Here is a 57,671-nt window from a genome sequence, read left to right as displayed (position 1 = left end):
TGCTCCAGATCGCGTGGTCGGCGTAACTGATGCCGGAACCAGCGAGCTTCGTCAGGTACGACGCCTCCATGCCTGCGTTCTGCTCCGAGGAGCCGAGGTATTCGTTCATCGCGGTCTGCACGCCCGTGATGCCGGCGGAGCTCAGGTCACCCTTCACCGTCGCGACGTCCGCGGCCGGGTTCCCGCTGAAGTGCCAGTTGACGTAGTTCGGAACGGTGCCTGCAGTTTTCACGTGCGAGAGGAACGACGTGATGTACGTGTTGTTGAAGTTGGAGACGCTGGGTCCGACGATGACGGCCGACGGTTGGAGGCCGCGGATAGTGGTGTACGCGGAGTCCCACATCTGGAAGTACTGGGTTCCGGCGTACCCGGCCGGCCAGAAGAAGCTGCTGTCCGGCTCGTTCCAAATGTCGTACCGCACGGTGACGCCTGCAGCGTTGATATCACCGACCAAGTGCTGGAGGAAGGAAACCCAGTTGCTGCAATCGCCACCGGCGCACGGGAACGCCTTTGAGCCAGGTGGGAAGGTGCCATCGTAGGCGGCGAAGACGTCGCTGACGAGGAGGTCGTACACGCCCGGGGTCGGCTGCTGGTTCAACCGCCTGGCCTGTGCGATCACCGAGTTCACGCGGGCGGTGTAGCCGCTACCCGCTGCGTAGCCGTCGCCGACCCAGCCGGCGCCGGGGATGTCGGAGCCTCCGCCGCGTGCGGCGTTGACGGCGAGTGGGGTCAGCAGGTTGTCCGCCGGCGCGGTTCCGTCTTGGGACATCCCGTAGAGGAACCCCGCACCGACCCCGGTCGCTGTGCCCGAGGTCGATGCGAGGTTGACTGTGACGGTCTGGCTGGTCGCCAGCGCCGGTGCGCTCTGGGTGAGCGCTCCTCCTACAAGTAGGAGGCTTGCTGCGAGTGTCAGGGAGCTGCGAAGCCGCTTCGCTCCGACACGTCGTCGTGTCGCTACCATTTCTTCCCTTTCCTGTGCGCTCGACCGGGCGGCCGAGGCGTGGCGACGCAGCAGACCGCCCTGCAGCGGCCTCGCTACGCCAGACTCGGGTCCGGCTCCTGCACGAGAGATTCGCGGCCGGAGGCCTGGAGGGGTACGACCGCACCATCACGGGTGAACACCGGAATGCGGTCGATCGGAGCGTCGACAAGGACGGTCTGCCCCCCGGGGAGGCTCTGGCCGGTCCACGCGTCGGTCCAGGTGCTGCCGGCTGGGAGGTAGACCTCACGTGCGGTCTGCCCCGGCTTCAGGACGGGCGCGACCAGGATGTCGGGGCCGAATAGGAACTGGTCCTCTACCCGCCACGCGCCGGCGTCGTCCGGGAAGTCGACGAACAATGGCCGCATGGGGGGCAGCCCGGTTTCCGATGCGATCGTCATCTGACGGTGGACGTAGGGCCGGAGCCGCTCGCGCAGCCGGATAGTGTCGGCGATGATCTCGTACGCCTGCTCACCGTATGACCACGGTTCGTTCGGGCCGCCGCTGGCAGCGTAGCCGTCAGAGTTACGAGGGGCCCGGTCGCCGTGGAGGCGGAAGATCGGACAGAAGACGCCGTACTGGAACCAGCGGATTACGAGCTCCTGGTAGGCGGGGTCGGAGGCGTCGCCGCCGTGGAAGCCGCCGATGTCGGTCGTCCACCACGGAATGCCGGAGATCGCGATGTTCAGGCCGGCGCGCACCTGCGTGGAAAGCGACTCCCAAGTGGCCGGGATGTCGCCGGACCAGACCGCTGTGCCGTACTTCTGCGCCCCGGCCCACGCGGAACGGGAGAACAGCACGGTCTGCGGAAGCCCGTCGTGCGCCATTCCTTCCGCGAACAGGCGGGCGTTCTCGCGCGGGTAGATGTTGGCGACCTGAGCCCCGGGACCGGCGTAGAAGGAGAGGTTCTCCGGGTGGAAGGGGCTCAGCTCAGGCTCGGAGGCGTCCAGCCACCAGATGCCGATCCCGTGCGAGACGTAGTTGCGCCGGATCAGGCTCCAGACGAACTCCCGGGTCCGCGGATTAGTGGGGTCGTAGAAGCTGACCGGCATTGCCAGCGGCATTCCCTTGTCGCGGGCGGCCTGGTGGACCTCGATGCCCTGGTCGCTGGCGACGAGGAGGCCGTCGTCGCGGAACCGTAGGAAGTTCTCGGACAGCGGCGACACGGTGGGCCACACCGACACCATCAGTTCAACGCCGAGCTCGCGCAGCTCGGCCACCATCGCGGACGGGTCGGGCCATTCATCGGCGTCGAAGCGATAGTCGCCCATCGCCGACCAGTGGAAGTAGTCGGAGACGATCACCGACAGCGGCAGGTCGCGGCGCGCGAACTCGCGGGCGACCTCGAGCAGCTCCTCCTGGGTGCGGTAGCGCAGCTTCGACTGCCAGAACCCGCTGGCCCACGCAGGAAACTCGGGCACGTGTCCTGTGGCGTCAGCGTAGGCGGCGAGGATATCGGCCGGAGTTCCGCCCGCGGTGATCCAGTAGTCGATCTGCCGGGCCTGCCCGACCTGCCACCGGGTACCGTTGGCGGCGAACTCGACCCGGCCGACCGCGGGGAGGTTCCAGAGAAGGCCGTACCCGCGGCTTGAGAGGACGAAGGGGATGTTGACCTCGCCGTTGCGCTGCACTAGGTCCAGGCCGAGGCCCTTGAGGTTCAACCGGCCGTGCGTGCGCTGGCCCATTCCGAAGAGCCGCTCGTCGTCGTAGGCGGCGAACTCCTGATGAAGCTCGTACTGACCGGCACGGTTGCCGACGTAGACCCGGGGGCCGGGCGTCCAGAAGTGCTCACGCTGCTCGCTCAGCAGTTCCCGGCCGGTGACGACGTCGAAGAATGCAAGCTGCACTTCCGGGATCGATTCGGCGCGGTCGAGCGTTGCGACGACACGGATACGTCCCTGGGTCAGCTCGGCACTGTCGCCCTCGATCGTCACCTCCGGCGCGTCGGCCGACGGCGGCTGCTCGAGGGCGCCGTGGTCGGCCGGCTCGATGGAGTGCAGCGCCGCCCGCACCCGGAGGGCGTCGCGCCCCCAGGCCTGGATGCGGATGACTTCGTGCCGGTTGCGGATCTCGAGTCCGTCGTGGAGGCGCTGGAACAGCGTCATGTCGATGATGCCTTTCGAGGTGTTGGGGTGTGCGTCGGGGTGCGGAGCGTCGGCCGTCATTTGACGGCCCCGCCGAGGGCTCCTGCGGAGATGTAGCGCTGCGCGAAGACGAGGAAGATGATCGCCGGGATGGACGCTAGTGTCGCCGTGGCCATCACCGGCGCCCAGCTCTGCACGTTGGCGGCGAGGTAGTTGTAGATGCCGAGGGTGACCGGCCGGACGGTGTCGGAGGTCGTCAGCGTCAACGCGAAGACAAAATCGCTCCAGGCGAAGAGGAAGCTGAATAGCCCGGCGGTGATGATGGCGTTCTTGCTGATCGGTACGACGATCGACCAAAACGCCCGCCAGTGCCCGGCCCCGTCGACGCGGGCGGCCTCCACCAGCGACGGCGGGATGCTCTCCATGAAGGCGCGCAGGATCAGGATCGCGAACGGGATCGAGGTCGTCGTGTCGGCGAGGATCAGCCCGGGGATGGAGTTGAGCAGCCCCAGGTTGTTGTAGATCGAGTAGAGCGCGTTGGCGATCACGATGCCGGGGATCATTTGCGAGATCAGTAGCGCGAGCATGATGACGCTGACCCAGCGGAGGCGGAACTTCGCCATCGCGTACGCGGCCGGCGCCGCCACGACGAGCGTGAAGATCACGGTTCCGATCGCGATGAGCAGGCTCGTGCCCATGTTGCCGAGCTGCTCGGATATCGCCTGCCCATAGGCGGCGAACGTCGGGTTCACCGGAAAGAACGTCGCGTTGACCGCGGCGGCCCCAGATTGCAGGGACGTGTTCGCCATCCAGTAGATCGGGAACAGCATGATCAGCAGGAATACGATCCCGAGGATCGTGTACGGGAGCTTCCTGGCGGTCGTTCGCTTCATCGCTCCGCTCCTATTCATCGATCGGGCGCCGGTTCAGGCGCAGGTAGACGGCGGTGAAGATCAGCGAGATGACGATCAGGATGTTGCTGATCGCAGCTCCGGTGCCGAAGGAGAACAGCACGAACGACTCGTGGTACGAGTTCGTAGCTAGCGTCTGGGTGGCGTTGGCAGGACCTCCACCGGTAAGCCCGAGGATGATGTCGAGCACTTTGAGCGTGTAAACGACCCCGAGTACGAGCACGACACTGACCACCGGACGGAGGTTCGGCCAGGTGATGTTCCAGAACGCCTTCCAACCCGTGGCCCCGTCGAGCGCGGCCGCCTCGTAGAGCTCGTCCGGAATGCCCTGCAGGCCGCCGTAAAGGATGGTCACGTTGAATGGGATTCCCAGCCAGATGTTGACGAGGATCACCGAGACCAGCGCGACATCCGGGCTACTCAACCACGGCACCGCGTGCGGTGTGAGATGGAAGAACAGCAACGTCTGATTGAGGATGCCGCTGTCCTGGTCAAGGATCCACTTCCACACCGCCGTGGAGGCGATCAGCGGGAGCAGCCAGGGAAGCAGCAGGAGTGCCCGCAGAACTCCACTAAGCGGGAAACGGCGGTTGAAGAAGATGGCCAGCGCCATCCCGATCACGAATTGCCCCACGATCGAGCCGATCGTGAACAAGGCGGTGTTGATCAGCGTGGTCGGGAACAGCGAGCTCGTGATGACTGTCACGTAGTTGGCGAAGCCCACCCAGGGGGCCTCGCCGGTGTAGAACGTCTTCGTGGTGTACTCCTGGAAGCTCATCACCACGTTCTGCACGATCGGGTACCCGAAGAAAAGGGCGAGGTACGCCACCGCTGGCAGGATGAAAAGCCACTGGGCGATCCGTTCGCCGCTTGGCCTGCGTCGTCCACTACGAGATGACCCGCTGCCCTGCGCGTGGCCCGGCCTGGCGTCGCTCGCGACATCCAATATCGCCATCTCGGAACTCCTTTCGTGCCTGGTCGTGGCGCCCCGGTGGGGGTCCGGGACGCCACGCCAGTGTCTCGATGTCGCGCTACTTGCCTGCAGTAACCTGCGCCAGCGCCGCCTCCGGCGTCGCCTTGCCGGTCAGCACCAACTGCTCGGCGGTGTAGATTTGCGTACCCACATCCGGCCACTTCACGCCCAGCTCGGCCGTGCGAGAGCGGGCGTCGGCGACGATCTGGACGAAGCCGGACAGGTCGGCGTTGGTCTCACCGAACTTCTTGGCCGCCTCGACGTTCGATGGGATGTAGTTGTTCTGCTCAGCGATGGTCGCCTCGACCGCCGGGGTGTTCAGGCAGGCGACGAACTTGCCGGCCGCGGCCTGCTTGTCCTTGTTGCCCGTGTTCGGGACGGTGAAGGTCTCGCCTCCAAGTGGAGTCTGCGACTTCTTGCCGTCGGCCTGCGGCGGGATCGGGACGTAGCCCCAGTTGATCTTCGACTGCTTCAGCGCCGGGATCTGCCACGGGCCGTTCTCCATCATCGCCGCTTTGCCGGCGAGGAACTGGTTGTTGACGTCTCCCTGCGACCAGTTGACCACGCTCTGCGACGCGGACCCGTCAGCGACCAGATCGTGGAGGAACTGGAGGGCCTGCGCGTTCTCCGGCGAGTTCAGCTTCTTCTCGTCACCGCCGTTGCTCCACATCCACGGCATGAACTGCCACGTGCCCTCGTAGTTGTTCACGCCGCTGAACGCGAACCCGTAGTGGTCGGGGGTGGTCAGGGTCTTGGCGTCGGCCTTCAGCTCGTCCCACGTGGTCGGCGGCTTCAAGCCGGCTGCGGTGAACAGGTCCTTGTTGTAGAACAGGGCCAGCGAGTTCACCCCGGGAGCGAGTCCGTACAGGTCGCCTTTGTAGGTGCCGGCGTCGACGACGCCCTGCGTAACGCCGCCGGCCGTGATCCCGTAGTTCTTGAGCGGGGTCAGCGCACCAGAGTCCGCGATCTGCTGCACGTCCGGGTTGTCGAGCATGAGGGCGTCTGGCAGGGTCTTCGAAGAGATCTGCTGGAGCACCTTGGCGATCAGACCGCCATTGGGGACGTGGGTCGCGGTGACGGTGTTGCCGTCCTTGGCCGCGCAGTCCTTGTAGATCTTGTCGTAATTCGCAGCCTGCGGACCCGCGTAGTAGTCCTCGACGGTCAGCTTCTGGCCGCCAGATGTGGTCGCGGGTGCGTTCGACGAGCAGCCGGCGAGGACCGCTGTGACACCAACGACTGCCGTCACCGCGAGGATGACGCCTCTCTTATTCATGTGATGAGCTCCTTTGCCAATGCAATGATTTCGGGTATTCGCTGTGGTGCTACCTACGCCTCGTGTGATGAGTCCGGGGTATTACCTCTTTGTGGCGCTCTGGGAGCGGTCCCCATGCGTCAAACCGGTTTGATGAAGCGGCCAAAAAAAGAGCCCTGTGAAGGTCAGATCGCACGGGTGCTCCCCCGATCGACCATGACCGGCGCCACCAGCTCCGTGACGACCGCGCGATTAGGATCCTCGATCCGGTCAACGAGCAGCCGCACTGCGTGCGTGGCGACCAGATCGGGTGACGGCTCAATGGCGGTGTAGGGCAACGACAGCATCGCACCGAACTCATCGCCGAAAAGGCTGACCACCGATAGATCCGCAGGGACGGAGACGCCGCGCTGGCTCAGAACCATCGGGAGATCCACAAGGGCACCGACGCTGTGCACGAGAAGCGCACTGGCCGCCGGCGATGCATCGAGCGCGTCGGCGAGTGCGTGCGCGCGCTCCTTCGGGTCGGCTGAGTCATGGACGATGGCGAGTGACACCCCAAGGGCTGCAGCCTCATCGATCACCGCGTCGCGCAAACGCCACACGTAGCCGAGGTCCTGCTGGAACATGGTCTCGGGGAAGGTAATGAACACCACATCCCGGTGACCCAGGCCGGCGAGGTGCCGCACCATCATGCGGCCGGCTTCGCCAAAGTCCAAGTCGACACTGTCCAGCACGTCGTTGTTCTCCGCGACCCCGATCAGCACTCCCGGCTGCCGCGCAGTCCGGACGGCGTCGATACGTTCGTCGTATCGCTTCACGTTGAGGAGTACGACTCCGTCGACGCGGCTGCTCTCGGTGACCCGCTTAATGCCGGTGCTCCCGTCAACATCGGTGACCATCAGCACGTCGTAGTCAAGCGCGCGAGCCGCCTCCGACACTGCGCCGGTGTACTGCAGCCGGGCGGGGGCGAATTCGTCTGGCGCGTATGGCACGATCAGTCCCATAGTGGACGTTCTCGATGTGGCGAGCGCCTTTGCTCCGGCATTCGCGGTGTAGTTGAGCACCCGAATGGCATCGTTGATCCGCTCGCGGGTCTCTCGCGAGATCGGGCGCTTTCCCGAAAGGGCGTGCGACACCGTGCTGCGAGAGACTCCCGCATACTCGGCCACATCGCCAATCGTCACCATTGAAGTGCTCCCAATACTCGTCAAATCGGTTTGACGTGGCGAGTTTAGCAGAGCCAAGGAAAGTTCGTCAAACCGATTTGATGATTTGGATCCGTGATCGCCTTTCGGCGAGGAACTGCACATGATCATGCCTTGGACTGCGCCCAACAGTAGCCAGTTGGGCGCAGTCCGTAGGGGTGGGCCACGACGAACTCCACTCCCTTTCATTGCCCGATTCGCCTCGTTGAAGTTCCATCCATGTTTGGACCAGTGGGCAGCCGAAGCACGCGGGCATTTCATGCGGCGTTCTGCGGTCGATCCAACCGTGGACGCTCCGCCGGCCGGAGTCGCGCCGCTCGATCCGCTAACCACCGGCAACTGTCAGGTCGATAGTTGGCCATGACGTCAAGCGGCGAAGACCCGCATCAGCTCACGCGTCGATAGAAGAGCCGCCTAAGAGCTCGCCCCATTGATAGGAGACGCATGTACCAGGACCATTCAAGCGCTATCGATCAGCCAAGGCCGGACGACGTCGTGTGGCGCTACATGGACCTATACCGATTCCTTTCCTTGCTCGAAGACAGCGCACTAACTTTTGTCGCTGCCAACAGGATGACGGACTCGTGGGAGGGGCGCTTCCTCGCCCTCGAGAGGCGTTTCAGGATCCGGCGACGGACGCACATGTCACAGCGAAGATGACCCGCAACTTGATGCAAGCGACCACCTTTCTGAATTGCTGGCACGTTTCGCCGGTTGAATCGGCAGCTATGTGGGACATCTATCAACGAGACGGTCGCGGCGTCGCCGTCAGGTCGACGTGGGACCGCCTTACCTCCTCCTTGAGCGACCCGCACGAGATCTTCGGCGGTCTAGTGAAGTACGTGAACTACGCGAGTGACCCATTCCCGGACGACAATTGGATCACCCCATACATGCACAAGCGAAAGAGCTTCGAGCACGAAAAGGAAGCTCGCTTAATGCTCATTGACCCACACGGCTTCAATGCCGTGAGCTTCGAAGGATCACGACAACTTGGCTTCGGCGAGTTCGATGATGGCGAGCCACCGGCCACTCACTCCGTAAGCGTCGAACTGACAATGCTTGTCGAGGCAATATACGTCGCTCCTGGCACTCCCGAATGGCAGTCGAATCTGGTCCAACGCCTAGCGGGTCGGTACCTCAAGGAGTGCACCTTCGAACACTCATCACTCGACGACGCCCCCATTTTCTGAGCGCCAACTGCTACTTACGGAGCTCGTTTCGCTCGTTGGGACAAATGGAGCGGTAGCGTCACCTCGTGACAACTGAGCAACTGAGGTATCGAACCGCCACTACCGCATTACGTTGCCCGCGCGTAGTAGTTCTCGTGCCTGGTTTCGGGGATTGGCGTGGCTGGATGCGGCTAGCCATCAAAGCGGCCAGCGCCCACTGGGGAGGCGGCGGCTATATCTACATCCCCGTGAGCAGCGAGGGCAAGATACACCCCGACTTGCTCATGGCAGCCATCGCTTACGACCCCGACTACATCGCCATCCTGCAGGAAGGCGTACCAGCCTGGCGCGCCCTCGCCCCAGATCGTTTGCAATTACCACCGCAAGTCGGACTATCCGACGACGAGTATCACCAGATGCTTGAGGCGTCTCCTGTGCGCGATGATTGGGCGAGGGCCGCCTCCGCTGATCTCGTGGCAGCATGTACACCGCTTGGGTATGCGCGAAAAGTCCCAGCAGGCCCACCAAGACATATCTCGTCGAGCACCCCCCTCTCTCCCCAACCGTTCCTTCCTGCACCTCCCCCGGGTTATGACCGCCCATATGCCGCGCTTGTGGCGTCAGCCAACTGGCCTGGCGATATCAATCTGATGGCACTTGCCCGAACAGGCACGCCTGAGACCTCCGACCAGCGTGACCAACCGGTCGAATCGACGCTGCTCAAGTGGGTAATTTCGCAAGCTGCCGGAGATGCCCCGGAGGAATTGCTCTGGTTCTCGTCAATGACGTTGTCGACACCTGCAAGGAACCACAACACATGGTTCGGTACAGCATCTCCGAACTTGAACGTGATGTGGGCCGGAATTCAGGGAGATCAAGCTGCCGTGATCGTCGGTGACACCGCCGATGATTTTGCGCTTGCCGTGGCCCTCGATCGGATGCTCGGATACGCGCTCTGGCTCACTGAAGACATTGTGCAAAAGCACATTGTGCGAAGTCCCGACCTCCAGTATTCGCTGCAACAGACATGGGAAATCATTTCCCCCTTCTCCGCGGTGCCCCTTTGGTCCACATCCCTCGACGACGACCACCTGTCTGACGTCAAGACGCAGATGCGCGTGTTCAGCAATAGCATTCACGTCCAAGACTTATCGGACGCGGATTCGGACGTCGTCGGTGACATCATCATTCGCAGACCTCGCATGCGCATGAGCGGACTGCGAACCCTCGCCATGTCCGACCACCTAGGCGAACCGTTGGCCTTGCCGATCAGCGAAGACGACGATGGGACACTTCACGTACAAACCCCGGTGTCATCGCTTTTACCAGAGGTACATCCGGACAAGATGCCTCTCAACTCATTTGGATCGCCGCAGTGGATCGTTGATGTGACCGTTGAAGGTCAGATCACACCGACGGGGCGGGGGTTACCCAGTCGATGGGTCGTGGACGACGGCGACGAGAATGCCACCACCGTGATTCGCAGCAGCCGCGCTGGCGTCAGCTTTCTAGCAGCGAGCCTGGGTGTTGTTTCGGCAAACCAGGTTCTCGCTTCGCGGCTCGCGAGTCCACGCATTCGGCAGCTGGGAATGTATTCGTGGGTGCAGGCGATGGCGGAAAGCTCAGGTGTGGACGCGAGGCTTTCGCGACCTGGCCGGTTCGCAAACCTGGTGGCCAACCGCCTGGGATCCCGGAAGCGTCTCGTAGACCTTGTCGCAAGCCCAATGCATCCGTTTCTGCGCGAGTTCCTACCGATGCGAAAAGGCAGCTCTAGCGCTGAGGTCTTCCCCGAGGACGACGGGATGTTGGTAAACGCTCGCCAACGCATTCTTGCCTACGAGGCGCTAGAACGCCTCACGCCCGACGTCCAACCCGACCTCCGGCGAACGTGGATCGACGAACTCCTCAAAGCTCGCCTGTTGAGACAGGGTCTGGCGCTGAACTGCGAAGAGTGTGCTCTTTTCAACTTCATCTCACTCGATGACATTCGACAACAGTTCGAATGCAAAACCTGTGGAGCACTGAATGAATTCGCGGCGGCTCGATGGAAGTCGATCACCGCGGAGCCGCGATGGTTCTACGACCTGCATCCCGCGCTGGCAAGCCTATTAGCCGACAATGGAGACGTACCCCTGTTGGCGGCGCACCGTCTTAGCGCAGGCGCCCGCCGTTATGCAGACACAGGCGAAGTTGAGTTTCGAAGCTTAAGTGACACATCGTTGAACTTCGAGATCGATTTGATCGCCCACATAGACGACCAAGTCGTTGTCCTTGAAGCCAAGACGAATGGCTCACTCGAAACTGGCAAGTCACGTCACCGTTTGATCATGAAGAGGTTTCGTGCCGCTGAACTCCTTCGCGCCGACAAGGTCGTATTCGCCACGACTGCTTCAGAATGGACTGGCGACTCCGAAGCGATCGCGAACAAAATCGCGCGTCATTCGTTTCCGCGAATCGAAGTCCAATTCATCGCTGGTCTTGGCCCCGAGTCTTGTGAACCCTCCCATCTATCTGCCTGAACTAGGCACCAGCTCCTGACGCAGGTTACGTCGGCGAATTACGCGCTCTTCGACTCCGCTTCCATCTCCTATCCACACGGACTGTTGTGGCCGCCGGACTGTCTGAATACTGCGGATCCTCGAACGCTGCCAGCCAGACCACGGCGCGCACCTTGCGCTCGTGGCGTCGAACTGCGACGAACAAGATCGGAAGCACTACCAAAGCACTTACAACACCCAAAAGTATGGATGTGGCGGCCATTTCCATCCAAGGCCCCTCGCCAAGGCGAATGGGTTTCGCCGGCACGACCAAGAGCCCGAAAAACGCAATCGCGAGGCCGGCAATAGTCAACTGGATCGCCGTCGGGTCGTCAGCTATTCGACGGCGTAGCTCGCTGCGGACAGTCGTGTCTCCGGCGACACGGCATGAAAGGCAGCGACTCGCTCAAGCGAGACCTCAGCGGTCGAATAAATATGAGGACGGATTGCTCGGGGAGCTTGGACACGCGTCGAACTATATGGCGCACCCGGTACATTCCGCCTTGAGGGGAGAGTGACTCTTCCAAACGCCCGCACGGCTTGCGCGCCTGCCTTGTTTTGGGGCCCGGGTCATGCACCTACAAGGCACTAACGTTGTCTCAGCTAATACGAGGGGATCTTATGAGCACACTTGCTGGTTGGTACGACGACGGCTCCGGACGGCTCCGGTGGTGGGATGGCGGTCAATGGACTGACCACTTCGCTGACCAGACGCAGGCTCCGGTGGTTGCGGCGTCTGACGGGCCACAGGCGAAACAGAGCATGTTTGCGAAGGTGAAGGCTTCCGCTGCCTCGGTAGCCGCGGAAGCCCGGTCGAACATCGGTTACGGGGCGAGCACTGCCGTCACCGTCCGCGACGACGCTGAGGTGACGGCTGTCGTCGCCGGAGATGACGTCCCGCTATATGAGATCGTCTCCCACATTGATGGCAAGAACGCCAAGGTGAAACTTTGGCCAGACCGGATCGAGTGGGAACGGGGCCGCGGAGTTTCCGGCGGGAAGATCACCGCCGGCGTGCTCACCGGCGGCCTTTCATTGCTCGCCACGGGGGTGAAGGGGGGCAAGGACGCGTACGAGATGCTGCCGATCAATCAGGTCACCTCCGTGAGCAACCGCAAAGACGGGATGCTGTACCACCTGGTCGAGGTGCAGACGGCTGGCGGAACCGTCGGCTTTCGTGTCAATCGTGACGACGCAGCTGCGTTCCGTCAGGCGATCCTCAATCTGATGCAGACCCGAGCGGCCACTCCGGTGAGCGTTCAGGTCTCGAATGCCGTAACAGAGCCGCCGGCAGTCACTACCACCCCTGACCACGTCGCACAGCTGCATCAGCTGGCTCAGCTCCGCGATGCCGGCATCCTCACCGACGACGAGTTCGCCTCTAAGAAGCAGGAGATTCTCTCCCGAATCTGAGCCACCAAGCGATAAACGGGGCGTCCCCGAATCGGAGACGCCCCGTTGCCGTTGCGGTGAAGGTCAGCCTGCGGCGACCGTCCAGGTGCCGTCGGACTTGACGACGACCACGGTCGGCCCGGCGAACATCGGCACCGTGCCGGTGTACGCGCCGATCTCGTTGACGGCGAGGTTGGGAATCGCCCCGCCGTACTGGACGACGGCGAAGTTGCCCTGTCCCTGGTTGTTGAACGCCCAGTTTCCGGCCGCGCCGTCGTACTTGTAGACCTGGTCGCCGGTTGCGCCACCGGGGAGCGTCAATGCGGGGGCGGAGCTGATCGGGGTGATCTTGATGGTCCACGCCCCATCGGCTTTGATCTGGAGGTTGGTGCCGGCTCCGCCGATGTTGTTGAGACCGAAAGCGGTGACCCCGGAGTAGTTGCCGATGGTGTTCACGAGCAGGTCGCCGGTCGGCTGGTTGGAGGCGTCGAGGACGTTGACGGCGAAGTTCGCGGAGCCCTGGTGGGTGGCGGTGACCACACCGGCTTCGGCGCCCGCTGGGATCGCGATGACGGAGTCACCGGCGCCGGACTGGTCCACCGGCGCGAATGTGCCGAACTTAGTGTCGTACGCGGCGTTCGGGTTTACCGGCGCTTTCGTCTGCGTCGGCTTCGGTGACGAGTTGTCGGCGGCGGCGGTGCTCGAGGCAGCCGGGATGTCGGTGGACGCGGTGGTCGGCGCTTTCCCGCCGCCGTAGACCATCGCGAAGATGAGGCCGATGACGATGGCGACGGCGCCGAGGAGGGTGCCCGTTATCGGGACGCCTGCCTTAGCGGGCTTCCGACGGAGGGCGATGATGCCGAAGATGAGGGCGAGGATTCCACAGACGAGTCCGAATCCGGCCGCTGGGGTGAACGCGAAGATCACACCGACGAGGCCGAGGACGAGAGCGGCGACGGCGAAACCGCGACCGCTTTTCGCCGGCGACGGAGGCGGCGGCAGCGTTCCTGCTGGCGCGAACACCCCAGCCGGCGGAGGCGGGACAGCTCCCGTCGCTGCGGCGCCGGTCGCGGGCGGCGGCGGAACACTCGCAGCCGTGGGGACGGTCGGAGCGGGCGGGGGAGGCACACTGCCCGCCGGAGGGACGTTGGGAGCGGGCGGCGGCGGGACCGCTGCGGACGGCTGCTGCGGAGTATTCAGGTTCTGGTTCTGCTGTGTTGGATCACTCACAGTAATCGAGCATGGCGAACTCTCAGCTTCTTTTCAGCCCCCAGAAGGGGTGGGACGATCGTTCTGTCACGCACCGGATCGGGCGACGACCACCGCGAGCTCTGTTCGCGTCCGCACCCCCCACTTCGTCCGGATGCCAGACAGTGTCGATTTCACCGTCGTCTCGGCGACGAAGAACCGTTGTGCAAGGTCCGCGTCGGAAGCGCCGTCCATGACAGCGAGGGCGAACTCTCGTTCCCGGTCGGTGAGCAAGGCCATCTTCGCCGTTGCGTCCCGCTTTGCGTCGGCGGCACGGGAGGAACGCACCCACGACGCGAGCTGTTTCGCCGCTCGCGGTGAGAACGCTGCGTCACCGGCCGCGACCTGCCGCACAGCGTCGAGTATCCGATGCGGATCCTCGTCTTTGAGCATGAATCCGGCAGCGCCGGCGGCGACCGCGTCGAGGACACGACCGTCCTCATCGAACGCTGTCATCATCAGGAAGACCGGGCCGGTCCCGCGGAACGCGCGGACAACGGCGACCCCATCCATCCGCGGCATCCTCACGTCGCAGAGGATCACATCAGGGCGATGCATTGCAACGGCGACCGCGACTTCGTCGCCATCGCTGCACCGGCCGATGACTTCCAGGTCAGGCGCCGCGCCGAGGAGAGCGGTGAGCCCGTTCGCGGCCATCGTGTCATCGTCGACGATGAGGACGGTGATGCGGCGGTCGGTCACGTCCGCGAGTCTATCGGCGGACGCGGGCTGCTATTCGGCCAGAGGGGTCACTGCGGCCGCCACGGCAGCCAGGCGATCAGTGTGAACGTCCCATCCGGCGTCGCGCCGGCCTGGAAGGAACCGCCGACGAGTGCGACCCGTTCGCTCATACCAGTGAGCCCGTGACCACCGCCGATGGACGACGGCGTAACCCCGTGAGCGATCCAGTTCGTCGCAGTGACAGTCAGGCCCGTGTCGGGTCCACCACGCACTCCGACGCGGATCGCATAGCCCGGGGCGTGCCGGCGAACGTTCGAGATGGACTCCTGCACGATCCGGTAGCAGGCGTGGGCAACCTGCGGGTCACAGGAGGTCGGGTCGGTGACAAGCACCTGCGCTCGAACGTCGACACCGTCTCGGACGGTCTCGTCAATGAGACCGGCAAGCTCGTTCAGGCCGGTGCTGGCACCAGGCGCAGCGGGGTTCCGGAGGGTGTGGACGACATTTCGGAGCTCGTCGAGCGACGACTGAGCGGTCTCCCGCACAGCGCGGGCCGCCGTGGTCGCCCGTTCGTCGGTGCCGTCCACAGTGAGTTCCAGCGCCCCAGCGTGCAACGACAGCGCGCTGAGACGGGCGGCGAGCGTGTCGTGGAGTTCCCGGGCGAGCTCCTGCCGATCGTGTTCCCGCTCGACCTCCTGGTGAAGGACGGCGACGTTCCGCCTCGCGGTCGCATTTCCGAGCCGGGCAGCGTCCCGTTCCCGGCGCAACTGCCGAAGGAAACCATAGCCGGCGAACATTGCCACCTCGACGGCGGCGACGAACGGGACCGCCCAGAACAACGCCAACCGGGCCGGCGTCCCTTCCGCAGGTTCGTTCGCAAAGTTCGCCAGCAATGACGTGTGGGAGGCGACATCCCAGCAGAGCGCGACGACGACGGCGACGTACACTCCGGTGACGAACAACCACCGCCGCCACCGAGTGGTCGCAGCGGTGATCGCTGCAGCGGCGACCAGCACGGTAAACGCCGACGTCGGGAAGATGATGGTCCCGGCGATCGCCAGCGACGCCACCACGACCGGGTAACGGTGCCGCCAGACCAGCATCACCGATGCTGCCAGCATTACAACCAGCCCGGTCGATGCCATCAGTTGCACTGGGCCCGGGAACGTCGAACCCTCCCCGCTGAACATGCCCGCCGCCGAAAGCGACATCAGACAGCCGAGCACCGCCAGAGTGATCGAACCCGTCAGTGCCCACCCGCGCCGGACGCGCGACGGTGACGGGGCGACAGCGGCTGGCCAGCTACCCGGCGGCGGTGGAGACGTCATGCCCTGATCGTAGAGGCGACCACAGCGGCTGCTCGACCGCCTTTCGGAGGGACGCGAACCGTCCTTTCGTACACCGACCGCAGACCGTTCCGACGTGTTCCCGCGCTGGGCCACTGAGGTGTCCTGGTGGAGGTCGAACGTCGGCCCCGAGAACTCACCAGGAGGCACAATCATGTTCCGTCGCACCGCACTCATCACCGCAGCCGCCGCTATCGCAGCCGGCCTCGCCCTCACCGGATGCTCCGGAAGCGGAGCCACCTCCGGAGCGGGCTCCTCGTCGCCCGCGGCCGCTTCAGCCCCCGCAGCTCCGACCACTGCCAGTCTGAACACCCCGGTTAAGGCAGGCTCCTTCGAATACACCGCCACCGGGTCGAAAGACGCCGGCACCACCGTCGGCACCTCCCCGCTCACCCAGACCGCGCAGGGCACGTTCGTGGAAGTAGACCTCAGCATCAAGAACGTCGGCAACGCGTCTGCCACCTTCGTCTCCAACTACGTGAAAGTCGTCGACGCGACCGGGAAGACCTACGACGCCGACCCGACAGCCACCCTCTACGCGAGCCCGAACCAATCCGCGTGGGTTGCCGCGATCAACCCTGGCAACTCCATCACCGGGCCGATCTTCTTCGACGTCCCCACCGGAACCAAAGCCGTCAGCATCCAGGTCTCCGGCGACATGTTCAGCAAAGGCGAGACCATCAACCTCGGCTGATACCAACCGGGCGGCGGACGGAACCCGAACCGTTCGCCGCCCTTACACACCTCAAGGATCGTTGGTTGAGCGTGCGGCGCTTCAGAGAACGCCTTACAGCGTCAGTAGCCTGGGCGCATGACGGATCAGAACCCGCCTGAGACGGCAGCCGAATACCGACTCGACCTTCAACATTTCGACCAGCTCGACGACGAATTCGCGACTGCCCTTCTAAACATCCTTAGCCAGACGGGCCTAGCCAACACATTGGTCGACGGGATTCGCTTGCATTTGCCCGATCCCGATACGTGGCGACTGACGATAAGCGGCGACGTGGTAGCGAGCGTGAATGCGATCGAACAACGCGATGCAGCCAATAGCTACACGCTCGAAAGGGGCGCCGGCCAGGTGGGCGCGCGCACCATCAACTCAGAAGACGGGACGTACGACATCATCATCGGCGCATGGTCGCTGATGCCCCCGTTCGAAGTCTCATCCAGCGATGAACTGATCAGCTGTATGCACGCGATCGGAGCGCATCTCGCGATACATGAATCAGGCCACGCAATCCTTCACCAACGGCGCGAAGATTCGGAAGCATTTCAAGATCGCACCACCGGGACCAAGACCGAGCGCGCTTGGCGCAAGCACCTCGCAGCTCACATCGATGACTTCCGAATCGAAACAATGACTAACCGCATCGCGTCGCTTCCATCTTCGAACGTTGATAATCTCGGCGATGCTCTCGGTCATATGCGAAGCCAATTGACGGAATCGAACACTCTCCGCCTGAGCGACGGCGAAGCCGCGACATATCGGAGCTCAACAGCGATCAACGATCTCATTCGCGCAATGACCTACCTCGCCGCAGAGATGACTGCTCGAGGCGAGGTCACCACTGGGGCGAGACCTGAACAACTTCCCGCGGGCTGGAACGAATACGTCGAGGACGTCTGGGATGCGTGGGCTCTGAACCTCAACCGGCTCAAACCGGCCGACCAACCAATGACGCCCGACGAGATCGCCGCTGTGCTTAGCGATCTGTGCAAGATCGTCGTCCTGTGGTCACAGGCAATCGTGGGCTATCACTACGAGATACACGACGATGATTCGTGGACTGCTACCTGGTCACGGGTGAACTACTAGGCCCGGGGACACCTGCGTCGCCGCCCGCGGCAGCCTGTGCGACGCCGAGCGCTCCGCATCTTCAAGAAGACACTCCCCATGTCGGCGTCGACGACACGCTGACGGCCGACTCGACACGTTTGCTCGCACCTCCGGTGCCGTTGCTCGTCGTGATCGGGCGGCGGAGCTGCAGGTCAAACGGATACGCGAGGCAGGGTGGTTGCTCGCGAAGGCGGCCCTAATCCAGCATGAAGTTCGCGCCCATGCAACCAGCCGGAGACCTGTTCGGGCGGCCGTCGAAACTGCAGGTGATCGTAGATACTTGTCGTGACAGATTCCTTTTTCAGGCCTTCTTACGATCGCGCCCGCAAACCCCTTCAGTCCGCGGTCCGCGTTAGGCACGAGCTCCACGAAGCGCTCAGCCATTAGGGCCTGCACGTCGTCGGCCGGATGAAGGTTGTCAGGCATCGGCATCTTCTCGGCATCCGCCGCCGCGTACAGTTCCAGGCCGTTCAGGTATCGGCGGTCTCCGCCTCGTCATCGCCTCACTCCATGGGATTGCGCTGCGACTCCACTGGTCTGTGTCCGTAGAACGACAACTCAACCGACGAGACAATTCATCAATACGCAGATCGGAACTGAAGTACGAGCGTGGTTCCGTCCGGGCCAACCGAGACCAGCTCGCTCGAGCTTTCTTCTCCCGCAACACGCTCAGCTTCCGCACGATCGCGGCGCCGAGGTATGACTTCTGCCTGACCGCGAAGCAATGCCTCCAACGGGGCTTCGGCGAGCATCTCGTTGAGCTCGTTAGGGACGCCGATCGTAACATCCACCAGCCCTCCGAAAAGAGGCACTGTGGTTTGTACGCCGACTATGTCGCCGCTGTCGGTGGGGACGCGGATCGGGGGTTGAAGGTTCGCAGGCTCTGCACGCGATCGACCCCAGCGCATGTAACCGGCGCGGTTCCCCGTAACGGCCGATTGAGTCGCCAAACTTGCCTGAATCCCGGCAACAGCCAAGCGTTCGACGGCATTGTCCTCGTGCCCCAGGCTGCCCGCGGCAAGCCGGACAGCTGGCCCCTTGCCCAAATTCTCGAACGTCGGCATTTGCAGGACGTTGATGGAAACCGAGCCTCTATCTAGGACCGCTCCGGTGGCGAGCCCGGGAATCGCGGTGCCTGCAACTTTCATTGAGTCCAATTGCCACCATGCGTTGCCGAGTTGGTCGCAGCTGACTCGGTAGGCGCGCGACCCTTTCGATTCCAATGCCGTGAGGTAGATCAACGTTGGATCTGTGGGGCTTGAAGTCATTTGCAGGTAATCGGGTCGCCGCCTCGAGTCGTAGCTGATCTCAGCCGCTATTCCTGGAACGGTATCGATGAGGTTATCGACATCGACCGTCCTAGTGAGGGAATTGGGTCGCAACTGGGAAATCCAGCGGACGCCTGCGTCTATGGAAAACCCGATGCCCAGTTCTTCGCTGAAGACCCGGCGTTGATTCGCGCGGACCAAGCTCGTTTGCCTAGCCAAATCGAGAACTGGCGGACTGTTGGGGATTTGATATGCGCTATCGAACGCGCCGAGGTACTTCAGAACCGCCCACCTGCGGAACAGATGGTACGGATCGTCGAGCAATTGGAGTGGCGTCGACTGGGCAATGTAGTTCAGGATGGTAATCGGCTGTAGCAGCTGAGGTCCATCTAGCCCAGTCACGGACGTCAGGCGGCTCGCTGGTTCGAAGTATCGAACGTCGAACTCCAGTACACCGGAGCTGGTGTACTTCACAATGTGGTCCGACAGCAAGCGACGACTTACGTTCTGTAGCCACATGGGTGAATCCTCTCGCGATGCGACACTTGGGTTAGCCAATCAACATAGGCCTGAACTTGAACCACAGATACTGACGGGGGTTATGCCAGCGAATCCCGCCCGTTCCGCCCGCGTCTCCATCTCCTAGCCTGGCGTCCTGACGCGACCGCCGAATCCTCCGAGTATTGCTGATCATCGAACGCTGCCAGCCAGACCACGGCGCACACCTTGCGCTCGTGGCGTCGAACAGCGACGAACAAGATCGGAAGCACTACCAAAGCACTTACAACGCCCAGAAGTATCGATGTGGCCGCCATTTCCATCCAGGGCCCCTCGCCAAGGCGAATGGGTTTCGCCGGCACGACCAAGAGGCCAAAGAACGCAATCGCGAGGCCGGCAATTGTTAACTGGATCGCCGTCGGGTCGTCAGCTATTCGACGACGCAGCTCGCTGCGGACAAGCAGGCGCGTCTCCGACGATTCGGCATGAAAGGCAGTGATTCGCTCAAGTGATACCTCAGCGGTCGAATGAATGTGAGGACGGACTTGGTCGGGCAGCTTGGACACGCGTCGAACTATATGGCGCACCCGGGACAATCCGCTAAAGGCAGCGTCCCCCAACCGGCCTCGGACAATTCCCCGGGGCTTTCGGGGATGACTTCATCTTCGGAGCTCGAGTGCTCCTCGTAATGGCCTGTTATGTGGGGGACACGGTCCGCTGGTCCGATCACATGAGGCCAGGGACCTTTGTCATCTCCGGCCGGGACCTGGTCACGCAGCAGCAGTGCGGAGCCGCGCTCCGTCGTTTCCTTTTGGCTGCGGGAGACCTCAAGTCCGGCGACCTCACCAAGGAGCGAACCGAGGCGGTGTGGTGCCATTCGGCGTTCGACGTCATCGAGATCTGAAGATCACGGACTCGGTGCGAAACCCAACCTGAATTTCGTAGGGTGGGTGGGGATCCCTCCACAGCAAGCGCTCGGTGGGTCTGTCAGCTGCGATTGGCCCATTGGTTTCCCTAAGGGTCCGGCTGGTCGATATCCGTGTAGTCCGAGACGCTGATGGAGTCCAGCGACTTTTCGTAGACATTGAGATCGACCGCGAGCGCAGTCCCGGTGGCCTGCAACCGCCGGAACAGCCGCATGGCGAACGAAATCAGTTGAACGCCCGGCTCGCAAAAAGTAAGGCCCGGAGTAAGCAGCTCACTCTTTGTCGAATCGGGCACATTATCGAATGCGAGGTCATTGAGGGCCAGCCCGAGATCCAGGTGACGATCCCCCGTGTGCTTCGTGATGTTCTTGCGGCCCGCCTCAGACGCAAGTCCTTCCTTCCATTTCGCGCGAAGGGCGACGATGCCTCCGATTATCGGTCGGTCTCGTGGCTTTGGGCCCGGCTGTATCCCATAAATGTCGACGATGGATGCGGACGTGCGGTGGAGGGTCCGCACACTTTCGATCTTCTGGGCTGCGTACTTGAGGTGGCTCGCATTGATCTCCTGCTTAACTTCCAACGCTGCGTACACGCTTTCGACCGGGACATACCGGTTACCTGCGGCCTCGAACCAGAGAGGCGAGTACTGGCGATCGTAGATGGCAAGATCAATCTGTTCGCTTCGCCCACCCTTTGCGTCAAGCGCGAAGATCGGCCCTACTTCATACCGGCCCGGCAGAAACGCCTTGAGCATTCTGCCCCAGTTTGCTTCCGATGCGTCACCGAGCGCAGTTGGGTGAGTCGTGAACTCAAGTGGAATTTCCAGTTCCGCCGACATCGCCTTCTGACGCTGCATAAAGGCGCGTTTCAAGTCGAACTTTGCGTTGGATCTCTTGCTCATTCGGCAATCCTCCCAAGTGCGATGGGTTTCTGCGTCTCGATGATGATCTCGTGGTTCTGTCGGCCAGACCAGACGACGTGGGCAACGCTCGAACTGCCCTCCGTTGCGAGGACGACGAACGCTAGTGGCGCCTGTGTGGCCGCGGCGCTGGAGCGGAATGTCTCGAAGTCTCGCCCGCTCGGGGCTTCGAGCGCCGGGTGCGTATGCCATGCGCCGACGTAACCCTCCAGCGGGTTCGCTGCGGTTCTCAGATAGCCCTTCAGAGCCGATGTGGCCTTCTTGGAATCGATCTCGAAGCGATTCCTCCTCGGGTTCGGCGTACCCAATTGGAGCCATGCGCAAACGACGACGGTCTCCCCGTCCCTCCAGCCGATCAGCAGGCCGCCGGTTTCATTGGGAAGAGCATCCATTGCTACGCCCGCAAGTTGTTTGAGTAGATCGACCGCGAACTCCACTTTGACATGGTGACCCCGGTCGGTCATGGCTCGCGCATTTCAGACCTAGCGTTCGCTTCGTCGTCGGTCAGGAGGGCAGTTGCGATTCGGCAGGCCATGCCGGCGATCTCCATCACTGCAAATGGGGGCGTAGGCGATACAGGGTCGCCGCATCCTGATTCGACGCCGTCTGGAGCGATAGGCGCCATCTCTTGTGGGGCAAGTCGCTCGCCGCTTGCCGGTGGCAGGATCTCGACAACCTTCGAGCGGCCGGCGTTCGCCAAGTAGACGGAGAGAATCGGCTTGCCTGCAACCCTGCCAGCTTCGGTCAGAAGTTGTGTGACCACTTCGTTGGCCGTCGCATCGATCACCAGGTCCGACGCTTCGACTAGCCTCCCGGCGAAACTCAGTGATTCGACACCGCCCGCGAGTGGTTCAGCGAGATCCCCCAGGGTCGCCGCCATAGCCTCCGCTTTCGGTCTCCCCACGAAGGATTCCCTCGCCGCGTGGCGAACGAGGTTGCCCGGTCGAAGCCGATCCCCGTCAACTAGGACGAGAGCCCGAACTCCTGATCTACGAAGCCCGTCGGCTACGAACGAGCCGATCGCGCCGACACCTACGATGGTGACGACCTTTTGATTGAGCTCAGCGCTCTGATAGCCAGCTCGAAGGGCCCTCGTTTCCGGGCTGCGTGACGCACAGCTCACCGACCTGAGCTGCAGCTCCGGGCTTGCACCACCAGGCAGCGGAACGAGGCCGAGCACGCCTGAGTGACCCCCGCGGGTATATCGAATGAGAAGCAGGTCCGCCCGCCGCTCACGAAGCTCCGCTTCGACTCTGTCGGAGTCAGCAATGAGTTCTGAGAGCTGCGCCCAGGAACGAGGCGGTGTTTTCACTTCGCCGATATCGACCGACAACCCGTACAGGTGCTTGTGACTTTTCGGACGGCGGTGCGGGGGCGCGGCGGCTCCCGACTGCACGAGAGTATTGGGTGCAAGGCGATCGAACCTTACCCAATTGGTTCCGCCTTGGTGCAGCTCATCATGAATGACGAGCGAGAAGCGAGCGTTCGGCGCCCAGTACCGTTCGAGATCGAGGTCCGGTATCTCATCCGCCCAGCCTGATTCGTCGTTCTCGAGCCACCCCCGTACTTTGTCGAGCAGCGCTCCGTGAGCAAACCAAGGGAAGGCTCCTGGGCTCGACTGCGAATACAGACAGAGCGAACCGTCGGATTCCTGATGCCATGACAACGGCTTTTCATCGAGGAGAAAGACCTTCGGGGCGCGCACTGGGTACATCTGACCGAAGTCAATCCTGACCCGCCACGCATTCCCTGAGGCGACAACTTCGCCGTCCCAAGCGGCTTCATCAACCTGTGCGAAGCCGTGCGCCTCGAGCTCGTAGATGAGATCGTCGTGCGCAGAGCGGAAGAACTCATCGACCTCGGTCATGCGAATTTCTGGTTTCCCCCAGGCACAGTGCGGTCACCGGCCACGAGCCGTGATTTGGTGGTGCCGTCCGCATTGCAGTCGGCAGGAAGCGGATAGACGGTCTCGCCGTCCGAGTTCTTGCCGAGAAGCCGATGGAACGTCGCCTCAGCAGCGCATCGAGGAGCGGTGCGCGCACGCTCTGCTTGCGCGGCAGCCGTCCGGAAGGCTTCCGCCGCGAGCGCCCACTCTTCGTCTGTCGCCCTGAACGCTAAGTAATTGCCCGGTCGCGTCGGATCCGGGAGTTCGGCCCCCTCTAGGACCTTCTCGTCCGTGATCTGTGACACGCCTTGGAGGGCGCTGACGAAGAAATCGCGCATGGTATTGCCATGCACGAGTCCCCGCTCGCAGGCACGATAAAGAGCCACTTCCGCGAACAACCCGCCAGGGTGGTCGCCTATCAGCGTTCGGCGAGTCTGTCTGATGAGCTTCACTGCAGGGACGTAGAGGTCACCCATCGCAGTATTCATCGTCGAGGAGAGCTCGGTGAGGCCCTCCGGGTTGGTTTCCTGCCATCCCGCACTCGGATCGCTCCTGTCGGGGATCTCCCAGTAGGCGCCGGCAGCACGAGCGGGGACCGCGTCGACATGGAGCCCGTCCCACGTCTCGGCTTCAACACTCATGGAACGGGCTTGCCGCGTGACGAAGTCTTCGCCGTACGCAGAGACCAGTACGCGATAGAACTCATCAAGGGCTTTTGCTCCCGAGACGTCGTCGGGAATACCCTCGAGTCGACAGAACACGTCGACGTCCTTGATCCGGCGGATCGAAACCCTTCGCTTGTATGACCCAATGAGCACCGAGTTGATGCCCCAGCTGGCGAGCAACCGATCGGATTCGAGGACCTTTCGAACCTCGAGATGCGCGCGGCTCGCGGCGGATTTATCGATCTCCTGAGGTTCAACCGCACTTGCTGCAGCTTCGAATCCGGTGGCCATTCACCCTCCCTTGTAGGCTGATCCGAAGAATACGGCAACACACTGACATCGGGTCCACTCCAACACCGAGCAATGCCCCACGTCGCGTGTCGCGGACTATGCGGGCCTTGCGCCATCGCGCTTTTGCGTCGGTTCGCTTGTGAACAGGTGGGCCCCAAGTTCCAATTGTCTTGCCATGAAGACCAGGTTGCTGTCGTAGCTGACAACTGTCGCGCTTCGCGCGAATGACTGGATGCCCAGTGCTTGATCAATGATTTCGGCGTCCGCAGACGGAAGGCGGGTGTGCTCGAGATCATCGAGGATGAGCATCTGTTGCAGCGCTGGAACCGCTCCTTTAAGGGGGTCCAGCGACGCTTCGCGGAGCAAGACCCTCGATGCGTCACTCGTGAAAGTCGCGTTGATGTGATTCAGTGCACGCTGCGCAAGAGAACGGCGCGAGTACGTCTTTCCGCCGACGTTGGTCATGTCACCCGAAGCCGTCTTTAGCGAGTCGAGTTCGTCAATCACAACTGAAAGAGTCACGAGACCGATCGACTCGTGGGGACGCCGTCCGATTATGGCCGGCCAGTCGAGGTCGGCGATCGTCGTCGCGTGCCGCATAAAGACATTCGTATCTACCACTACGGCGTGCAACTGTTCTGGAAATGCCGCTTCCGCCCATTGAACGTTCCATGTGCTCTTTGAGCGTTGTAGCGCCGCGATCGTTGATTCGAACTGGCGAATCCGATCATTCAACTCGAGCTGAATGAACGACGAAAGAGCTGGTCCGTATGAATCGGGTGCGATCGACTGAATGGTCCAATAACGCCGAGTTTGAATGAGCATCTCAATCTGAACGGGACCATACGCATTCGCAAGACGGCGCTCCTGGTTTACAGCCCACTCAAGGTATTTTGCGAACAGATCGCGAAATGTATACCCGGCACCGATTACGTTGTTGGCCTCGCGCTTAGCCTCACCGAGCGCGGCAAGCGCGCTATCTACCGTTGCACCAGGCTTCAAGCGGATCATGAGGCAAGCTTCTCATTGGTGGCCGACGTTGCGTCCAAAGCAGTGGCCAACAACTGGCGCTGTCTCTCCACGGGACTACCTCAGCGCATCAAGATTGCCCCGAGTCAGCCTGAGTGCGCTGATCATCCAGCAGCTCCGACTCGATTCGCTATGGCAATGAAGATGGGGAGCCCCCGGTAGCTGCTGACGCAGGCTTCCGGTCACGTCCTATTTCAATGGCGCTTGCGCGGTCACTACCTTCAGTAAAGCCGTCAGTTGCCCGTCGGTGACTTCGCCAAGGGCGCGGTTCGCGAGCAGGACATGTGCAATTGTTCTTGCAGCGTCGATATCCGTTGGTTCGATTGTTCGTTGTTTGCCGTGGAGGAGCCGGTTTCGTGTTGCGTAGAGACGTCCGATCGCGACGGTGACATCAGGTCGTTGGAGCCCCAAGACTGCGGCGACGACGTCTTTCAACGGCGCGATGTTTGAGTTCTCGCCGAGTTCGAGCGCTTCTATCGCGAGCCAGTAGGAAACGAATCTCATTACTGGGTCGGCTTGCGATTCTGCTTCCCAACACCATCGGGATGCGATGCGTACGCGGAGCGTTTCTGCTTCGTCGCGTTCTACGTGTGCTGTGAAGATGCGCTGCAAGCCTTCAACTGCTTCGACGGCCGGCCGGTAGCGCATGTCTGCTTGCGATTCGAGCCGGATATCGCGACCGCCGAGTTGTCGGTTCCAGTGCCAGTCGTCGAACACCTCGCCGACCTCTTCGGTCAGCTTAGGGCCGAGTAGTCGGTCCCCGAATGTGAACTCCAGCATCATTCGAAGTGGAGCAATTGAAGCTCTGCCGGATGCGATCGCGTCAGAGTAAGACTGCTTTTCGGTTTTGAACGGGAACACGTATATGACCTCCACGATGTTCGCGGTTGGGAGGTCTTCCTGGTGCGCCTGAACGCTGACCTGCATATTCGGGTGGGGTTGATAGCCGGTCTGCCCGTCACGTTCTAGGATCTCTCCCCATTCCGGGACGATGAAGACCCCGGGTTCCTGGTCAGGCAAGGCGTTGGTAAAAACCGGCTCCCCCCGATTCACCCTTTCGTTGACGAACCTGACCACCAGGTTCGGGAAGGTTATCTGCACTGCAGGGAAGGTGAGCTCACGGATGGTCTTCCAGACGATCCGGTAGCTGGACTTCCCTTCGCCTCCCGGATGGAAATCGTCAGCGAGCTGCCACGCCTCGAATGCCATGCGGTGCGGTGTCGCTACTTCGTTCTCCCAGGCGGCGATGAACTCGTCCAGCCCGTGCAGGTCAGATGCGAGGACCGGCCTGGACTTTCCTTCGGCGTCGGTAATTGTGGCGCGCTGGTCGTACTCCGGAGGGCGTTTGGCCACAAAGGCTCCCTTTGCTATCGAGGTCGTGTCGTAATGCGCCGATCCTTACAGAAGACCAGCTTGTACTTCGTAGCACCATGCTCGCCCCCTAGTACGCCGCAGGCCCGGCTGAAACGGAGATGAGCGAGGTTCGGCCCGGGCTCACCACTGACGAATTGGGCGCGCTGGTACGTCCTTCGAAGCTCTACGAATACGCTACTCGTCTACTATTTTGGCGTGCCTGCGTCTCTGCACGGTTAGCACACGGTCACCGGGATCAGGGACCTCGTCGATGACCGCGAGCTCGACAATCCGGTTCTGGAACCGGCGGCCCCGGCGCCGGCCTGGTGGTCGAAGTCGTGGACCCGCGAGAGCGTATCGATGCCAGGTGCGCGGCGTGAAGGTCCGCCTTTGACGCCCTTTGCGCCGAGCCAAAATGACAACGCCGAAACTGTGCCAACTTCGATTGGACCGATCTGGGCAGCTACCGGCTCCGCGCGCCTTTCGATACCGGTGCCATGTACGAGCCAATGGGCCATTTATCGGAGTTCGTCACACTTTTCTCGTTCTAAGTGGGCATGGGCAGCGCGTTCAGAACGATTCAGGTCAGGACCTCGGCCCCGAGGGCGCCCGGGAGATCGAGCAGCCGGAAGACGCCGTCGATGGTGGCGACCGCCGTCCACGGCAGCCAGGAGCGGTTGAGCCCCCGTCCGCGGTTGGTGGAGAACCCCCAGTGCTCCTGTTGCCATCCCGGTCCGGCGAGGTCGAAGGTCCGCCCGGGTACGGCCAGCATCGCTTTGCTGCCGTGGTGCACGAGACGCGCCACGTCGATCCAGTGCCGCTCTCCGGTGAGATCGCCGAGCAGGGCGAAGGCGGCCGCGTTCACCTGCAAGAATCCGTCGGACATGGTGACACCGCTCGTGATGAGTTGCATCCCGGTCGTCGGACGGCCACGCTTCCAGTGCGTGGAGGCGTCGTCGCCGTCGACCGCCATCGGGATGTCCCACAAGTGGATCCACGTCTCGGCAACGATCGCGGCCTCACGCGCACGCTCCAGCCAGTCTGGGGAGCCCGTCGCGAGGTGGGTGGCCAGATAGGCCTCGAGCGCCATGGTCGACGCCTCCTTGTCGACGACGTCCGGATTGTCCAGTGTCGCGCCGGCCGACGTGCCGCTCGAGCCGGCGTCGCGCCACGACGCCTCGGCGGCCGCGAGGGCGGCGGAGAAGAACCGCGCGTCGTCGAATGCGGCCGCGACCTCGAGCAGGAAGCGCACCGCCAGCGCGGACGAGGTGGTCGAGTCCTGAAGCACGCCTCCGTCGAGTCCCCACGCGCGCGGAAAGTGACCGTCGGGACGCTGCTGCGTGAGCAGCCACTCTGCGCCGGCCTGCGCCCACGCGGGCCACGCCAGATGCTCGTCGCCGCGCGCCGCCTCGATCCGGTACCCGCGCAGGGCGGCCGACCACCCTTCCGCTATCGCGCGGAGGAAGACCGCGGGGCGTCCGTCGAGGGTTCGGTACGTGGTCACCGAACCGGTGTCAAGGTCGAAGCCCTCTCCTCCGGCCGGGTTGGCGGGGAGGGCTGCGAACGCGTCCAGGATGGCAGTTCCGAGCGAGCGATACCGTGCTGGGTCGGCGCCGATCCCCCGGGCCGCGGCCTGCAGCAGCGCGGCACCCGCATCGGTGTTCGCCCCGACGAACCCCATCACGGCGGCGCTGGATCCGGGAAGGGGGCGCCCGATGGTGGGATCCGACTCGAGAGCAACCCCAGCAACGCCCGAGCGCTGCTGCACCTGGCTGGCCAGCACGTCGACCGTCGCGGCGAGGTAGTCCTCCACTGCCACTGGCTCGATGCGTGGCCGCAGTTCGTCCCACATCCACTGCGTGAGCTCGCTGTGGAGTTCGAAGACCGTCGCAGCGTGTCCCGCGCGAAACTCGACGGTGTACGTCTGGACGAGGCCGTCGGTCAGCGGGTGGTACCGTTCGCGCGGCCGGTGGAGCTGCCTCAACGGAAGGCCGCCCGACTCGTAGGTGTACTCGCCCTCGGTGCCCGGATACCAGAACCCCAGTTCAACGCCGTCGTCATCGCCCGCGGACGACGCCCCCAGCGAGCCGAACCGCAGGCGCGCATCCACCAGCCGGTCGCCCTGAACATCGGCGCCGTCGGCGGCGATGGTGCCGCCGGTCGGGTCGAGGTGGGCGACGGCCACCCAGCGTCCGTCGTCCTCGCGGAGCGCGAAGACCGGCGCCGCGGCGCGGTCCTCCCGCACCATCAGCGTGCGCAGCCCCCCGGCCCGCAGAGTCGGCGAGCCGAGCGCGAGCGCGGGAACCGGCGCGGCGTTGCCGTAAATCACCCCGGGCAGGAAAGGCGCCGCCGCTTTCAAGGAGCAGGCGAGCGGCAACGCGACGGCCGACTGGAACGCACCGTCGCGGTCGCCGACCACAGACAGTTCTCGCGCGACGCGGACGCCTCGGCTCCCGGCGGTCCACGTGTCTCGGACCCGTATGCGGCATCCCGGCCCGGCGTCGAGCTCCGCCGTTCCCACCAGCGCGTTGCCGGCCGGCTCTGTCGCGTCGTAGGGCGCACGCAACTCGCTGCCGTCCGCGAAGCGGAGGACGACCGGCGCCGCCAGCACGAAACGACGGCCGTCCAGGTCGAGCTCGACACCTCCGGAGCGGTCGCCGAGTCGGGGGAAGGTCATCCCTTGATCCCGGTCGAGGCCAGGCTGGGGACGATGAACCGCTGGAAGATCAGGAACATCACCACGACGGGAATGGTGAGGAGCACGACCCCGGCCATTTGTACGGTCGGCAGGGTGTAGTTCTGCGCCTGGAGGCTGTTCAGGCCGACGGTCAGCATAAACATGTCCTTGTCGTTGGTGAAGGTGACCGGGACGAGGAAACCGTTCCACGTCCAGGTCGCGGACAGGATCGCCTGCGTCGCGATGGCGGTGACCGACAGCGGAACGCCGATCTGCAGGAAGGTGCGGAATCGGCTGGCGCCGTCGATCGCGGCGGCCTCCTCCAACTCCTTCGGCAGGGTGGAGAACGACTGCCGCATGAGGAAGATGAGCAGCGGGTTGGCCAGGAACGGGATGATAAGCGCCTGGAAGGTATTCAGCCAGCCCAGGTCGACCACCTGAAGGTACATCGGGATCAGGTACGCCTGCAGGGGGATCATCAGGATCGCCACGATGGCGAGGAATACGAGCCCTTTGCCGCGGAATCGAAACCGTGCGAGCGCCCATCCGGCGAGGGTGTTGACGATGACGGCGCCGGCGACGACGCACAGGGTCACGATCGCCGTGTTGATGTACCAGCGTGCGATCGGCGCGTGCTGGAAGACGTAGGTGTAGTTATCGAGAGTCCAGCCTCCCGGGCCGACGACACCGGGATACGAGGAGGCCGGAAGCACCGAGACGTAGAGCACGAATAGAAGCGGCACCAGCATGACCAGGCCGAACACGATGAGGAACCCGTACCGCGCAGCGGCAGCGCCGCGTTTACGCGCCTTCCAGTTGGCCATCATGCCTCCTTCGCGCCGATGCGGCGGCTGATCACGCCGGCCACGACTACGACCACCAGCAGCAGCACCGTTGCGGCGCTGGCGATACCGATGTTCGACAGGCGGAAGGCCTGCTGGTAGATGTAGATGACGATCGTGGAGGTCGCTCCCGCCGGGCTGCCCAGCACGGTTCCGCCAGAGATCACGTAGGCCTGATCGAAGACCTGCACCGCCTGGATGACGCCGGCGACCACCACGAAGACCGCGAATGGTCGGATGCCGGGCAGCGTGACGGTCCAGAAGCGGCGGAACACACCGGCGCCGTCCATCTGCGCCGCCTCGTAGAGCTCGGCGGGGACGGTCTCGATGCCGCCGACGAAGATCACGATGTAGAGGCCGACGAACATGTAGACGTAGATGATGACCAGGAACGCGAGCGCCAAGTCCGGGTCGGCGTACCAGGTCGTGTTCGGAAGGCCGAATACAGTCATGAGGCTGGTGATGGGCCCGCTCTTGACGAAGAGCTGCATGAAGATCGTGGTGATCGCGACCGTGGAGGTCATGTAAGGCACGAAGAACGCCGTGCGGAAGACCGCCTTGCCCTTGGTCGCTCCGTGCAAGGTGGAGGCGACCAGCAACGCCAGGATGGTCTGCGCGGGCACTACGCCGAGCACGAAGGTGACGGTGATCCCGACCGACCGGCCGAAAGCGGGGTCAGCGAAGAGCTGGGTGTAGTTGTCGAGCCCGGCGAACTCCCGCTGCGACAGCTCGTACTTGCTGACGTTCTGGAAGCTGAGGATAACCGACTGCACGATAGGTGCCGCGCACCACCAAGCCAGCAGCACCAGGGCGGGAGCGAGCATGAGCCACGCGGTCCGGGATTCGCGGCGGAAGAGGAAGCTGCGCCGGGCCAGGCCCGAATGCGCTGATGCGCCGGAGCGGGCCGTCGGCGGCCGCGTCGCGGCGGCCGTCGAGGTGGTGGGGTTCACGAGGTGTTTCTCCGATCGGACGGGCGGGCGCGCCAGAGACGCGCCCGCCCGGTCTGGGGTCCTACTGACCGTACTTCTTCTGCAGGTCCTGCAGCAGCGACTTCGAACTGGTCGAGCCGCTCGCCATGAGCTGCTGGAATCCGGTGACAAGGTCGTTGCCGAACTCCGTGGTCTTCTTCGGGTAGTCCAATCCCTTGCCGTTGGCGAGCACCTGGTCGGTGAACGCCGCGTAGGCGGGTGTCGCCTTGCGGTATTCGGCGGCGTAGGTCGTCATCGCGGGCACGTAGCCGAGGCCGGTGGTGATGATCGCCTTCTGCGCGCTCTCACCGGTGAGGGAGGCGATGACCTTGGCTGCCGTCTCGGGCGACTTGGTCTTCGCGGAGATGCTGAAGCCGCCGCCGTAGGTCGCGACGACTGTCTTGCCGGTCTCGGTGGTCGGCATGGGCTCCAGCGCGTACGGCGTCTTCGGCGCCGTGCTCGACATGAACCCGATGTACCACGGCCCACCGTCGGACATGGCGGCCTGATCCTTCCCGAACGCCTCACCGTCCCACGTGGCGCCGAGCTGCTTGGCCGTCGCTCCCTCACCCTTCTTGACCAGGCCGAGGAGGAAATCGATGCCCTTCTCGTTCGCCGAGGAGTCGATCGACTTGCCATAGTTCCAGCCACCGCCGAACGCGATGGCGTACTGCGTCAGGTGGAACAGGTTGTCAAGGACGACAACACCGGCCTTGCCGGTCTTGGCTTTGACCGCGGCGGCGTCCTGCCCGAGCTGGTCCATGGAGGTGGGCAGTTCGGTGATGCCTGCGGCCGAGAGAACGGTCTTGTTGTACGCGAAGCCCGAGTTCTGGAGGTACGACGGCACGGAGTAGAGCTTGCCGCCGATCGTCCAGCCCTTGACCAGCGCCTCCGGGTACTTCTTGAGGTCGACACTGGTGTTCTTGATCAGGTCGTCCATCGGCTTGATCGCCCCGCCGTCTGCGAACTGGGCGATCGGGGCGGAGTTGTCCCACAGGATGATGTCCGGTGCGGTCCCCGACGCGAACTGCGTGGGGAGCTGGTTGAGCTGGTCGTCGTAGGTGGGGTATACCTGCGTCTTGATCGTCACGCCGGGGACGTCCTTCTTTGCCTGCGCGATGATCTGGCTCATGTACGTGTCGACGACGCCGCCGCCGGAGTAGCCGACGGTGACGGTCTTGGGTTCGGAGGATGCTCCTCCGGAGCTGCTGCAGCCGCTCAGCGCGAGCGCCGACGCTGCGGCCACCGCGGTGAGCGCGATGACGGTTCGGGTTGATCTTTTCATGGGGGCCTCCTTGCCCTGCTGTGTATAGGAGTGGTGGGTGGTGCGGGGGATGGGTGTGTTCAGGCGAGGGGGAGCCACACGCGCATGCGCGACGGTCCGCGCTCGGCCCAGCGGTGGTACGGGATGAGCTGAAGCTCGGTTTGCCCGGCGGGCTCCGGCCGGTCAACCGTCACCGGGCCATAGGGCCAGGTGTGGTCGGGACGGGTGTCGAGCGCGACGGGAAGCGTGATGGTGTCGGTGCCGCGGACCGGCGCTGCGTCGTGTCCGACACGCACACGCTCCAGCTGCACCGGGTCATCGGCGAGCGTCTCGGCGGCGTAGACCAGCGGACCGGACTCAATGGCAATGGATCCGCGGGTCGCGTCGATCCGGGCGTCCGGGACGGTCACGCGCGGCTCCACCGGCAGGCGCAGTGTGATGCGCGAGCCGGCCCGCAGCGCACCGCTGACCCGGGCGTAGCCGTCCTCGATCATGGTGGTCGCATCAGTCGCATCAACCGTCGCAGAGCCCTGTGCCCACGACGGAACACGGAACGACAGCGTCCACTCATGCTCCGGCGCCTCGTCGACGACCACCTCGACGGTGCCGTCGTAGGGGTATCCGGTCGCGACGGTCACCGCCACGGTCTGGCCTCCGGGTAGAGCGGTCCGGATGCGCGCCGACGCGAACTGGTGCAGCTGCAGGCCGCTCTCGTCGACGGTGGCGACGTACGCTGACAGGCTCGCGATCGTGCGGGCGATGTTGGTCGGGCAGCAGGAGACGGCGAACCAGGAGGCCCGCTGGCTGGATGCTGCTCGCTCGCTCGGGTGGTCGGGATCGGCCTCCACCCCGAGGACCGTACGCTCTAACGGGTTGACGTAGAAGAAGGCGTCGCCGCGGGTGTCGGGGCCGGTGGCGATGACGTTGAAGAGGGTGCGCTCGATGAGGTCGGCGTACTTCGCGTCACCCTCGCTGAGGAGTAGCCGCCAGCTGAGCATGACGGACCCGACGCCGGCGCATGTCTCCGAGTAGGCCCGGTCGCTGGGGAGCTCGAAGTCGTCGCCGAAAGACTCGCCCTCGTGCCGGGAGCCCATGCCGCCGGTGAGGTACGTGCGGCGGGCGACGGTTGTGTCCCACTGGGTCTTCACGGCGTCGAGCAGCCCATCGTCGCCGGATTCGATCGCCACATCCACGGCGCCGGCGGCCAGGTAGAGGGCGCGGACCGCGTGCCCGCGAAGCACCTCGGAGTCGCGCACTGGCACGTCGTCTGAGAAGTAGGCCAGTCCGATCTCGCCGCCGTCGAGGGTTCCGTGGCCGCGCCGGTCGACGAACAGTTTCGCGAGTTCGAGGTACCGCGGCTCTCCGGTGGCCCTGGCCAGTTCGACGAGCGCCGGTTCGATCACCGGGTGGCCGTCGACGGCCTGGCGTCCGTCGGGCCCGAACTCCTTGTACACGTGGTCGGCGACGCGGAGCGCGGCCTCGACGAGCGCGTCGGGGCGGCCGGTGCGCAGGCGGGCGACGGCGGCCTGGATGAGATGGCCAGCACAGTACAGTTCGTGCCCCCACTCCAGGTCGGAGTAGCGGGCGGGCTGCCCGGGCGACCCGAATCGCGTGTTGAGGTAGCCGTCCGGCTGCTGCGCTGCGGCCACGCGGGCGACCAGGGCGTCGTATGTGCGCTCCAGCTCGTCATCGTGGGCGCGGCCCAGCTCCCATGCCATTGCCTCTAGCAGCTTGTAAATCTCCGAGTCGGCGAACTCGCGACCGTCGCGGTCCGGTCCTTCGGCCGCCGCAGTGCGGTCGAAGTTCGCGATCCAACCTAGGCGCTCCATCCAGCGCAGGCAGTGGTCGATCGTGGTCGCCGCGTTGACGGCCTGACGGTCGGCCCAGAATCCATCGGTGATCTCGACTTCCGATGCACCGACCGGCGCCAGCCGGCCCCGCGACGGGATGACGGCCGATACGGCCTCACGCCGCGTCGCTTGTTCGATTGCCACTCTGCACTCACTCGTTCTCTATCAAAGGGTTTCGCGCTCCGCTGCCCATCAAGTCCGCGTTGTTGGGGCAAATCATGCTGGCTGCGAAAGCAGCGCGAAAAGGTTTTCTCTACGATAGAGTGATCTCCGGCACGCCGTCAAGTGAAAGGGGCGACACCGTGAGCATCGAATCGCGAGCGGCCCGGAACCGGGCGGCGACCCTCAGCGACGTGGCCCGCGAGGCCGGCGTCTCGGTGGCGACCGCCTCCAAGGCCCTCAACGGTCGCGACCGCGTCGCACCCGAGACCCGGGACCGTGTCGCCGCCGTCGCGGAGCGCCTGTCATTTTCGCCCAACCAGATGGCCCGCGGTCTGCTCGCGGGCCGCACTGGCACGGTCGGCCTGATCACGGGCGACCTCGAGGGCCGGTTCTCGATCCCGATCATGATGGGGGCGGAGGACGCCTTCGGCGCCGGCAAGACGGCGGTGTTCCTCTGCGACGCCCGCGGCGACTCCATCCGCGAGCAGTACCACCTGCAGGCGCTGCTCTCACGCCGGGTCGACGGCCTCATCATCGTCGGCTCGCGCACCGATCCGCGGACGACCCTCGGTCCGCTTCCGGTCCCGACGGTCTACGTGTACGCGCCCTCCGACGACCCCGACGACACATCGCTGGTCACCGATGACGCGGCGGCCGGCCGCCTCGCGGTGGAGCACCTGCTCGCCTCGGGTAGATCCCGCATCGCGCTGGTCGACGGCGAGGAAGAGTACCAGGCTGCGCGCGACCGCGCCCGCGGAGTCGAGGAGGCTCTCGCCGCCCACGGGCTCTCGCTCGCGGCCCCTCCCCGGTTCGGCCCTTGGGACGAGGCGTGGGGCCGTGGCGCGACGCGCGCTCTCCTCGACCAGGACCCGACGATCGACGCCGTGATCGGCGGCAGCGACCTCGTCGCGCGCGGCGCACTCGACGCGCTGCACGCTATCGGCAAGGACGCCCCCAGCGACGTCGCCGTCATGGGCTTCGACAACTGGAGCGTCGTCACCGAGAACGCCCGCCCGCGGCTGACCAGCATCGACATGGGACTGGAGGAGCTCGGTCGCCTTGCAGCCCATGCCCTGCTCGACGACAGTGCGAACGGATTAGTCGGAGGCGTCCGGTCAGTCGCGCCTCGCGTCATCACGCGTGACTCCACCGTCGCCATGCGGTGACTCTTCTGCTGATGCGCCACCCGGGCGCCGTCACCGGGCGATGCCGGGATCCGCTGCAAGCGATGTGGCAAGAATGCGCGTCACGGGTACCCTCGACCTCATGCGAAATACCGGACTTGACACCTATTGTGGTTTGGCCATCTAACCCCGGCGTTAACACTTGGGCTGTTTTCCCGGTCTGGTCGTTGGGCATGGGCGCACCCTGCCGGGCAACTCGGCTCTCGAGCGCTCGGCGCATCCTCACGGTAGCTCGTGCGCCGCCGCTGCCTGTTCGATCTCGCGCGCCTGCTTGCGGGCCAGCTCCTGCTCGGCGGCGACGTCGATGTGCCGGGTCATCAGCCAGTACGCGCCCGCGGCCACCGGCAGCCCGATGAACAGGGAGATGTCGACACCGCCGAGGCCCTTCGAGACGGGGCCCTCGTAGAAGCCGGCGACGTCGAAGAACGGGATCATGACGACGAACCCGAGCAGGTAGGCGGTGATGCCTGCCCAGCCCCAGCGCTTGTAGATGCCGTTCGGGTCGAAGATCTCGGCGATCGCGTAGTGGCCCTTGCGCACGATGAAGAAGTCCGTCAGGTTCACCGCGGTCCATGGGATGAACAAGTACAGGATCAGCAGCAGGAAGGCGTTGAAGTCTCCGAGGAAGTTCGCGGTCGCGAACAGCGCGAACAGGAGCGAGATCGCAGCGGTCACCACGAGCGTGATGATCCGGATCGCGAGCGTGGGCCGCACCTTAACGAAGCTGTCGATCGACGAGATGAGCGTGAGCGACCCGCCGTACATGTTCAGCGCGGTCACCGAGATCAGCCCCAGCGCCGCAACGATGAGCGCGATGACGCCGAACCCGGGGAACAACAGGTCCGCCACATGCTTGAGGTCCTCGACCGTGTTGGTCCCGATGTCCTTGGCCGACACCGCGATCCAGGAGCCCAGGAACATGACCCAGATGCCGCCGAGGGCGCTGCCCCAGAAGGTCCACTGGAAGGTGCTGTTGGTGGGGGTCGTCGGCGGCAGGTAGCGGGAGTAGTCGGACACGTAGATCGCCCACGAGATCTGGTAACCGGCGGCCACACCGAGCTGGCCGAAGAAGGCCACCGCGTTGAAGTGCGACAGGTCGAACTGCGAGGGCGGGATGTGGATGTTCACGATTGCCGAGATCGTGAGGAGGATCAGCATGGCGACCGTGATGTACATGAGGTAGCGCTCGAAAGTGTGGATGAGGTCGTATCCCACGAGGGCAATGACGACGGCGACGATGGTGACCACCCAGATCCAGAGGGGGTTGCTGGACTGTTCCTTGCTGATCGCGCCGCCGACGGCCTCCCCCGCGAGCACGGAGTTGAAGATGTTGAATCCGGCGTATTGGATGTAGGCGAACAGCCACACGAGCAGCGCGCCGACGTACCCGAACTGCGGGCGCGACTGGATCATCTGCGGGAGGCCCAGCTGCGGGCCCTGCGAGGAGTGCGCGGCCATGAAGAACGTGCCGATGAGGATGCCCAGCACGATCGCGATGAAGGACCAGATCAGGTTCCCGCCGCTCGTGATGCTGATGAGGCCGGTGGCGAGGGTCGCGATCTGCGCGTTGCTCATGAACCACAGCGGCCCGATGTGCGAGACCTTGCCGTGGCGCTCGCTCAGCGGGACATAGTCGATCGAGCGGACCTCCAGCCCGCGTGACGGGGTGGCTGCTGAGGTGCTCATCGGTGCTCCTTCGCTCGGACGGCAGTGGCGCGGCGGCCATCGCCGCGACATCGCGATCGTAAACCCGCGGCGCCCTCAGCGGTTCCCGACCCTCCACACGATCTCGGTCCCGAACCTCGAACCCCAAAGTGTGCGTACCGGGCGGTCCGAACCCCGGTGACGATCTGGGCGGGACCCTCCGACCGGATAGGTTGAGAAGCCCAAGTAGAGCCTGCACGTCCGGGCTTCGGGCGCGCACGCTCTCGCAGGATTTCTCAGCCGGGTCCTTGTGCCGTCTCGGCCCCACTCATCGGATTATGTGCGAGCCAAGCGGGTAGCGAAGAACGAAGTATCGCCGCGCCGCCCTGTCGACGCACGGCGACGATCACCTCGACCGGATGCGCGACCTCGTCGCCGCCTGGGAGCGCTCGACCGAAGACCGGATCGACGGGCGCTACATCGTGACCTGCTTTCCCGTCGCATCCGCCAGCCACGTTCCGCGCCTTCTCGAGCGGACCATGGTTGCGGAGGACCAGCTGAGCGCCGCCGTTAGCGCCAACCGTTCCGCGACACGGTTACTCCGTGACGCAGATCATGGTGGGCGCATACTCGCGCTCGGCATCGCGACCTCCGTGCGTGGAATCACGTCAGCGTCCGGCCAGGACAGCATCACCGAGTCGCGCGAGCAGATTTCAGAGTCCGCGCCCGCGCAGCGGCACCAGGAGCTCCTCGACGCGCTCGGCCGCAACCCGCTCGTGAGGTCGATCACTCTGCCGCCGATCATCTCCGCCGAGCACGCCGATGACACGGTGCTGGGTGAGCAGGTTGCGGCAGATGTCCTTGCGAGACCCGACGGCGAGATCGCGTCGCGCGTCGGCGTGATCGATGGTGGGGTTGGCGACAACCTCCAACCTTGGATGGGAGGTCGTTGGGGGACTCTGTCGTCGGCTGATCGGAACACCGATCACGGAACGTTCATCTCCGGCCTGCTCGTCGCCGCCGCTGATTTGAACCCTGCCTACCTCAGCGACCAATCCAGAGGCTGCCTCGTCTTCGACGTGGATGTGCTGCCCGCCGACCCCGGCCAGACCGGGCTCCCGTTCGACGCCTACTGCCCGGGAGGTGTACCCCAGTTCCTGGACGAGATCGAAACCGCGGTCGAAACATATAGACGCGACCATGCGGTACGGATCTTTAACCTCAGCATGAACATCCAGAGCCCCGGTGACGCGACCCGCTACGGATTCACCGCAGCTCGCCTGGATGAGATCGCCAAGGCGCAGGACGTGATCTTCGTGATCTCCGCCGGCAACCTTCTCCCAGGCGACATGCGTCCGGAATGGCACAGCAAGCCAGACCAGGCCCTCGCATCTCTCGCCGCGGACCAGCTCGGGTTCGTCGCTGAGCCAGGCGAGAGTCTGCAGAACGTCTCGGTGAGCGCACTGAACCCTCCCGGGATGCAAGGGCAGGTACCGTTCGCACTGGCACGCTACAGCCGCCGTGGACCCGGGTTGCGTGGGGCGACGAAGCCGGACTTCGCGCATGTGGGAGGCTCCGGAACAGCCACGCCGGCCGGAGACCACGGGATGGTGTCCGTCAACGAGGACGGATTCCTCGTCAGCGGCTGCGGAACGAGCTACGCGGCGCCCCTCGTCGCTCGTCGGCTCGCGGACCTTGATGCGCTCATCGATGGAGACGTCTCTCGCGAGACCTTGCTCGCCCTGATGGTCCACTTCGCGCGCACCCCGGATGTCTTCGGACAGAAAGCGATCCTGCCCGTCACTCGCGATCTGATCGGGTTCGGGGTACCGATCACGGCGGAGAAGATGCTGCAGAGGGATGATTCGGAGATCACCCTCGTCGTAAGCAGCACTCTCCGGCCCGGCGAGGACAACTGGTTCGAGTTCACCTGGCCGGAAGCGCTGGTCAGGGATGGCGGCCGGTGCACCGGGCAAGCGCGACTCACCTTGGTCGCAAGGCCGCCGATCGCGCACGAGCACGGTGACGAGCGTGTCCGCGCGAACATCAGCGCCCGCCTCATGCAGCGACAGACCGACGGGCGGTTCAAGGGTCAGATGTCCCCGGTGAACTCACTGCCAACTGCCGACACGGCCCACAAGACTGAGCGCGACCTCCTCAAAGAAGCGATGAAGTGGCAGGTCGTCAAATCCTTCCAGACGGCGAAGATGACAGGCCGCGGACCGTCCTCCCAGTGGAAGTTTGTGGTCGACTACCTGGAACGCACGGACGAGAAACTCCCGGTCGATGGGGTTGAGTATGCGGCGGTTATGACCATCGCCGATCCGGCCCGGCAAGCTCCCGTTTTCGCACAGATGCGTCAGCACCTCAACTCGATTGGCATCCAAACCGACGACATCCGCACCAGCATCCGCACTCGCACGACGACGTGACCCCATGCTGGGACGTCTCGTGTGCCTTTTCCACCGAGCAGCCCAGCGAGGCTGGTGCGAACACCGACTTGGCACGCCAGGTAGACCGCGTTCAACGCAGCGCCGCCCCCATTGCCACCCCTCCACCCCTCTTGCTACCATCGGCACCGATCCGGGGGAGACCGCAGGAGGTACCCCTCATGTCTGTCCTCATCGCAACCCGGTTCACCGGCGACACGGCGGCGTTCACGAGTTCGCTCACGGAGCGCGCGGGCGAGTATCGGGAGATCGCGGATCGCGCCAAGGCGGCCGGTGCGCTGCACCACCAGTTCGCCGTCGGCGACGGCTTCGTGGTCATCATGGACGAGTGGGAGACGCAGGACGCGTTCCGCACGTTCTTCGCCGACCCGGAGCTCCAGGGCTTCATCGCCTCCGTCGGGGGCGACACGAGCGCGCCGCCGCAGGTGCTCGCCGGGGAGAAGATCGACTCGCCCGATAAGTTCTAGGGTTCCTGCGCGGCGGAACCGCGCACATCTTGCCGGAAGCGAAAGATCGCGGGATCTTTCGACGCTCAACCGCGCCAAGAACTGGCGTTCGCCCGCTACGGTCGCAGTGCGGGCGACCTCCGCAGCCGACGAACAGACGCGTTCATCCGACGCGGAAGGGCCCTGAGTACCGAGCGTGACCACCTTCAACACCGACCACCCGCACGCCTTCGAGTCCCACCGCGCGGCATGGGTCGCACGGGAGGTGCAGGCCGAGCAGCTCATCCCGCTCATCGGGCGCCTCTACCGCGACCACGGCGTCGTCACCTCGATCCACGGCCACCGCCTCATCAATCTGTCGGCCACCGGCGTCATCGCGGTGCACGATCGCGCCCGCGAACTCGGGCACGAGGAGCTGACGCTGCAGGAGACGGCGACGGTGCTCACCGCGCTGCTCGGGATCGCGCCGGCGCCGGCCTCCATCGACGTCGCGCGGCTCGCCATGTCGGTGCGCGGGCTGGACGACGCCCACGTGGAGGCCCGCGTGCGGGCCGAGCTCGACAACGCCCACTCCACCTACGCGGCGGGACCGACCGACGTCGTGCTCTACGGCTTCGGCCGCATCGGGCGGCTGCTCGCGCGCATCCTCATCAACCACGCCGGCAACGGGAACGGGCTGCGCCTGCGGGCGATCGTGGTGCGCCGCGGGTCGGACAACGACCTCGACAAGCGCGCCAGCCTCCTCGCCCGCGACTCGGTGCACGGGCCGTTTCCCGGCTCGGTCACCGTCGACGCCGAGCACGACGTCCTCGTCGCCAACGGCACCCGCATCCAGGTCATCTACTCGGACGACCCGGCGAACGTCGACTACAGCGCCTACGGCATCCGCGACGCGATCGTGGTCGACAACACCGGCCGCTGGCGGGACGAGGCCGGCCTCGCGCAGCACCTGGCCAGCCCGGGCGTGGCGCGGGTCCTGCTGACGGCGCCGGGCAAGTCACCGCTGAAGAACATCGTGCACGGGATCAACGACGACACCATCACCGACGACGACCGCATCGTCTCCGCGGCCTCCTGCACCACCAACGCGATCACCCCGGTGCTCAAGGCCCTGGAGGACGCGTACGGCATCGTGCGCGGGCATGTGGAGACGGTCCACTCGTTCACGAACGACCAGAATCTCACCGACAACTTCCACAAGGGCGACCGGCGCGGCAGGTCGGCGGTGCTCAACATGGTGATCACCGAGACCGGGGCGGCGAAGGCGGTCGCCAAGGCGCTGCCGTCGCTCGCGGGCAAGCTCACCGGCTCCAGCATCCGCGTCCCGACGCCGGACGTCTCCCTCGCGATCCTCAACCTGACGCTGGAGCGGCCGGCGACGAAGGAGCAGGTCAACGACTACCTGCGCCGGGTGTCGCTGCACTCGCAACTGCGCCAGCAGATCGACTACGTGGAGTCCCCGGAGGTCGTCTCCAGCGACTTCGTCGGCTCCCACCGCGCCGGGATCGTGGACGGGCTCGCCACCATCGCGGACGGGACCAACCTCGTCCTGTACGTCTGGTACGACAACGAATACGGCTACTCCTGCCAGGTCGTGCGGGTGCTGGAGCGGATGGCGGGGACGCATCCCGCGGTCGTCCCGCCGCGCGCGGAGGTGCGGTTGCTGGAGGGGGCGACTACCGTTCAAGGGTGAGCACCCCCGAGAACGACACGACGAGCACGGCCGACACCACCACAGGCACCGACGCGACAGGCGCCGACGCGGAGACGGAGGCCTCCCTCACCTTTGCGGACCTGGGCCTGGACGCCCACGTCCTGAAGGCCGTGAAGGAGCTCGGTTACGAGACGCCGTCGGCCATCCAGGCTGCGACGATCCCGCTGCTGCTGGAGGGCCGCGACGTCGTCGGGCTCGCCCAGACCGGCACCGGAAAGACGGCGGCCTTCGCCCTCCCGATCCTGTCCCGGCTCGAGCTGTCCCAGAAGACGCCGCAGGCGCTCGTGCTCGCGCCCACCCGGGAGCTGGCCCTGCAGGTCGCGGAGGCGTTCGAGAGCTACGCCGCTCATATGCGCGGCGTGCACCTGCTGCCGGTGTACGGCGGTCAGGGCTACGGCGTCCAGCTCTCGGCGCTGCGGCGCGGCGTCCACATCGTTGTCGGCACGCCCGGCCGGATCATGGACCACCTCGACAAGGGCACGCTCGACCTCTCCGAGCTCCGCTACCTCGTGCTCGACGAGGCGGACGAGATGCTGAAGATGGGGTTCGCGGAGGACGTGGAGACGATCCTCGCCGACACCCCGGACGACAAGCAGGTCGCACTGTTCTCGGCGACGATGCCCGCCTCGATCCGGCGCATCTCCCAGAAGTACCTCCACGACCCGGAGGAGATCACGGTCAAGACCAAGACCTCGACCTCCCCCAACATCACCCAGCGCTACCTCGTCGTCTCGTACCCGCAGAAGGTGGACGCGCTCACCCGCATCCTCGAGGTCGAGAACTTCGAGGGGATGATCGTCTTCGTCCGCACCAAGAACGAGACCGAGACGCTGGCCGAGCGGTTGCGCGCCCGCGGGTACTCGGCGGCGGCGATCAACGGCGACGTGGCGCAGGCCCAGCGCGAGCGGACGGTCGAGCAGCTCAAGTCGGGCAAGCTCGACATCCTGGTCGCCACCGACGTCGCGGCGCGCGGCCTCGACGTCGAGCGGATCAGCCATGTCGTCAACTTCGACATCCCGGTCGACACCGAGTCGTACGTGCACCGGATCGGCCGCACCGGCCGCGCGGGACGCAGCGGCGCGGCGATCAGCTTCGTCACCCCGCGCGAACGCCGCCTGCTGACGGCCATCGAGAAGGCGACCCGCCAGCCGCTCACGCAGATGCAGCTGCCGAGCGTGGACGACATCAACGTAACCCGGCTCGCCCGGTTCGACGACGCGATCACCGCGGCGCTGGCGCAGGTCGAGCGGGTCACGCGGTTCCGCGACATCATCGGCCACTACGTCGAGCACCACGATGTGCCGGAGGCGGACGTCGCTGCGGCGCTCGCGGTCGTGGCGCAGGGCGACGAGCCGCTGCTGCTGAATTCGGACGATGCGCTGGCGCGGAGCGTGGAGCGGGACGGGCGGGACACCCGCTCCGCCGGACGCGACGACCGCGGCGGGCGCGCTGAGCGGGGTGAGCGCGGGGAGCGGGGTCCGCGGCGCGAGCGCAGCGACAAGGCGATGGCGGCGTACCGCATCGAGGTCGGTAAGCGTCAGAAGGTGGAGCCGCGCCAGATCGTCGGCGCCCTCGCCAACGAGGGCGGCCTGAGCCGGGAGGACTTCGGCCACATCAAGATCATGCCCGACTTCTCGCTCGTGGAGCTGCCCGCGGACCTCCCCGGCGACACGCTGTCCCGACTCTCGGGGACCCGGATCAGCGGCAAGCTGATCGAGATCCGGCCGGACAACGGGCCGGGGGCGCGGCGACAGCGCGGGGAGTGGGAGGAGCGCCGGCCGCGGGAGCAGCGCCGGGGACGGGATGACCGGCCGGCACGCAGCGACCGCTACGACCGCGACGACCGGCCGGCGCGCGACGAGCGCCCGCCCCGCAAGCCGCGGCACAGCTAGGCGTAGTCCCCGACGCGTCCGTCGCTGGAAGTGGCGACGGCTCGCCACACAAAGCAATCCAAAGGGTATAAAGGATCTAAAGAATCTAAACGGATCCTAAGGCAGGCCATGCGAAACCCCTTCAAGCCGACCGCCGGCGCGATGCCGCCGCTGCTCGTCGGCCGTAGCGACGCGCTGGATTCGTTCGAGGAGGGGATCGAGGACGGCCCGGGGTCGCCCGGGCTGCTGACGATCTTCACCGGAGCCCGCGGCGTCGGCAAGACTGTGATGCTGTCGGCCGCCGAGGACCTCGCGAAGGAGCACGGCTGGGTCACGATCAGCGACACTGCGACGCCGGGGCTGATGGTGAGGCTCGGCACGACGATGAAGCAGCACCTCGAGGAGCTCGGCGACGGACCGACGCGCTCGCGCGTCACCGCGATCTCCGTGGCGGGCTGGGGCGTCACGCGCCAGCTCCCTCCCGAGAAGCAGGTCGAGTGGCGGCAGATCGCGACGGAGCTGCTGGACATCCTCGGCGACCACGAGACGGGGCTCCTCATCACCGTTGACGAGATCCACGCGGTGGACCGCGACGAGCTCACCCAGCTAGCCGCTGCGATTCAGCACCTCATCCGTGACGAGCAGCCAATCGCGCTGTTGATGGCGGGCATCCCCAAAGCGGTGTCCGACCTCCTGAACGAGGACGTCTCGACGTTCCTGCGTCGGGCTGAGCGGGTGGACCTGCGCGACGTGCCGATCGCCGACGTCCGCGATGCGCTCGAAGAGACCTTCAGGGCCAGCGGCGTGGGCATCAGCCCTGACCAGCTCACGCGCGCGGCGCAGTCGACTGGCGGTTATCCCTTCCTCATTCAGCTCGTCGGCTACCAGGTCTGGCGCCTCGCCAACCGCCGAACTGATCGCGCAGTCACCGACGAGGCGATGACAGAGGCCCTCGACGCCGCACGGCGACGGCTCGGCAGCACTGTCATCGCGGCCGCCGTGAACGGGCTCTCCGACGTGGATAAAACGTTCCTGGTCATGATGGCCGACGACGACGGCCCGAGCCGAACGTCGGAGATCGCTTCGCGCCTTGGGCAGACCGCCAAGTACGCCAGCGTGTATCGCAAGCGTCTGATCGACGCCGCGATGATCCAAGCAACCGGTACCGGGCTGGTCGACTTCACCGTCCCGTTCATGAGGGAGTGGCTGCGCGAGCACGCCGCGTCGATGCATCGACCCGGACGGCTCTGAACGGCGTCACCTCCCCGGCATCCACCCCGACTGCGCCAACCAGCCCGGGAGGTCCAGCAGCTCCGGGTCGATCTCGCGTGTCACCGCGAAGTCGGCCTGGTATGCCGGCGTCTCCGCGAACCAGCGGAACATCTGCGCCATGTCCCCGAACGACGCGACGGCCTCCAACGGCAGCGCCTCGTACCGTGCGGGGAGGCCCGCGTAGGCCCCGATGGTCGCGGCGATCTCCTCCCCGGTGAGGCGGTCGCCCGCGATCTCCAGGCTCGACCCCTCCACCGGCGTCCCACCGAGCAGGATCGCCGCCGCCACCCGCCCGATGTCGCGCACGGCGACCATCTCAAGCGGCACGTCCGCGGGCAGCGCCATCCGGACGACCACGTGGCCGTCCTCGACGCTGACCGACCGCGCCGCCAGGTTGTCCATGAAGAACACGGGCCGGATGATCGTGCGGTGCAGGCCGAGCGCGTCCAGGTGCTCCTCGACGCGGCGCTTGCTCTCGAAGTGCGGGATGCCCGTGTGCCGCTCGGCGCCGCCGACCGAGCTGAAGACGTAGTGCGGCACCCCGGCGCGGTCGGCCGCGTCGGCGGCGGCGATCCCGGAGGTCGTCTCGTGCTCGATCCCGCCGCGCGGCGTGGTCATCGCGAACGCACCGGCGACGCCCGCGAAGAGCCGGTCGAGGGAGGCAGGGTCGTCCAGTTCGCCGGGCGAGAGCTCGACGCCGCGCTCGGCAAGGCGCGCGGCGGCGGGCGCGTCGGGGTCGCGGACCAGGGCTCGGACGTGCGCGCCGCGCTCCAGGAGCGCGGCGACCACGGAGCCGCCCTGCTGTCCGGTGGCGCCGATCACCGCGAACGGGCGCGGGCCGACCGGGTGTGCGTCAGTGTCCACGGTGTCCTCCTCCACGGCTCCGCTCATCGGGGCGTCACCGCGAACGTAGACCCCGGTCAGCCGATGGGGAACACCTGGAGCGCCCCGCCTCCGCCGCCCTAGCGCGCAATGTCCTCCACGATGTGCCGGACGGCGCCGACGGCGAGGTGCAGCATCCCGCCGAGCACCCCGAGCACGCCCAGCCGGTTGCCCCAGGCGAACACGTCCGCGGCTCCGGCGGCGTCGGTCCCGCGGATGGCGAAGCCGACGAAGTAGAGGACGACCGCGCTGACCAGCGCGACGACGTAGATGGTCACGAGGACGGTGATCGCGAGGTTCGGCGTCCGGCGGATCTTCGGCCTGCGCTCATCGGTGGACATGGCTCGGATGCTACCGACCGGGTGGAGCCGGTGGCAACGACGGTCCCGGCGTCCCGAAACCCCCGGGGTCTACGATGGCCCGCATCCGCCCGCCGAAAGGAGACCCCCTATGCCCGTCCTCACCGACACCTTCGCCCTGTCCAACGGCGTCGAGATCCCGAAGGTCGGGTTCGGCACCTGGCAGATCCCGGACGGCCCGCAGACCTACGACTCGGTGCGAACGGCGCTCGACGTCGGCTACCGGCACATCGACACGGCGCGCGCCTACGGCAACGAGGCGAGCGTCGGACGGGCGGTGCGCGACAGCGGCCTCCCGCGCGAGGACGTCTTCATCACGACCAAGTGCCCGGCCGAGGTGAAGGACGCCGCGGGCGCACGCCACGCGTTCGAGCGCTCGTCCGAGCTCCTGGACCTCGGGCCGATCGACCTCTACCTCATCCACGCGCCCTGGCCGTGGAACCACCAGGGCAGCGACCACCGCGCAGGGAACATCGAGGTGTGGAAGGTGTTCGAAGAGCTGTACGACGCCGGCCGGACGCGCTCCATCGGGGTGAGCAACTTCGTCGTCTCCGACCTGGAGTCGCTCATCGGCGGGACGAGCGTGGTGCCGCACGCCGACCAGATCCGCTGGTTCGTCGGGCACACGCAGCCCGAGACGACGGCCTACTGCCAGGAGCGCGGCATCCTCGTCGAGGGGTACTCGCCGCTCGCCACCGGGCGGCTGATCGGGGACGAGGACATCGCGCTGATCGCGGAGAAGTACGGCAAGACCGGCGCGCAAGTCAGCCTCCGCTACCTGCTGCAGAAGGACGTCCTCCCGCTGCCGAAGTCCACGACGCCGCACCGGATCGCGGAGAACGCCGAGCTGGACTTCGAACTGAGCGCGGAGGACATGGCCGTACTGGACGCACTCACCCCCCGCGGCCACTGACCGCACGCACCTCAGCCGAGGGGCACGTAAACGCCCCTAAAAGCGCGTTTTAGGGGCGTTTACGTGCCCTTCGGCAGAGGGGATTGCTACTTTCCGGCGCCGACGGAGATCCCGGCGACCACATACCGCTGCAGCGCGAGGAACACGATGAACAGCGGCAGCACGCCCAGCACGAGCGTCGGCAGCAGCTGCTCCGGGCTCATCGTGTGCGTGCCGATGGTCCCGTAGACGGCGAGCGTGACGGTCTGCTTGTCGTCCGACGAGAGCAGCACGAGCGGCAGGATCAGGTCGTTCCAGACCTGCAGGATGACGAAGATCGCCAGCGTCGCCGTCGCCGGGCGCAGCAGCGGGAAGACGATCTTCCAGTAGGTGCGGATGAGGCCCGCCCCGTCGACCGCCGCGGCCTCCTCCAGCTCCGGCGGCACGGTGCGCAGGAAGCCGGCGAAGAAGAACACCGCGAACGGCATGATCGTCGCGGTGTACGCGAGCACGATGCCGATGTAGCTGTCCAGCAGGTGCAGCTTCTGCATCACCTCGTACAGCGGGGTGAGCACGACGAAGATCGGGATGGTGAGGCCCGAGACGAAGACCTGGTAAAGCGTGCGCGTCCAGCGCCGGGTGTGCCGCACGATCGCCCAGGCTGCGAGGGAGGCCGCGAACACCGTGATCACGGCGGTGGCGAGGGTGATGATGAGCGTGTTCCCGACGCTGCGCAGGTAGTGCATGTTCTGGAACGCGTTGATGTAGTTCTGGAAGTCGATCGGCGCCGGCAGCGCGAACGGGTTCGACGGCGACGTGTTCCCGTGGTGCAGCGACACCATGACGAGCACCCAGATCGGCGTGAGGACCACCGCTGTGAAGGCGAGCAGGATGACGGAGGCGATGACCGTCGATGCGCGCGCGCGGAAGCGACGGGAGCGGAACCGCGGGGCGCGGGCGGTGGGGCCGGTGGGCGCGACGCCGCCGTCGCGGACGGCCTCGGTCTCCTGGCTGATGAGTGCGGTCATGCGAGGTCTGCCTCCCGTCGGCGCAGCAGCGTCGCCTGCGTGACGCCCACGACGATCGTGAGGATCAGCAGCAGGACGGCGAGCGTGGTGCCGTAGGCGAACTGGTAGTTCGCGAAGCTGTTGTTGTAGATGACGAGGCTGAGCGTCTGGGTGGCGTCCGCGGGCGCGCCCTGCGTCATGATGAACGGCAGGTCGAACACCCGCAGCGACCCGATGACGCTCAGCGTGATGTTGATGGTGAACGACGGTGCGAGCAGCCGCCAGTCGATGCTCCAGAACCGGCGCCAGCCGGCGGCGCCGTCGAGGTTCGCGGCCTCGATCAGGGCCGGGTCGATCGCCATGTAGTTGGCCAGGTAGATGGTGGCGGTGTAGCCGAGGAACATCCAGATGTAGATGGCCGCGATCGACATGAGCGCGGTGTGCGGGTCGCCCAGCCAGATCGGCTCGAAGGCGTGGAGGCCGAGGGCGTCCATGACGTCGTCGATCGGGCCTCCCAGCGGCGAGTACATGTACGACCACAGGTAGCCGACGGCGACGAAGGCCATCATCGCGGGCAGCAGCAGGCCGGCGCGGACGAAGTTGCGCACCCGCTCCAGCTTGAACAGCCAGAACGCGACGAGGAGGGCGAGGCCGTTCTGCACGACGACGACCACGATCGTGTAGACGATGGTGTTGCCGAGCGCGTGCAGCACGGTCGGGTCGGACAGCGCGTGGAGGTAGTTCTTCAGCCCGACGAAGTTGCCGCCGCTCGGCCCGATCGCGTCGGTGAAGCTGAGCTGCACGCCGCGGATCAGCGGGTAGATCACGAACACGGCGAAGATGAGGGCTGCCGGCGCGATCAGCACCATCGCGGAACGGCCACGGATTTGCATGGGATCGCCTTTCGGGGGTGGTGCGGTCGGGCTGGGTGGAGCGGGTGCGGTGGTGCGTGGTTGCCCGGCCGGGGAGGCTTGCGCCGCTCCCCGGCCGGGACGGTGGTGACTACTCCGTCTTCGGGATCGTCTGGTCGAGCTGCTTCAGGAGGGTGCTCGTCGACTGCGTCGGGTCGTTGAAGAGCGAGGTGCCGACCTTCCAGAACTCCTGTTCGTAGGTCGGGAAGTGCAGGTACTCGATCGGCGAGACCTGCGAGTGGCCCGCGTTGAAGGCATCCACGTAGGCGCTCGCCTTATCCATGGTCGGGCTCGGCACGTTCTTCAGCGTGGTGAACGAGTTCTCGGCGGCCAGGTAGCGGCTGTCGTTGGCCGGGTCGGCCATGAACGCGACGTACTTCTTCGCGGCGTCGGTGTGCTGGCTCGCGGCGTTGACGCCCCAGCCGGAGCCGACGAAGGTCACGCCGTATGGGCTGCTGCCCGCGTCACCGCCGGGGAACGGGTTGAGCGAGAAGTCGAACTTCGCGTTCTGCTGGAAGTTCTGCAGCTCCCACGCGCCCATGATCGTGAAGGCCCACTTGCCCGCGGCGAAGTCCGCGTTGCCGGTGTTGAACGGCTCGATGCCGTTCATCAGCTTGCCGTCCACGCCGCCCGTGGTCAGGAGCTGCTTGATGTGGTCGAACACCGGCATGAAGGTCGGGTTCCAGTTCGTCTTGCCCTCGTCGTAGCCCTGGCCCCACTTCGGATCCGTCAGGTTCGCGGCGAGCGCCAGCGAGAGCTGCTCGCTGGTCCAGCCGCCCTGGTCGGCGAGCAGGAGGCCCGGCTGGCCCGCGGCCTTCAGCTTCTGCAGCGCGTCCAGGAAGTCCGGCCAGGTCTGCGGGACCTGGCTGATGCCGGCCTTCTTCAGGATGTCGAGGTTCGCGTACAGGCCGATCGGGATGTTCTGCTGCGTGAGCGCGTAGGTCTTGCCGCCGATCGCACCGAACGGCGCGACGTTCGGGAGGATCTGCTTCACCCACGACTGGTCGCTGAGGTCGGCGAGGTAGCCCTGCTTCTGCCATTGCTGCACGCGGGTCGCGTTCGTCATGAGGACGTCGGCGGCGGTGCCGGCGGCGAGGCGGGTGTTGTTGTACTGGTCGTACTCGCCGTTGGCGACGTACTTGTAGTCGATCGTGATGTCCGGGTACTTCTTGTGGAAGTCGGCGTTGATCTGGGGGATGTCGGCGAGCTCGGTGCCGCCGCCCTCGAAGCCGACGACGGTCAACGTGGTCTTGCCGCTGCTGGAGCCGCCGCCGGACGAGCAGCCGGCGAGCGCCAGCGCGACCGCCGAGACGGCGGCGGCGGCGAGGATCAGTTTCTTGCGCATGGGTTGTCCACTCCTTTGTGAGGTGCCTGTGTTGTCAGGTGGTGCGTTGCGTGGTGCGTGGGTTGCGGTGGTGCGGGGGTTGGAGCCTGGCCCGCGCCCCGATCAGCGATCGAGGGGCGGGACGTCGTCGAGCTCGTAGGCCGCGGGTCGCGACTGGATGTCGCGCAGGAGCCGGAGGTCGAACTTCGGCACGCGCCGGAAGTCGAGCACGCCGTTCTTCTCCTGGAAGACGTCCGTGAGCTGGGTGAAGCAGTAGCCGAACATGCCGGGGTCGTCGAGCAGCGTGTCCACGAGCCGGTGGAACCGGTCGACCCACTCCTCTCGGGTGCGCGGCGCCTCGCCGTAACCCCAGGAGTCTTCGCCGGTGCGATCGCTGTCCGACCACCAGATGCCGCCGAACTCACTGCAGAAGTAGGGCTGCCCGGCATACGGGACGGACCACTCGGTGCCGTCGAGCGCGGTGTTGACGTACGGGCGGCCGTCGGCGAGGCCTCCCATGCGCTGCGCGAAGACGTCCGGGTCCTGCTCGTACAGGTGCGAGTCGTAGATGTCGGCGCCGGGCACCCGGTGCGAGTAACCGGACGCGTCGATCACCGGACGGGTGGGGTCGATCGCCTTGGTGACCGCGTAGAGCGCCTTGGTGGCGTCGTCGAGGACGGTGAGCCGGTCGGTCATCGGCTGGAACGTCTCGTTGAGCGGGCACCAGCCGACGATCGACGGGTGCGACAGGTCGCGGGTGAGCGCCTCCACCCACTCGGTGACGAACGAGAGGGTCGGCTCCTGCGGGCCGCCCGGGCCGACCTTGGCGCCCCAGTCGGCGAACTCGCCCCAGACCAGGTAGCCGAGCCGGTCGGCGTGGAAGAGGTAACGCTCCTCGAACACCTTCTGGTGGAGGCGGGCGCCGTTGAAGCCGGCGGCCATCCCGAGCTCGATGTCGGCCACGAGGGCCTCGTCGCTGGGCGCGGTCATCAGGGTGTCGGGCCAGTAGCCCTGGTCGAGGACGAGCCGCTGGAAGACCGGGCGACCGTTGAGGAGGACCCGGCGGCCGTCGATGGCGATAGACCGCATCCCGGCGTAGCTGTCGATGACGTCGACCACGGTCCCGCCGCGCAGCAGGGTGAAGCGGACCGTGTAGAGGTGCGGGTCCTCGGGTGACCAGGTGCGCAGGCGGTCGGCGGCGATCGGGAGCGTGAGAACCGGCTTCACCTGCGCCGTCACCTCCACCTCGCGGGTGACGACGAGGCCGTCTGCGTCGCTGATCTCGACCCGCGCGGTGAGTCCGGCGGCCGGGGAGACGACCTCGACCTCGACCCCGAACGACGACGAGGGGAGGTCGGGGCGGATGACCGGGCGGCCGAAGTGCGCCGGGGCGACGGGCTCGATCCAGACTGTCTGCCAGATGCCGGTCGTGCGCGTGTAGAAGGCCTCGTAGTTCTCGGGGCGGCGGGACTGCTTGCCGCGCGCCTGGATGGTGAGGTGGTCGTCCTCGGCGAGGACGGAGAGGGTGAAGGTGGAGGACGTGGTGCGGGCGACGGCATCCGTGACGTCGATCGTGAACGGGGTGAAGCCGCCGCGGTGCCGGCCGACCTCGATGTCGTCCACCCAGACGGTGGTGTCGAAGTCGACGGCGCCGAAGTGGAGGAGGAGGCGGTCATCGGCCCAGCCTGCCGGGACCTCCACCGTGCGCTGGTAGCGGACCGCGGGGTGGAATGCGGTGCTGCCGATGCCGGAGCGCTCCGACTCGGGGGCGAACGGGACGAGGATGTCGCGGTCGAGGGTCCAGGCGGTGGGGGCAGCAGTCTCCGCGGCCTCCGTCGCGCCGAAGCCGAAGCTCCACACTCCGTTGAGGTTCAGCCAGCGGTCGCGGACGAACTGCGGGCGCGGGTACTCCGGGCGCGGCACGGCCCGCGCGACGGCCGCGTCGCCGTCCTGTTCGATTTCCCTCGATGCAAATGACACGATCAGGATGCTAGCGCGCAGTTTGCCTCGATGCAAACACATTTCGGAAAGTGTTCGGAATCACGGGGCGAGTATCACTCAGGAGCCCCCACCACCGGCGCGCTCTCCCGCACGACCAGCCGGTGCGGAGCCACGAGCACCTCGGGCTCCAGCGCCTCGCCCGCCAGCCGCCGCACGATGCGGTCGAGCGCCGTCTCGGCCAGCCACTGCTTGTCCGGGCTCACCGTCGTGAGCGACGGGATGGAGAAACGGCCGTCCTCGATGTCGTCCCAGCCGACCACCGCCACCTCGTCCGGCACCGAGACCCCCGCCTCGTGCAGGGTCCGCAGCGCACCGAGCGCAAGCGCGTCCGAGAAGCAGAAGATCGCGTCGAAACGCTCGCCGCTGTCGAGCAGCCGGCGCATCGCCGCGGAGCCCTCCGGCCGGCGGAAGCCCTCCACATACTCCACGATCTCGGGGAGGCCGAGGTCGGCGTGCGCGCGGATCGCGGCGCGATAGCCTTCGAGGCGCTGCGAGCTGGCGGCGCGGTGGCTGCGTTCAGCGCCGATCGCGGCGATGCGGCGGCGGCCCTGCGCGAGCAGATGCTCGACGGCCTCCCGAGCGGCCAGGAAGTTGTCGATCATCACCTTGTCGTAACCCGGGAACTCATCCTCGCCGAGGAACACCAGAGGCCCCGCGGCGAGCGCCTCCAGGTCCTCCGCGCGCAGGGCGAGGGGGCTCAGGGCGAGCGCGTCGAACAGCGAACCGCCCGCGGTCCGGCGGAGCAGAGCGAGCTCGCGCTCGCGGTCGCCGTCGGTCTGGTCCACGACGACGGTCAGGCCGCGCTCGGCGCCGCCCTCGACGAAAGCGCGGGTGAGCTCGGCGAAGTAGGCGGTGTCCAGCTCGGGCAGCATCAACCCGATGAGCCCGGACCGCCCCACCTTGAGGCTGCGCGCGAGCTCGCTCGGCTGGTACTCGAGCTCGTTGATGACGCGGAGGACGCGCTCCCGTGTCGCCGGCGCGACATGGTCGAAACCGTTGACGACGTTGGACACGGTCCGGACGGAGACGCCCGCGGTCTCCGCCACCTCACGACGTGTCGCCGCCATGCTTCCCCGCTCCGCCGTGTTCCGCGCTTTGCCTCGTGGCAACCCGCGCTCATCCTACCGACGTCGCGCACGCGGCCCGACCCGTCAGCCGAGGGGCACGTTGTTGTCGCTGGGGACGCCCGGAAGTGACAACGACGTGCCCTTCGATGGTTCGAGGGTGGTGGAGGTGGGTGGGGTGGTGGGGGCAGGCGTCACTGGGTCGGCGCGGACGAGCGCGATCCCCCCGAGGATGAGCACCCCGCCCACCAATTGCAGCGCATCCAGTGACTCCCCCAGCAGCAGCCACGCGTAGAACGTCGCCGCCACGACCTCCAGCAGCCCGGCGAACGAGCCCAGCCGCGAGCCGAGCATGTTCGCGGCGGTGATGCCCGACGCGTAGGCCAGCGCGGTCGCGAGCACCCCGACCACGGCCAGGGGCACCCACCACGGCGCAGATCCGCCGAAGAGCTCCACGTCGCGGGTGCTCACGACGAACGGGAGCAGGCCGGTCGCACTCACCGCGGCCAGCGCCACGCCGCCGGCGAGCAGGCCGCCCGCGGCGAGGGCGACCGGCGGGAGGCCGTCGGACGGGCGCGCGGCGATGATGTAGTAGCCGGCGCAGCCGAGCATCGCGGTCACCGCGAGCGCGATGCCGACGAGGTCGAGTGGCTTCCCGCCGCCGGGCGACACGACGAGCAGCAGGCCGGCGATCGCGACGGCCGAGCCGGCGAGGACCACGGCCTTCGGCGCCCGGCGGGTGCGCGCCCACACGAGCAGCACCAGCACCACCGGCGCCAGATACTCGATCAGGATGGCCGTGCCGACCGGGATGCGCTCGATCGCGGCGAAGTAGAGCACCTGCGTACCGGCCACGCCGACCAGGGCCATCCCGAGCAGGCGCCAGCGTCCCCGCCAGAGCGAGGCCCAGCGGCCGCGGAGCGCGAGGATCGCGAACGGCGCCAGCACGACGCCGCCGATCAGCACGCGCGCGGTGACCGCCGCGGCCGGCGACCAGCCGCTCTCCAGCAGCGGCTTGATGAACGCTCCGGACAGGCCGAACGACGCGGCGGCGACGACCGCGACGACGAGGCCCTTGGATGTCTGGTTCAGTGCCATCGGAGGCCTCCTGCCTGCGTGCGTTGCGCGGGTCCGGGCGGCCGGACAGGGCCAGCGTCAGGACCGTAGTGGGTTATGATCCTGACGTTAGTACTCGGCAAGGTAAGGAGTCAACTTGCATTTTGCCCCTGACGCGGAGGACGCCCTCCAGTTCGCCGTCGTCCTGTGCAACACCGTCCCGACGGCCTCCCGCAGCGGGGAGGACGAGCTCGCCACCCCGGCGCAGCTCGTCGCCCTGATGCACGAGAACCAGTACTCGGGGCGCATCGACGGCGACGAGGCCGAGCTCCAGCAGGTGCACGAGACCAGGGACCGCCTCCGCCGGGCCTGGACGATGGAGCGCGACGCCGCCGTCGCCGAGGTGAACGCCATGCTCGCCGACGCCCACGCCTCCCCCTACCTGATGCGGCACGACGGCTTCGACTGGCACCTGCACGCGACGTCGCTGGACGCGCCGCTCGCCGAGCGCATCCGGGTGGAGGTCGCGCTCGCGCTGGTGGACGTCATCCGCTCCAACGAGAACGATCGGCTGAGGAGCTGCGCCGCCTTCGACTGCGACGGCCTCGTCCTCGACCTGTCGCGCAACGGGTCCAAGCGGTTCTGCAGCGTGCGGTGCGGCAACCGGATGAACATGGTGGCGTTCCGGGCGCGGCAGGAGGCGGAGTAGCGCCAGGCGGGGTGCGTGAGAGGATGGCGCACAGACCGATCCACCCCCGAGGAGCCCCCGCTCGCCATGACGACGGAGTACACGCAGTGACGGATGGGAAGCTGCCCACCATGCAGGCCGTCGCCGACACGGCGGGCGTCTCCCTGGCGACGGTGTCCAACGTGCTGAACCAGCCGTCGCGCGTCGCGCCGGGCACCCGGGAGAAGGTGCGGGCGGCGATCGAGTCGCTCGGCTACATCCGCAACGCCGCCGCGCGCGACCTCAAGCGCAGCCGGAGCGACGGCATCGGGCTCATCGTGCCGGACATCCTCAACCGGCTGTTCGTGGACATGTCCCGCGGCGCCCAGATCACCGCGGGCCGGAAGGGCCTGAGCCTGCTGATGGCCAACGCCGTCTACGCGTTCGAGTCGTTCGAGCCGCTGGTCGTCACCGACCAGCAGGACCAGTTCCTCGACTACTTCGCGGAGGAGCGCACGAGCGGCATCCTCTACGCCGCGATGAGCGACCCGACGGACGGGATCAACCGCATCCGCGGCCACGTGCGCCCCATCGTGGTGATCAACTACGACCAGCCCGGCGACTGGTGCTCGGTGCTGATGGACAACCGGCAGGCCGGGCGCATCGCCGCAGAGCACCTGGCCGGCATCGGCGTGCGCCGCGTCTTCTACGTCTCGCCGCCCGACGCCGCCCAGCCCATCGCCGACCGGCGCCGCGGGATCGAGGAGGCCGCCGCGACGCTGGGACTGGAGCTGACCCAGGTGACCGCCGAAGGCTTGCAGGTCGAGCACGGGCGGTCCGCGATGGCCGGACTCCTCGCCGACCGCGCCGACGGCGAGCGCTTCGCGTTCGTCGGCATCACCGACGCCCTGGCGCTCGGCGCCCTCAGCGTCCTGCGCCAGCACCCGGAGGTGCGCATCCCGGAGGACGTCGCGGTCATCGGGCTGGACGGCACCCACGACGGCGCGGACTCCGACTGGGTGAGCCTGACCTCCATCACCCTGCCGGGCTACCGGATGGGCGAGGAGGCGATCCGGCTGGTGCTGGACGAGGCGCAGCCGGGGCACCGGCACGAGCGCGTGGTGCTGCCGGTGGGGATGCGGGTCGGGGCGAGCACGGTCCGCCCGGACGCCGGCTAGAGCCGCGCCGGCTAGGAGCGCGCCGCGACCAGTTCCAGCACCTCCGCGGTGGTGCCGAGCTCGCCGAGCTTCGGGAACTGGTGGGCGATGGAGGCCTCGTGCGCCTCGAGGGCGTCGGTCATCGCGTCGGTGACGAACGCGACGTGGTAGCCGAGCTCGTACGCGGAGCGGGCGGTCGACTCGACGCCGGAGGTGGTGGAGACGCCGGTCAGGACGATCTGCGTCGCGCCGGCCTCCTTCAGCCGGGCGTCGAGGTCGGTCGAGAGGAAGGCGCCGAGCGTGCGCTTGGTGACGGTGATGTCGCCCGGCTGCTGGTCGAGCTCGGGGAGGAGCGCGGTCGCCTCGGCGGGCAGGGACTGCCCTCCGGCGCGTCCGGTCGCCTTGCCGCGATCGGTGCGGCCCGGCGCGGTCCCGGCGACGTTGACGAGCACGACCGGGAGGCCCTTCGCGCGGAAGGCCGCGGCGAGCTGCGCCGAGTTGGCGACGATCTGCTCGATCGGGTGCGCCGTGGGGTAGCCCAGGATGCCGGTCTGGAGGTCGATCACGACGAGGGCGGGGGTCTGTTCGAGCTCGATGCTCATGCGGGTCTCCTGTAACGTTCGCAGGCACAATCGTTTGTGTCGCTGATGATCAGCCTACGCTATGATTTCTGTATGTCCAGCGAGAGGCCGGCGGCCGGCGACCCGAGCGAGCTCCTCGCCTACCTCCTCAAGCACGCCCAGCAGCGGCTGATGGCGCTCGCGGACGCCGCGCTCGAACCGCACGGCCTCGACCGCAAGGAGTTCGGGGTCCTCCGGGTGCTGGCCGCGGGCGAGCCACTGTCGCAGCAGGCGCTCGCCGGCCTCCTCGGCGTCGACCCCACCACGATGGTCGCGGTGCTCGACGCGCTCCAGGACAAGGGGATCGTGACCCGCCGGCCGGACCCGGCGGACCGTCGGCGCAATCAGATCGCGTTGACGGCGAGCGGGCAGGCGACGAACGCGGCGGCGGAGGCGGCGTATGCGGCGGCGGAGGGGGAGTTCCTGGAGCCGCTGGGGAGCGCCGACGCCGGGGAACTGCGGCGGATGCTGCGAAGGCTCCTCTCCCACGAATCCGCGCCGGCCTCCTCCGGGACAGGCTCCGAGGCCTCAGCCTCGTCGTGAAAGTCGCTCAGTCCGCCGTCACAGAAGCGGACTGTCGTCGTCGGCGTCGTCCTGCCAGACGGAGCTCCCGGCGGCGTAGCCGTAGGGGAACAGGGCGATCGCGACCGGCGAGGCCATGACGAAGGCCGCGACGGCGGGCAGCAACGGCCCGAGGACGCGTTCGAGGCTCCCGGGGCGAGTGACCTCCAGGTCGGTGGCCACGCGGGCGAGGGACTCGGGACGGTCGTCGACCGGGCGGTCTGCCTCGTCGACGCTCTCCGCGAGCCGCGTGCGCAGGTCGGGGCGCGGCCCCGGCGGCCGCGCGGCCGACCCCACGGTGTTGGCCCCGCCGCGCCGGGGCGGCGGGGCGGTGGCCAACACGCACACCGAGCGCGCGGCGGCCACCCC

At 66.0% G+C, this 57,671-nt stretch carries 49 protein-coding genes (1 of these 49 running past the window's edge); 16 read left to right on the top strand and 33 right to left on the bottom strand.

Annotation, left to right across the window (positions count from 1 at the left end; translation table 11 throughout):
• The 6 genes from ACFQ9V_RS08650 to ACFQ9V_RS08625 all read right to left on the bottom strand — a co-directional run.
• A protein-coding gene (locus ACFQ9V_RS08650; RefSeq protein ID WP_382458762.1) for a hypothetical protein crosses the window boundary here: on the bottom strand, window positions 1–769 show its 5' end (the start). 1,235 nt of this gene lie to the left of the window's left edge; the window shows 769 of its 2,004 coding nt (coding positions 1–769); it begins with the start codon at window positions 767–769; its stop codon lies beyond the left edge, outside the window.
• Between the two features lie 266 nt (window positions 770–1,035).
• The gene (locus tag ACFQ9V_RS08645; RefSeq protein ID WP_382458761.1) at window positions 1,036–3,144 is read right to left on the bottom strand and encodes a TIM-barrel domain-containing protein; all 2,109 of its coding nucleotides are present in this window, start codon (window positions 3,142–3,144) and stop codon (window positions 1,036–1,038) included.
• Complete coding sequence (locus ACFQ9V_RS08640; protein ID WP_382458760.1) at window positions 3,141–3,956, bottom strand: carbohydrate ABC transporter permease; 816 nt, start codon at window positions 3,954–3,956, stop codon at window positions 3,141–3,143. The genes ACFQ9V_RS08645 and ACFQ9V_RS08640 overlap by 4 nt, the downstream gene beginning before the upstream one ends.
• Before the next feature lie 10 nt (window positions 3,957–3,966).
• Window positions 3,967–4,929, bottom strand: a complete 963-nt coding sequence (locus ACFQ9V_RS08635; protein WP_382458759.1) for a carbohydrate ABC transporter permease — start codon at window positions 4,927–4,929, stop codon at window positions 3,967–3,969.
• Between the two features lie 76 nt (window positions 4,930–5,005).
• Complete coding sequence (locus tag ACFQ9V_RS08630) at window positions 5,006–6,220, bottom strand: extracellular solute-binding protein (RefSeq protein WP_382458758.1); 1,215 nt, start codon at window positions 6,218–6,220, stop codon at window positions 5,006–5,008.
• 164 nt (window positions 6,221–6,384) lie between these two features.
• Window positions 6,385–7,389 (bottom strand): LacI family DNA-binding transcriptional regulator, encoded by a 1,005-nt coding sequence (locus tag ACFQ9V_RS08625; RefSeq protein WP_382458757.1) that lies wholly within the window; start codon window positions 7,387–7,389, stop codon window positions 6,385–6,387.
• 746 nt (window positions 7,390–8,135) lie between these two features.
• On the opposite strand from ACFQ9V_RS08625, the gene ACFQ9V_RS08620 reads away from it, so the two are divergent.
• The 3 genes from ACFQ9V_RS08620 to ACFQ9V_RS08610 all read left to right on the top strand — a co-directional run bounded on the left by ACFQ9V_RS08620 (window position 8,136) and on the right by ACFQ9V_RS08610 (window position 12,529).
• A complete protein-coding gene (locus tag ACFQ9V_RS08620) occupies window positions 8,136–8,600 on the top strand; it encodes a DUF2971 domain-containing protein (RefSeq protein WP_382458756.1) in 465 nt (154 codons plus the stop codon).
• Window positions 8,601–8,665: 65 nt separating this feature from the next.
• Window positions 8,666–11,098, top strand: a complete 2,433-nt coding sequence (locus tag ACFQ9V_RS08615) for a hypothetical protein (protein WP_382458755.1) — start codon at window positions 8,666–8,668, stop codon at window positions 11,096–11,098.
• A 639-nt stretch (window positions 11,099–11,737) separates the two neighbouring features.
• Window positions 11,738–12,529, top strand: a complete 792-nt coding sequence (locus ACFQ9V_RS08610; RefSeq protein ID WP_382458754.1) for a DUF2510 domain-containing protein — start codon at window positions 11,738–11,740, stop codon at window positions 12,527–12,529.
• A gap of 63 nt (window positions 12,530–12,592) precedes the next feature.
• Here ACFQ9V_RS08610 and ACFQ9V_RS08605 read toward each other — a convergent pair whose 3' ends face one another.
• The 3 genes from ACFQ9V_RS08605 to ACFQ9V_RS08595 form a co-directional block, all read right to left on the bottom strand.
• The gene (locus ACFQ9V_RS08605) at window positions 12,593–13,738 is read right to left on the bottom strand and encodes a DUF4190 domain-containing protein (protein ID WP_382458753.1); all 1,146 of its coding nucleotides are present in this window, start codon (window positions 13,736–13,738) and stop codon (window positions 12,593–12,595) included.
• A 66-nt stretch (window positions 13,739–13,804) separates the two neighbouring features.
• Complete coding sequence (locus ACFQ9V_RS08600; RefSeq protein WP_382458752.1) at window positions 13,805–14,458, bottom strand: response regulator; 654 nt, start codon at window positions 14,456–14,458, stop codon at window positions 13,805–13,807.
• Between the two features lie 47 nt (window positions 14,459–14,505).
• A complete protein-coding gene (locus ACFQ9V_RS08595; RefSeq protein ID WP_382458751.1) occupies window positions 14,506–15,765 on the bottom strand; it encodes a sensor histidine kinase in 1,260 nt (419 codons plus the stop codon).
• Window positions 15,766–15,937: 172 nt separating this feature from the next.
• On the opposite strand from ACFQ9V_RS08595, the gene ACFQ9V_RS08590 reads away from it, so the two are divergent.
• On the top strand, window positions 15,938–16,477 hold the full coding sequence (locus tag ACFQ9V_RS08590) for a DUF4352 domain-containing protein (RefSeq protein ID WP_382458750.1): 540 nt from the start codon (window positions 15,938–15,940) through the stop codon (window positions 16,475–16,477).
• A gap of 117 nt (window positions 16,478–16,594) precedes the next feature.
• Window positions 16,595–17,602 carry a hypothetical protein gene (locus ACFQ9V_RS08585; protein ID WP_382458749.1) on the top strand — a complete coding sequence of 336 codons (1,008 nt, stop codon included), beginning with the start codon at window positions 16,595–16,597 and terminating at the stop codon, window positions 17,600–17,602.
• A gap of 599 nt (window positions 17,603–18,201) precedes the next feature.
• Here the strand turns inward: ACFQ9V_RS08585 and ACFQ9V_RS08580 are convergent.
• Window positions 18,202–19,410: a hypothetical protein gene (locus ACFQ9V_RS08580; protein ID WP_382458748.1), complete on the bottom strand. Its 1,209-nt coding sequence runs from the start codon at window positions 19,408–19,410 to the stop codon at window positions 18,202–18,204.
• A gap of 80 nt (window positions 19,411–19,490) precedes the next feature.
• The gene (locus ACFQ9V_RS08575; RefSeq protein WP_382458747.1) at window positions 19,491–19,955 is read right to left on the bottom strand and encodes a hypothetical protein; all 465 of its coding nucleotides are present in this window, start codon (window positions 19,953–19,955) and stop codon (window positions 19,491–19,493) included.
• Window positions 19,956–20,119: 164 nt separating this feature from the next.
• Here ACFQ9V_RS08575 and ACFQ9V_RS08570 point away from each other — a divergent pair, with 164 nt between their 5' ends.
• Window positions 20,120–20,293, top strand: coding sequence for a hypothetical protein (locus tag ACFQ9V_RS08570; RefSeq protein WP_382458746.1), 174 nt, complete (start codon window positions 20,120–20,122; stop codon window positions 20,291–20,293).
• Between the two features lie 110 nt (window positions 20,294–20,403).
• Here ACFQ9V_RS08570 and ACFQ9V_RS08565 read toward each other — a convergent pair whose 3' ends face one another.
• The 11 genes from ACFQ9V_RS08565 to ACFQ9V_RS08515 form a co-directional block, all read right to left on the bottom strand.
• The gene (locus ACFQ9V_RS08565; protein ID WP_382458745.1) at window positions 20,404–21,216 is read right to left on the bottom strand and encodes a DUF6602 domain-containing protein; all 813 of its coding nucleotides are present in this window, start codon (window positions 21,214–21,216) and stop codon (window positions 20,404–20,406) included.
• Window positions 21,213–21,671, bottom strand: coding sequence for a Mov34/MPN/PAD-1 family protein (locus ACFQ9V_RS08560; RefSeq protein WP_382458744.1), 459 nt, complete (start codon window positions 21,669–21,671; stop codon window positions 21,213–21,215). The genes ACFQ9V_RS08565 and ACFQ9V_RS08560 overlap by 4 nt, the downstream gene beginning before the upstream one ends.
• A gap of 23 nt (window positions 21,672–21,694) precedes the next feature.
• Window positions 21,695–23,101, bottom strand: a complete 1,407-nt coding sequence (locus ACFQ9V_RS08555; protein WP_382458743.1) for a ThiF family adenylyltransferase — start codon at window positions 23,099–23,101, stop codon at window positions 21,695–21,697.
• Entirely contained in the window at window positions 23,098–24,075 is a 978-nt protein-coding gene (locus ACFQ9V_RS08550) for a nucleotidyltransferase (protein ID WP_382458742.1), read from the bottom strand. Before ACFQ9V_RS08550 ends, ACFQ9V_RS08555 begins: the two co-directional genes overlap by 4 nt.
• 96 nt (window positions 24,076–24,171) lie before the next feature.
• A complete protein-coding gene (locus ACFQ9V_RS08545; protein ID WP_382458741.1) occupies window positions 24,172–25,086 on the bottom strand; it encodes a PIN domain-containing protein in 915 nt (304 codons plus the stop codon).
• A gap of 207 nt (window positions 25,087–25,293) precedes the next feature.
• Window positions 25,294–26,457 carry a hypothetical protein gene (locus ACFQ9V_RS08540; RefSeq protein WP_382458740.1) on the bottom strand — a complete coding sequence of 388 codons (1,164 nt, stop codon included), beginning with the start codon at window positions 26,455–26,457 and terminating at the stop codon, window positions 25,294–25,296.
• 580 nt (window positions 26,458–27,037) lie between these two features.
• Window positions 27,038–29,134, bottom strand: a complete 2,097-nt coding sequence (locus ACFQ9V_RS08535) for a hypothetical protein (RefSeq protein WP_382458739.1) — start codon at window positions 29,132–29,134, stop codon at window positions 27,038–27,040.
• On the bottom strand, window positions 29,131–29,958 hold the full coding sequence (locus ACFQ9V_RS08530; RefSeq protein ID WP_382458738.1) for a carbohydrate ABC transporter permease: 828 nt from the start codon (window positions 29,956–29,958) through the stop codon (window positions 29,131–29,133). The genes ACFQ9V_RS08535 and ACFQ9V_RS08530 overlap by 4 nt, the downstream gene beginning before the upstream one ends.
• Window positions 29,958–30,926, bottom strand: coding sequence for a carbohydrate ABC transporter permease (locus tag ACFQ9V_RS08525; protein ID WP_382458737.1), 969 nt, complete (start codon window positions 30,924–30,926; stop codon window positions 29,958–29,960). The genes ACFQ9V_RS08530 and ACFQ9V_RS08525 overlap by 1 nt, the downstream gene beginning before the upstream one ends.
• Window positions 30,927–30,987: 61 nt before the next feature.
• A complete protein-coding gene (locus ACFQ9V_RS08520; protein ID WP_382458736.1) occupies window positions 30,988–32,229 on the bottom strand; it encodes an ABC transporter substrate-binding protein in 1,242 nt (413 codons plus the stop codon).
• A gap of 59 nt (window positions 32,230–32,288) precedes the next feature.
• Window positions 32,289–34,202, bottom strand: a complete 1,914-nt coding sequence (locus tag ACFQ9V_RS08515; protein WP_382458735.1) for a glycoside hydrolase family 127 protein — start codon at window positions 34,200–34,202, stop codon at window positions 32,289–32,291.
• Window positions 34,203–34,360: 158 nt separating this feature from the next.
• Here ACFQ9V_RS08515 and ACFQ9V_RS08510 point away from each other — a divergent pair, with 158 nt between their 5' ends.
• Complete coding sequence (locus tag ACFQ9V_RS08510) at window positions 34,361–35,386, top strand: LacI family DNA-binding transcriptional regulator (protein ID WP_382458734.1); 1,026 nt, start codon at window positions 34,361–34,363, stop codon at window positions 35,384–35,386.
• A 240-nt stretch (window positions 35,387–35,626) separates the two neighbouring features.
• On the opposite strand, the gene ACFQ9V_RS08505 is transcribed toward ACFQ9V_RS08510, so the two are convergent.
• Window positions 35,627–37,090 carry a purine-cytosine permease family protein gene (locus tag ACFQ9V_RS08505; protein ID WP_382458733.1) on the bottom strand — a complete coding sequence of 488 codons (1,464 nt, stop codon included), beginning with the start codon at window positions 37,088–37,090 and terminating at the stop codon, window positions 35,627–35,629.
• A 377-nt stretch (window positions 37,091–37,467) separates the two neighbouring features.
• On the opposite strand from ACFQ9V_RS08505, the gene ACFQ9V_RS08500 reads away from it, so the two are divergent.
• The 5 genes from ACFQ9V_RS08500 to ACFQ9V_RS08480 all read left to right on the top strand — a co-directional run bounded on the left by ACFQ9V_RS08500 (window position 37,468) and on the right by ACFQ9V_RS08480 (window position 44,780).
• Entirely contained in the window at window positions 37,468–39,480 is a 2,013-nt protein-coding gene (locus ACFQ9V_RS08500; protein WP_382458732.1) for a S8 family peptidase, read from the top strand.
• Between the two features lie 179 nt (window positions 39,481–39,659).
• Window positions 39,660–39,965, top strand: coding sequence for a hypothetical protein (locus ACFQ9V_RS08495; protein ID WP_382458731.1), 306 nt, complete (start codon window positions 39,660–39,662; stop codon window positions 39,963–39,965).
• 175 nt (window positions 39,966–40,140) lie between these two features.
• Window positions 40,141–41,637: a glyceraldehyde-3-phosphate dehydrogenase gene (locus tag ACFQ9V_RS08490; RefSeq protein WP_382458730.1), complete on the top strand. Its 1,497-nt coding sequence runs from the start codon at window positions 40,141–40,143 to the stop codon at window positions 41,635–41,637.
• 101 nt (window positions 41,638–41,738) lie between these two features.
• On the top strand, window positions 41,739–43,550 hold the full coding sequence (locus ACFQ9V_RS08485; RefSeq protein WP_382458821.1) for a DEAD/DEAH box helicase: 1,812 nt from the start codon (window positions 41,739–41,741) through the stop codon (window positions 43,548–43,550).
• 30 nt (window positions 43,551–43,580) lie between these two features.
• Window positions 43,581–44,780, top strand: a complete 1,200-nt coding sequence (locus ACFQ9V_RS08480) for an AAA family ATPase (protein ID WP_382458729.1) — start codon at window positions 43,581–43,583, stop codon at window positions 44,778–44,780.
• Window positions 44,781–44,786: 6 nt separating this feature from the next.
• On the opposite strand, the gene ACFQ9V_RS08475 is transcribed toward ACFQ9V_RS08480, so the two are convergent.
• Complete coding sequence (locus ACFQ9V_RS08475) at window positions 44,787–45,665, bottom strand: NmrA/HSCARG family protein (RefSeq protein ID WP_382458728.1); 879 nt, start codon at window positions 45,663–45,665, stop codon at window positions 44,787–44,789.
• Between the two features lie 98 nt (window positions 45,666–45,763).
• Window positions 45,764–46,024, bottom strand: coding sequence for a hypothetical protein (locus tag ACFQ9V_RS08470; RefSeq protein WP_382458727.1), 261 nt, complete (start codon window positions 46,022–46,024; stop codon window positions 45,764–45,766).
• 109 nt (window positions 46,025–46,133) lie between these two features.
• On the opposite strand from ACFQ9V_RS08470, the gene ACFQ9V_RS08465 reads away from it, so the two are divergent.
• Window positions 46,134–46,955 carry an aldo/keto reductase gene (locus ACFQ9V_RS08465; protein WP_382458726.1) on the top strand — a complete coding sequence of 274 codons (822 nt, stop codon included), beginning with the start codon at window positions 46,134–46,136 and terminating at the stop codon, window positions 46,953–46,955.
• An 86-nt stretch (window positions 46,956–47,041) separates the two neighbouring features.
• Here the strand turns inward: ACFQ9V_RS08465 and ACFQ9V_RS08460 are convergent, their stop codons facing one another.
• The 6 genes from ACFQ9V_RS08460 to ACFQ9V_RS08435 form a co-directional block, all read right to left on the bottom strand.
• The gene (locus tag ACFQ9V_RS08460) at window positions 47,042–47,962 is read right to left on the bottom strand and encodes a carbohydrate ABC transporter permease (protein WP_382458725.1); all 921 of its coding nucleotides are present in this window, start codon (window positions 47,960–47,962) and stop codon (window positions 47,042–47,044) included.
• A complete protein-coding gene (locus tag ACFQ9V_RS08455; RefSeq protein WP_382458724.1) occupies window positions 47,959–48,834 on the bottom strand; it encodes a carbohydrate ABC transporter permease in 876 nt (291 codons plus the stop codon). Before ACFQ9V_RS08455 ends, ACFQ9V_RS08460 begins: the two co-directional genes overlap by 4 nt.
• Window positions 48,835–48,943: 109 nt before the next feature.
• Window positions 48,944–50,197 carry an ABC transporter substrate-binding protein gene (locus ACFQ9V_RS08450; RefSeq protein WP_382458723.1) on the bottom strand — a complete coding sequence of 418 codons (1,254 nt, stop codon included), beginning with the start codon at window positions 50,195–50,197 and terminating at the stop codon, window positions 48,944–48,946.
• A gap of 102 nt (window positions 50,198–50,299) precedes the next feature.
• The gene (locus ACFQ9V_RS08445; RefSeq protein WP_382458722.1) at window positions 50,300–52,156 is read right to left on the bottom strand and encodes a glycoside hydrolase family 2 protein; all 1,857 of its coding nucleotides are present in this window, start codon (window positions 52,154–52,156) and stop codon (window positions 50,300–50,302) included.
• 74 nt (window positions 52,157–52,230) lie between these two features.
• Window positions 52,231–53,244: a LacI family DNA-binding transcriptional regulator gene (locus tag ACFQ9V_RS08440; protein ID WP_382458721.1), complete on the bottom strand. Its 1,014-nt coding sequence runs from the start codon at window positions 53,242–53,244 to the stop codon at window positions 52,231–52,233.
• An 84-nt stretch (window positions 53,245–53,328) separates the two neighbouring features.
• Window positions 53,329–54,339, bottom strand: a complete 1,011-nt coding sequence (locus tag ACFQ9V_RS08435) for a DMT family transporter (RefSeq protein ID WP_382458720.1) — start codon at window positions 54,337–54,339, stop codon at window positions 53,329–53,331.
• 115 nt (window positions 54,340–54,454) lie between these two features.
• Here ACFQ9V_RS08435 and ACFQ9V_RS08430 point away from each other — a divergent pair, with 115 nt between their 5' ends.
• Together ACFQ9V_RS08430 and ACFQ9V_RS08425 are read left to right on the top strand one after the other, a co-directional pair.
• Window positions 54,455–55,006, top strand: coding sequence for a CGNR zinc finger domain-containing protein (locus ACFQ9V_RS08430; protein ID WP_382458719.1), 552 nt, complete (start codon window positions 54,455–54,457; stop codon window positions 55,004–55,006).
• Between the two features lie 86 nt (window positions 55,007–55,092).
• Complete coding sequence (locus ACFQ9V_RS08425; RefSeq protein ID WP_382458718.1) at window positions 55,093–56,142, top strand: LacI family DNA-binding transcriptional regulator; 1,050 nt, start codon at window positions 55,093–55,095, stop codon at window positions 56,140–56,142.
• Window positions 56,143–56,153: 11 nt separating this feature from the next.
• Here ACFQ9V_RS08425 and ACFQ9V_RS08420 read toward each other — a convergent pair whose 3' ends face one another.
• Window positions 56,154–56,723 (bottom strand): isochorismatase family protein, encoded by a 570-nt coding sequence (locus tag ACFQ9V_RS08420; RefSeq protein WP_382458717.1) that lies wholly within the window; start codon window positions 56,721–56,723, stop codon window positions 56,154–56,156.
• Between the two features lie 72 nt (window positions 56,724–56,795).
• Here ACFQ9V_RS08420 and ACFQ9V_RS08415 point away from each other — a divergent pair, with 72 nt between their 5' ends.
• Window positions 56,796–57,284, top strand: a complete 489-nt coding sequence (locus ACFQ9V_RS08415; RefSeq protein ID WP_382458716.1) for a MarR family winged helix-turn-helix transcriptional regulator — start codon at window positions 56,796–56,798, stop codon at window positions 57,282–57,284.
• Window positions 57,285–57,302: 18 nt separating this feature from the next.
• Here the strand turns inward: ACFQ9V_RS08415 and ACFQ9V_RS08410 are convergent, their stop codons facing one another.
• Entirely contained in the window at window positions 57,303–57,641 is a 339-nt protein-coding gene (locus tag ACFQ9V_RS08410) for a hypothetical protein (RefSeq protein ID WP_382458715.1), read from the bottom strand.
• Window positions 57,642–57,671: the final 30 nt, after the last annotated feature.

The sequence above is a fragment of the Leifsonia sp. NPDC056665 genome, assembly GCF_042791795.1.
Taxonomy (GTDB): domain Bacteria; phylum Actinomycetota; class Actinomycetes; order Actinomycetales; family Microbacteriaceae; genus Leifsonia.
This window is presented reverse-complemented; position numbering and strand designations above follow the sequence as displayed.

Bases quoted from the DNA above. Each gene is read 5' to 3' on its own strand.
- ACFQ9V_RS08645 (WP_382458761.1), bottom strand. From the start codon at position 3,144: ATGACGGCCGACGCTCCGCACCCCGACGCACACCCCAACACCTCGAAA.
- ACFQ9V_RS08640 (WP_382458760.1), bottom strand. From the start codon at position 3,956: ATGAAGCGAACGACCGCCAGGAAGCTCCCGTACACGATCCTCGGGATC.
- ACFQ9V_RS08635 (WP_382458759.1), bottom strand. From the start codon at position 4,929: ATGGCGATATTGGATGTCGCGAGCGACGCCAGGCCGGGCCACGCGCAG.
- ACFQ9V_RS08630 (WP_382458758.1), bottom strand. From the start codon at position 6,220: ATGAATAAGAGAGGCGTCATCCTCGCGGTGACGGCAGTCGTTGGTGTC.
- ACFQ9V_RS08625 (WP_382458757.1), bottom strand. From the start codon at position 7,389: ATGGTGACGATTGGCGATGTGGCCGAGTATGCGGGAGTCTCTCGCAGC.
- ACFQ9V_RS08620 (WP_382458756.1), top strand. From the start codon at position 8,136: ATGTGGGACATCTATCAACGAGACGGTCGCGGCGTCGCCGTCAGGTCG.
- ACFQ9V_RS08610 (WP_382458754.1), top strand. From the start codon at position 11,738: ATGAGCACACTTGCTGGTTGGTACGACGACGGCTCCGGACGGCTCCGG.
- ACFQ9V_RS08595 (WP_382458751.1), bottom strand. From the start codon at position 15,765: ATGACGTCTCCACCGCCGCCGGGTAGCTGGCCAGCCGCTGTCGCCCCG.
- ACFQ9V_RS08590 (WP_382458750.1), top strand. From the start codon at position 15,938: ATGTTCCGTCGCACCGCACTCATCACCGCAGCCGCCGCTATCGCAGCC.
- ACFQ9V_RS08585 (WP_382458749.1), top strand. From the start codon at position 16,595: ATGACGGATCAGAACCCGCCTGAGACGGCAGCCGAATACCGACTCGAC.
- ACFQ9V_RS08580 (WP_382458748.1), bottom strand. From the start codon at position 19,410: ATGTGGCTACAGAACGTAAGTCGTCGCTTGCTGTCGGACCACATTGTG.
- ACFQ9V_RS08570 (WP_382458746.1), top strand. From the start codon at position 20,120: ATGAGGCCAGGGACCTTTGTCATCTCCGGCCGGGACCTGGTCACGCAG.
- ACFQ9V_RS08565 (WP_382458745.1), bottom strand. From the start codon at position 21,216: ATGAGCAAGAGATCCAACGCAAAGTTCGACTTGAAACGCGCCTTTATG.
- ACFQ9V_RS08555 (WP_382458743.1), bottom strand. From the start codon at position 23,101: ATGACCGAGGTCGATGAGTTCTTCCGCTCTGCGCACGACGATCTCATC.
- ACFQ9V_RS08550 (WP_382458742.1), bottom strand. From the start codon at position 24,075: ATGGCCACCGGATTCGAAGCTGCAGCAAGTGCGGTTGAACCTCAGGAG.
- ACFQ9V_RS08545 (WP_382458741.1), bottom strand. From the start codon at position 25,086: ATGATCCGCTTGAAGCCTGGTGCAACGGTAGATAGCGCGCTTGCCGCG.
- ACFQ9V_RS08535 (WP_382458739.1), bottom strand. From the start codon at position 29,134: ATGACCTTCCCCCGACTCGGCGACCGCTCCGGAGGTGTCGAGCTCGAC.
- ACFQ9V_RS08530 (WP_382458738.1), bottom strand. From the start codon at position 29,958: ATGGCCAACTGGAAGGCGCGTAAACGCGGCGCTGCCGCTGCGCGGTAC.
- ACFQ9V_RS08520 (WP_382458736.1), bottom strand. From the start codon at position 32,229: ATGAAAAGATCAACCCGAACCGTCATCGCGCTCACCGCGGTGGCCGCA.
- ACFQ9V_RS08505 (WP_382458733.1), bottom strand. From the start codon at position 37,090: ATGAGCACCTCAGCAGCCACCCCGTCACGCGGGCTGGAGGTCCGCTCG.
- ACFQ9V_RS08500 (WP_382458732.1), top strand. From the start codon at position 37,468: ATGCGCGACCTCGTCGCCGCCTGGGAGCGCTCGACCGAAGACCGGATC.
- ACFQ9V_RS08495 (WP_382458731.1), top strand. From the start codon at position 39,660: ATGTCTGTCCTCATCGCAACCCGGTTCACCGGCGACACGGCGGCGTTC.
- ACFQ9V_RS08470 (WP_382458727.1), bottom strand. From the start codon at position 46,024: ATGTCCACCGATGAGCGCAGGCCGAAGATCCGCCGGACGCCGAACCTC.
- ACFQ9V_RS08465 (WP_382458726.1), top strand. From the start codon at position 46,134: ATGCCCGTCCTCACCGACACCTTCGCCCTGTCCAACGGCGTCGAGATC.
- ACFQ9V_RS08460 (WP_382458725.1), bottom strand. From the start codon at position 47,962: ATGACCGCACTCATCAGCCAGGAGACCGAGGCCGTCCGCGACGGCGGC.
- ACFQ9V_RS08455 (WP_382458724.1), bottom strand. From the start codon at position 48,834: ATGCAAATCCGTGGCCGTTCCGCGATGGTGCTGATCGCGCCGGCAGCC.
- ACFQ9V_RS08450 (WP_382458723.1), bottom strand. From the start codon at position 50,197: ATGCGCAAGAAACTGATCCTCGCCGCCGCCGCCGTCTCGGCGGTCGCG.
- ACFQ9V_RS08440 (WP_382458721.1), bottom strand. From the start codon at position 53,244: ATGGCGGCGACACGTCGTGAGGTGGCGGAGACCGCGGGCGTCTCCGTC.
- ACFQ9V_RS08435 (WP_382458720.1), bottom strand. From the start codon at position 54,339: ATGGCACTGAACCAGACATCCAAGGGCCTCGTCGTCGCGGTCGTCGCC.
- ACFQ9V_RS08420 (WP_382458717.1), bottom strand. From the start codon at position 56,723: ATGAGCATCGAGCTCGAACAGACCCCCGCCCTCGTCGTGATCGACCTC.
- ACFQ9V_RS08415 (WP_382458716.1), top strand. From the start codon at position 56,796: ATGTCCAGCGAGAGGCCGGCGGCCGGCGACCCGAGCGAGCTCCTCGCC.